The sequence below is a fragment of the Streptomyces sp. NPDC047974 genome (assembly GCF_040653375.1).
GTDB lineage: Bacteria > Actinomycetota > Actinomycetes > Streptomycetales > Streptomycetaceae > Streptomyces.
Map to the genome: position 1 here is coordinate 1 of NZ_JBEZNU010000039.1, position 48,382 is coordinate 48,382.

Below are 48,382 nucleotides of genomic sequence, written 5' to 3' on the forward strand. Positions count from 1 at the left end.
GTCGCGGCCGTCGCCACCCTCTACACGGCCTTCCTGCTGTACGCGGCCGGACCCAAGTTCGTGCTCGTCTCCCTCATCCTCTACGCCCCCCGCGGCGACGGCTGCCCGCCGCCGCGGCCGACCGGTGGGGGCGGTCAGGGCATCGCGGGGCCCGGGCCGTTCAGCCAGGCCCATTCCGACCAGTCGGCGAAGCCCGTCTGCCAGCGGTGGTAGACGCCGGCGTGGCTGGTGCCGAAGACCTCGATGCGGCCGTCGGCGTTGGCGGCCGCGGCGATCTCGGTGCCGCCGCCGCCGAAGGTCTCCCACGCCGAGAACGGCGCGTTCCGCCCCGTCTGCCAGGAGTGGCTCGCCGTGGTCGCGTTGATCGCGAACACCTCGACGCGGTCGTCGGCCGTCCGCGCGGTGGTCAGCTCGGCGTCGGGGATCCCGCCGGTGCCCGTCCACTCCGACCACGAGGCGGGGCCGGTCTGCCACTTGTGGAAGACGCCGTCCCCGTTCGAGGCGAACACCTCCAGGCGGCCGTCCTGGTTGTGGCTGACGGCGAGGTCGTGCCCGCCGCCGCCGAAGTTCTCCCAGCCGGACCAGCCGCCGTTGACGGAGGTCTGGTAGAGGTGGCCGAAGGCCGAGTCCGACAGGGCGAAGACCTCCAGGCGTCCGTCGGGCGCGGTCTCCATGGCGAGCCGGGAGAGCGCCGGGCCGCCGCCCACGCCCTCCCAGGACGACCAGCCACCGCCGGGCGCCGTCTGCCACCGGTGGAAGACGCCGTCGGCGTTGGACGCGAACACCTCGACGCGGCCGTCGGCGTTGGCGCCCGCGGCCAGCCGGTAGCCGCCGGTGCCGAAGTTCGCCCAGCCGGACCAGCCCGCGCTGGGCGCGGTCTGCCACATGTGGTCGAAGGTGGCGTCCGAGAGCGCGAACAGTTCGAGCCGGCCGTCCGCGTTGGCCGCGAGGGTCAGCTGCGCGTCGCGCGGGCCGCCCTTGAACTGCCAGGGCGACCAGCCGCCGTTCACCTCGGTCTGCCAGGAGTGGTACACGCCGTCGGCGCCGGCGGCGAAGGCTTCGAGGCGCCCGTCGGAGGACCGCGCGGACACCACCCGGCCCGAGCCGTTGGGGTGCGCCCTGCGCGTCTCGGCCTCGTCGACGATGCCGCGGTACCGCAGGGCCTGGTAGTCGCCGTTCGGGTGGCCGTCGATCGTGGCGCCGTGGATGTTCCCGTAGAAGTGCCCCGGCGGCTCGACGCCGCTGGAGCCGCCGCCGAAGCTGTAGTAGGAGAAGCCGCCCTGGTCGTCCACCCACTCGTGGAAGATGATCACGTGGTTGTAGAACGAGTTGAGGATGTCCCCGGCCCGCAGCTCGCTCCGCGCGATCTCGTACGAGAAGTTCGGCAGGCCCTGCGTGTTGGGGTTGGCGTCCAGGTGCCAGGCCATGGCCACGAAACCGGAGCAGTCGGTGCGGTAGTCGAAGTCGCCCCCGGGGCCGGGCCAGGAGGCGCCCTGGCTGTAGGGCGGCCGCTGGTCCACCCAGGCCTGCGCGCGCTGGAGCACCTCGCCCCGGGTGATCGGGCCGCCGCGGTCGGAGGACACCGCGGCCGTGGCGCGCGCCGCGGCGGGCGGCGCGACGCCGGCCAGCAGGAGCGCGCCGGCCAGCAGGGGAAGGAGGAACCCGCCCCACCATGAACGTGACTTCTTCACTCGGACCTCCCAGGTCGTCGGCGGCCGACCCTAGGAGGGGGCGATGAAATACGGATGGAATCGCCGGGGGCCGTGGGGCTCCCGGGCCGCGGCCGGGGACGGCGCCGCGCGCGGGGTCAGGCGAACGGCCTCGACGCGTCCGCCGCCACCGGCCGGCCGAGACCGGTCTCGTCCCCGCACAGGATCATCCGGCGGGTCCGGCGCAGCAGCATGCTCGGCGTGACCCCGAGGTCGTCGGCGAGCCGCCGGCAGGTGCGGTCGAACACGGCGAGCGCCTCGGCCTGCCGGCCGGTCCGGTACAGGGCGCGCATCAGCAGCGCCGCGACCGGCTCGTTCCACGGCTGCTCCGCGGCCAGGGCGAACAGCTCGGCCACCGCGTCCGCGCACTGCCCGAGCCGCAGCCGGCACTCCGCCTTCCACCGCGCGAGGGCGACCCTCCGCTCGCCGAGCCGCACCCGCTCCAGCTCGGCGCGCGGCCCGGGCAGCCCGTCCAGGGGCTCGCCCCGGAACAGCCCGAGCGCCCGGGAGCAGAGGCGGACCGCCTCGGCAGGATCGTCCGCCCGGTCCGCCGCCCCGATGGCGGCCACCAGCGTCTCCAGCCGGCCGAGGTCCACCTCGACCCTGCCCGGAACCAGCCGGTAGCCGCGGCGCCGGTCGTGCTCGATGACGGTGTCCGGCCCGTCGTCGGTGCGCAGGGTCCTGCGCAGGCGGTAGACGTACACCGGCACCACGTTGGCGGCCGGCGGCTCCATGCCCCAGACACCGTCGAGGAGTTCCTGCCGGCTCAGCGTCCGCCCCGCCTCCAACGCGAGCGCGGCCAGGACGGCCTGCTGGCGCGGATGCCCCAGGGCCAGCGGCCGCCCGTCCCGCCACGCCCGCAGCGGTCCGAGCACGGAGATCCGTATCTCCGGAGCGCCTTCCCGGCCGGTGCGGGAGCGCTGCGCCGACCGGTCCGCGGGCCGGGCACGGGGGCCGTGCCCCGGCGAGACCAGGCCCGCGTCGAAGGCGTGGACGATCGCGGCGGCCCGGTCGCGCAGCCCCAGCTTCACCAGGATCCGCGCGAGGTGCTCGGCCACCCTCTCCTCGGGGAGGGCGAGCGAGGCGGCGATCTCGTCGTCCCGCAGACCGCAGCCGACCGCGGTGAGCACCCGGCGCTCCAGCGGCCCGAGCGCGACGGCGGTGGGCCGGCCGGTGACGGTCGTCGGCAACATGCTCCTCGGGCTCCGTACTGCTCGGACTGGCGGACTCCGCCGTCACGGTAGGAGGAGGCGCGGACGCCACGGCATCCGGAAGGATCCGGAGTGACACCGAGGCGGGCGGGCCGCGGCGAGGAGGCCCCTCGGGGCGCCCGCCCCGGTGTCCGCTACGGGGTGAGCCAGCGGCGCAGCAGTCTGCTGACGGCCGGCATCGACACGTACGTCATGAGCACGTTGAAGACGCAGGCCGTGACCAGGCTGCCGAGGAGGAGGGGGAGACCGGTGAGGCGGGGCACCAGGAAGAGGCTCCCGAGGACGGAGATCGGGTAGATCGCCAGGGTCGCGCTCACCGCCATCTTCCAGCGGGGCGGCGCCGGCCGGGTGGAGCCCGGCTTGGCGAACCACGTCTCCATGCCCGTCAGCTTCCGCCGGGCGATCTCGGTGTGGTGGTGCCCCTCGCAGTCGGCGAACCATGCCGCCCGCTCCGGCGACTCCTGCCAGGTCCGGCAGGCCTCCGCGTCCCGGAACCGGTGCACCAGGAACCAGGGGGCGTCACCGCCGGAGGAACGGAAGAGCCCGTACCCGAGGTGGCCGGGGAAGGTCGCGGCGGTGTCCAGGATCCCCTGCGCCCACCGCTCGAACGAGGCCTCGTGGCCGGGCTCCACCCGACGGGCTATCAGCAGGGTCACCTCGCCGGTGTCGGCGGGGACGGTGGCGTGCTCAAGGCTGACCGCGGTCAACTCGACTCCTCGTGATCTCACCGCGCCCGCGCCCACTCTACTGACCCGGCGGAACGGGGCGGCACACGACAGGACAGGACAGCTCCCGGCGCCTGAGGTATGCCTTGTACGTGTGCCCCCACCGGCGAGACCCCTTTCCCCGGCCGCCACGGCGCGCCGGGCGGCGGTTCCTGCTTGCCGTCTCGTTCGCGCTGATCGCCGCGGTCACGATCGTGGACCTCCTGGTCCCGCCCGAGGTGCACCTGGGGCCGTTCCTGATCGCCGCGCCCGCCGTGACGGCCTCCTTCGCCGGGGCCCGGATGACGGCCTTCGTCGGCGCCGTCGCGGTCCTCGCGCAGACGGTGGTGGCGGTCCTCCGCACCAGCGTCACGGACCTCAACCACACCTACCAGATCGTCGCCCTCGTCCTGATCTCCGTCATCGCCACCTTCTTCGCCCACCTCCGCGAACGCGACGAGAGCCGGATGGCGCGCCTCCGCTCCATCGCGCACGCCGCCCAGAGCGTCGTCCTGCCGCCCCTGCCCGAGCGGTCGGGACCGCTCCGTATCGCCTCGGTCTACCTCGCCGCCGAGGAAGAGGCGCAGATGGGCGGCGACCTGTACGCGGCCGCCCGCACGGTCTCCGGGACGCGGCTGCTCATCGGGGACGCCCGGGGCAAGGGCCTCGACGCCATCAGCGAGGCCTCGCTCGTCCTCGGTGCCTTCCGGGTCACGGCCCGACGGGAGCCCGGCCTGCCCGAGCTGGTCGGTCAGCTGGAGGCGGGCGTCGGCTCGGACGAGCGCGACGACCGGGCGTTCGACGCCGACGGCACCGACGAGGCCTTCGTCACCGCCCTCGTCCTCGACATCCCCGACCGCGAGCCCGTCGTACGCCTCGTGAACTGCGGCCACCCGCCCCCGCTGCTCCTCAGCGGCGGCCGGGTGATCCCCCTGGCGTCGGCCGGATCGAGCCCCCCGCTCGGGCTCTCGGACGTCCTCGCGGCGGACGTGACCGTCGAGACCTTCCCCTTCGCCGCCGGGGACGTGCTGCTCCTCCACACGGACGGGGTGACGGAGGCCCGCGACGACAGCCGTGCCTTCTATCCCCTCACGGAACGGCTCGCGGCCTGGGCCGGCGCCGGGGACGATCCGTCGGCGCTCCTCGACCGGCTGCGGGCCGACCTCCAGACGTACGCGGGCGGCCACCTCGGCGACGACGCGGCGCTCGTCGCCGTACAGAGGACCGGCGCGACTGCGGACCCGGCTCCCGCCCCGGACCCGGCTCCGGCTCCCGACCCGGCTCCCGCCCCCGACCCGGCTCCCGCCCCGGCTCCGGCTGCGCGGCCGGGCGCCGGGCCCGGCGGCGAGGCGGGGTGAGCGCACCGCTCCCTGGCGCGGTCCTTCACTCCTCCGCGGCCAGTGCCTCCGCCGCCTCGGCCGTGAAGGTCTCGCAGGCGCGCTCCACGGCCTCTCCCCGGGCGAGCATGTCGGCCCGGTCGGCGGCGAAGAAGATCTCCCGGGTCCGCGTCAGGATCTCGGCGGCCTGCTCGGCGAGCCGTCGCGCGGCCGGTCCCGAGGCGACGAGCCGCAGCCGGAGGACACCGCTGCGGACCTCGACGTAGAGGCGGTGCGACTCCGCCCGCGCCGCGCGGGCCGCGTCCGTGTCCGGCGCCCCGTGGTGGCTCGTCCACCGGTCGTACTGGGCGCGCCGGTAGTCCTCAGCCGAGGCGACGAACCCGGCGCAGGCGTCGAGGAGGCGCTGGTGGCCGCGCTCCTGGCCGGCGCGGGCCGCCGACCGGAGCGCGGTCTTCTCCTGGTAGCGGTGGGCGACGACGGCGCCCAGCAAGGTTCCGATGACGGCGATGGCCGCCGCGATGATGCCCGACACGGCGACCAGTCGACCATCCGGCGGCCCGCCCCGACAGGGCGCGAACAGGCCACCGCCCGTCAGGCGTCCCGGCGCGCCGTGCCGAGGAACCGGATGTGGGGGCGGCCGTCCGGGCCGGGACGGGTGACGGCGGCGCGGACGCCGTAGACGTCCGCGACGAGCCGCTCGGTGAGGACCTCGCGCACCGGCCCGGCCGCCACCACGCGCCCCTCGCGCAGCACCACCAGGTGGTCGCAGTGCATCGCGGCGAGGTTGAGGTCGTGCAGCGCCACGACGCAGGTCAGCGGCAGGGCCGAGACCAGGGCCAGGAGGTCCAGCTGGTGCTGGATGTCGAGGTGGTTCGTCGGCTCGTCGAGCAGCAGCTCGCGCGGCTCCTGGGCGAGGGCGCGGGCGATCTGGACCCGCTGCCGCTCGCCGCCGGAGAGGGTGCGCCAGGTGCGGTGGGCCCGGTCGGTGAGGCCGGTGCGGGCCAGCGCGGACCGTACGGCCTCCTCGTCGGCGGCCGCCGCGGGCGACCAGGCCCGGCGGTGCGGGATGCGGCCGAGGCGCACGGCGTCGGCCACCGTGAGGTCCACCTGCGTGTCGGCGTGCTGCTCGACGACCGCGACGCGCCGGGCGAGCGCGCGGCGCGGCACGGCGGCGAGCGGCGCGCCGTCCAGGGTCACCACCCCGGCGTCCGGCGCCAGGACGCCCGCCAGGACGCGCAGGAAGGTGGACTTCCCCGAGCCGTTGGGGCCGAGCAGCCCGGTGAGCGTGCCCGGGCGCGGTGCCAGCGTCACGCCGTCCAGGACGAGGGCGCCCCCGGCCGTGCGGGAGACCCGCTCGGCGCGGAGCCCCGCACCGGCGTCGACGGGAGGCGTGCGGGTCGGCGGTGTGCCGGTCATCGGCCGCTCCGGGTGCGGTACAGGACGAGGACGAAGGCGGGGACGCCGATCAGCGACGTCACCACGCCGACCGGCACCTCCTGCGGGTCGAGGACCGTGCGCGCGAGGGTGTCGGCCCAGACGAGGAAGACGGCACCGGCGAGCGCGGTCAGCGGCAGCAGCCGGGCGTGCCCCGGGCCGGCGAGGGCGCGGACCGCGTGCGGCAGCACCAGGCCGACGAAGCCGATCGCGCCCGCCGAGGACACCAGGACGGCGGTCAGCAGCGCGGTCACGGAGAGCAGGACGAGGCGGGTCCGCGCCACGGACACGCCGAGCGCGGCCGCCGCGTCCTCGCCGAACGCGAAGGCGTCGAGCGTACGGGCGTGTCCGCCGCACACGAGGAGCGCGCCGGCGAGGACGGCCGCGCACGCCCCGACGTCGGTCCAGTCCGCCCCGCCGAGCGAGCCGAGCAGCCAGAAGAGGACGCCCCGGGTGGTCTCGGCGTCGGCGGCGGTCATCACGACGAAGGAGGTCAGGGCGGAGAAGAGCTGCATCGCCGCGACCCCCGCGAGGACGACGCGGTCCGTCGACCCGCCCAGGGTGTGGCTGAGCAGCAGGACCAGGGCGAAGGAGCAGACCGCGCCGAGGAAGGCGCCGCCGGTGACGGACACCAGGCCGCCGCCGGCACCGAGGACGACGACCGCGACCGCGCCGGTCGACGCGCCGGAGGAGACGCCGAGGACGAAGGGGTCGGCGAGCGGATTGCGCAGCAGCGACTGCATCACCGCGCCGCAGACGGCGAGCCCGGCCCCGCACACGGCGGCGAGGAGGGTACGGGGCAGCCGCAGGTCCCAGACGATGCCCTCGCGGATCGTGCTCAGGCCGGACGGCTCCCCGCCGAGGCGTGCGGCGACGACGGACCAGGCGTCGGCGACCCGGATGTCGGCGGGGCCGAGGGTGACGGCGAGCGCGACCGAGACGCAGAGGAGCACGACCCCGGCCGCCCCGGCGAACGGCGTGAGCGCACGGGAGGACCGCGCGGAGGCGGCGGCGGAAGTGGCGGCGGAAGTGGAGGTCGAGGTCGAGGTGGAGGTGGAGGTCACTTCGCGAGCCCGTGCGTGCGCAGGGCGGCCGCCAGCTGCTCGATGCCTTCCACGGTGCGGATGGTGGGGTTCATGGCCTGGCCGCTGAGGATCACGTACCGCTTCTTCCGGACCGCCGTCATGTTCCGGGTGACCGGGTGCGACTCCAGGAACTCGATCTTCTTCGCGGCGCTCTCGGCCGACTGCGCCTTGCGGGTCAGGTCGGCGATCACCAGCACGTCGGGGTCGCGGTCGACGACCGTCTCCCAGTTGATCTGCGGCCACTCCTCCTTCGTGTCGTCGAAGACGTTCCGCACGCCGAGCGTCCCGCTGATGATCCCCGGCGCGCCGCAGCAGCCGGCCATGTACGGCCCCTGGGAGTCGGAGAACCAGTACAGGACGGACGCGTCCCCGAAGTCGGCCCCGGCCTTGGCCTTCTCCACCCGGGCGCGGAGCTCCCCGACGAGCTTGTCGCCGCGCTCCGGAACCCCGAAGATCCGTGCCAGGTCGCGGACTTCGCCGTACACGGCGTCCATCGTGAGCGGCTCGGTGCGCACGCCGTCGCCGTCGCCGCCGTTGTCCTTGCCGACGCAGTCGGCGGGGGAGAGGTACGTGGGGACGCCGAGCTTCGTGAACTGCTCGCGGGGCGCCACCCCGCCCTTGCCCAGGGTGTAGAGGAAGGAGGCGCTGACGAAGTCGGGTTCGGCGTCGAGCACCTTCTCGAACGACGGGTAGCGCTCGGCGAGCCGGGGCACGGACGCGTTCGCCTTCTCCAGGCCCTTGAGCACCGGGTCCGTCCAGGTGGCGGTGCCCGCCATCCGGTCGGCGAGGCCGAGGGAGAGCAGGATCTCGGCCGACCCCTGGTCGAGGGCGACGGCCCGGCGGGGCGCGGCGGCGACCTCGACGCGCTGTCCGCAGTTGTCGAGGCGGACGGGATACCCGGCGCCGTCCGCCGCCTTCGCTCCGGACGGGCCGGGCGACGCCGTCCCGCCGGCGCCGCAGCCGGCCGCGAGCACGGCACCGGCCACGAGCAGCACGGCGGAACGGACGGAACGCACGGAACGAGAAGAGCCGGCGGATCGGGAGGGACGGGGGGAACGGGCGGTGTGCGCGAAGGGCACGGGGAACGGCACGGGGAAGGATCCTCTGCGTCACGGCTCATGCGCGGAGCCTGATGTACGGTGCTCCCCGGGCGCCGTACGACCGCCGCCCGGGCCGCCAGCAGGTCTTCGGACTCGGGGTCGTCCGGACGGAACGCCTTCCCAGGCCCCCTCGGGGCCCAGTGGCCGATGTCCCGCCCGTCACCCTCACCGCTGCGCGTCAGTTCCGGATTCCCACCGGATTCCCTGACCTCCGCACGGACCGCGTGGATCCGTGCAGGGGTGCGACTGGCCCTGGCAAGTTACCACGACCGGATCTTGCTCCCCGGCGGGGCTACTCGCCCGCGGCGGCGCCCGTACGGGCGGCCGGCGCGTCGAGCTCGGCGGGCAGGTCGCGGACGCCGAGGCGCAGGTGCTCGACGTGGTGCAGCGCCTGGTCGAGGAGTTCGGCGACGTGGTTGTCGTAGAGGGCGTAGACGATCGAGCGGCCGTGGCGCTCGCCGGTCACCAGACCGAGGTTGCGCAGCAGACGGAGCTGGTGGGAGCAGGCGGAGGGCTCCATGCCGACGGCCGTGGCCAACTCCCCGACCGAGGAAGGTCCTTCGCGCAGGCGCGCCAGGATGTACAGCCGCGAGGGCGTGGCGAGGGCCTGGAGCGTCGCGGCGACGTCGGTGGCGCCGACCGCGTCGAGGCGCTCGCGCGTGGTGCTGGTGGCAATCGGTCCGTGGCCCATGTGACCATGATACGGACGACACCTGAAGACCTATTCATGTGTTCCTGTATGGTGGGCGCATCGTCCCGCCGGCCCCGTGAAGGGTTGCTTCGTCATGTCCTCCGTCCTGCAGAGCCCCGGGCCGCAGACCCCCGCCGCCCCGTCGCCCCGCCCCGGCCGCGTACCGCCCCGCCGGCGCACCCGCGTCCTGGCGCTGCCCGAAGCCCGCTGGGCGCTCGCGGCCCTGCTGCTCTTCCTGGCCGCCCTCCCGCTGTACCTGCTCGGCGCGCCGGCCTGGCTGTGGGGCCCGCTGTTCGCGGCCACGTACGCCACCGGCGGCTGGGAGCCCGGCTGGGAGGGCCTGAAGGCCCTCGGGGAACGGACCCTGGACGTGGACCTCCTGATGGTGGTGGCCGCGCTCGGCGCCGCCGCCATCGGCCAGGTCCTCGACGGCGCGCTGCTCATCGTCATCTTCGCGACCTCCGGCGCGCTGGAGGCCGTCGCCACCGCCCGGACCGCCGACTCCGTACGCGGCCTGCTCGACCTGGCGCCGGAGACGGCGACACGGCTCGCGGGCGACGGCACGGAGGAGGTCGTCCCGGCCGGCTCCCTCGCCGTCGGCGACGTCGTCCTCGTCCGGCCCGGTGAGCGGATCGGCGCCGACGGCCGCGTGCTCGACGGCGCGAGCGACGTCGACCAGGCCACCATCACCGGGGAACCGCTGCCCGTGGCCAAGCAGCCGGGCGACGAGGTCTTCGCCGGCACCCTGAACGGCTCCGGCGCCCTGCGCGTGCGGGTCGAGCGCGACCCCTCCGAGTCGGTGATCGCCCGGATCGTGGCGATGGTCGAGGAGGCCGCCGAGACCAAGGCGCCGACCCAGCTCTTCATCGAGAAGGTCGAGCAGCGCTACAGCATCGCCATGGTCGCCGTCACCCTGCTGATCTTCACGATCCCGCTGCTCCTGGGCTCCGACCTCCGGTCCACCCTGCTCCGGGCGATGACCTTCATGATCGTCGCCTCCCCGTGCGCCGTCGTCCTCGCCACCATGCCCCCGCTCCTCTCCGCCATGGCCAACGCCGGCCGCCACGGCGTCCTGGTGAAGTCCGCCGTGGTCATGGAACGCCTCGGCCAGATCGACGCGGTGGCCCTGGACAAGACCGGCACCCTGACCGAGGGCACCCCGTACCTCACGGACCTGCACCCGCTGACGGCCCCCGCCCCGGACTCCGACGCCCCCGCCCCGGACGCCGACGCCCATGCCCTCGACGCCGACGCGCTCCTGCGGGTCGCCGCGGCGGCCGAGCACCCCAGCGAGCACCCCCTCGCCCGCGCCGTCGTGGAGGCGGCCCGCGCGCGGGGACTGGAGCTGCCCCCGGCCGAGGACTTCGCCTCCACCCCCGGCACGGGCGTCAGCGCCACCGTGGACGGCCGTGCCGTCGCCGTCGGCAGCCCCGCCCGCCTCCTCGACGACCCCGCGCACCCGGCCGCCGTCCTCGCCGCCGCACTGGAGGCGCAGGGGCGCACCGCCGTCGTGGTCACCGTCGACGGCGGCCCGGCCGGTGTCCTCGGGATCGCCGACCGGCTCCGCCCCGAGGCCGCCACCGCGACCCGCGCCCTCGCCGAACTGACCGGCGGCGCGCCGATCCTGCTCACCGGCGACAACCCGCGCGCCGCCGCCCGCCTCGCCGCCGACGTCGGCATCACCGACGTACGGGCCGGGCTGCTGCCCCAGGACAAGGTCGCCGCCGTCCACGAGCTCCGGAACGCCGGCGCCAAGGTCCTGGTCGTCGGGGACGGGGTCAACGACGCCCCCGCCCTCGCCGCCGCCCACGTCGGCATCGCCATGGGCCGGGCGGGCTCCGACCTCGCCCTGGAGACCGCCGACGCCGTCGTCGTACGTGACGAACTCGCGACCATCCCCACCGTGGTGAACCTGTCCCGCAGGGCCCGCGCGCTGGTGATCCAGAACCTCGTCATCGCGGGAGTGTTCATCGCCGTGCTGGCGGTCTGGGACCTCGTCGGTACGCTGCCCCTGCCCCTCGGCGTCGCCGGCCACGAAGGGTCCACCGTCCTCGTCGGCCTCAACGGCCTGCGCCTGCTCGCCGACGGAGCCTGGCGCCGTTCCCGACCGACCCCCCACCAGGAGCCGTGATGAGCCGTCGCACCGACAAGCGCAAGACGGCGGGCGCGGGCGCGTCCGCCACCTGCACGGTCACCGTGTGCCGCGGCTGCTGCTGCGGCACGCCCAAGATCCCGGGCGTCGACCACGCCGCCCAGCTCGCGGCCCTGCGCCGCGCCGTGCCGGACGGCGCCCGGGTCCGGGTCACCGGCTGCCTGGACGCGTGCGAGCAGGCCAACGTCGTCGTCGTCCAGCCGTCCGCCGCCGGACGGGCGGCGGGCGGCCGCCCGGTCTGGCTCGGCCTCGTCAACGACCCGGACGCCGCCCAGGACATCGCCGACTGGATAGAGGCAGGCGGCCCCGGCCTCGCCGACCCCCCGGGCATCCTCGACCTCTACGCCTTCAGCCCCTCCCGCCGCGTCCGCGCCGAACTCCCCGACGGATAGGACGCGGCGCCCGCGCCCCGGGAGCGGTACGGCTCAGAGGGGTACGACCGTCGTTTCCGTGGCCTTCACGCTCGTCCACACCGACACCCCGTCCGCGAGGCCGAGTTCGGCGGCGGCCTGCGGAGTGATCTCGGCGACGAGGTCCGGCGCCTCGGCCGAGGTGACGAGGACCCGGAGGCGGCTGCCGCTGCTCGTGATCTCGCGTACGGTGCCGGGCCAGACGTTGCGGGGGCTGCCCGCGGGCTTCTCGCGGTGCACGGACACCGCCTCGGGGGCGACGATCGCGAGCGCCGGCGTCCCGGGCGGCGGCGGCTCGGCCGCGACGAGGACGCCGCCGCCGTCGAGGGCGATCCCCTCCGCGTCGGCCGTTCCCGGCCAGGCGTTGCGGCCGAGCATGCGGGCCACCCAGGGCGAGCGGGGGTGGCGGGTGACCTCGGTGGGGGTGGCGTCCTGGAGGGCCCGGCCCCCGTCCAGTACGAGGACGCGGTCGGCGAGCGAGACCGCCTCCACCGGGTCGTGGGTGACGATGAGGCAGACGCCGCCGAAGCCGGCCAGGTGGGTGCGCAGGGTGTGCCGGACGTGCGCGCGCGTCGTCTGGTCGAGCGCGGCGAGCGGTTCGTCGAGGACGAGCAGCCGGGGGCGGGCGGCGAGCGCGCGGGCGAGGGCCACCCGCTGGGCCTGGCCGCCGGAGAGCTGGCCGGGGCGCCGGTGGGCGAGGTGGCCGACGCCGAGCCGGTCGAGCCACGCCTGTGCCTCGCCGCGGGCCTCGGCGCGCGGGACGCCCTGGGCGCGGAGCCCGTACGCGGTGTTGGCGAGCGCCGACAGGTGCGGGAAGAGGGCGCCGTCCTGGGGGACCCAGGCGACCCGGCGCCGGTGCGGCGGCAGGGCCGTGACGTCCTCGCCGCCGAGCGTGAGGGCGGCGTGGCCGCGGGGGGTGAGGCCGAGCAGGGCGCGCAGCAGGGTGGTCTTCCCGGCGCCGTTGGGCCCGACGACGGCGATGGTGGTGCCGGGCTCGGCGTCGAGGGTGAGCGTGGTGAAGCCGGTGACGTCGGCGTGCAGCGCCCAGCGTCCGCCGGACGGCGCGGCGGGCTCGACGCCGGACGGCGGCTCCGCGGCGGCCGGTTCCTCCACGGGCGCGCCGTTCCGCCGCTCGACCGCCGGCGCCCCCGTCCAGCGTCCGCGCAGGGCGATGAGCACGCCCATCGCGATGGCGAGGAGCAGCAGCGAGACCGAGGTGGCGGCCTCGGGCTCCTCCTGGAGGAGCAGGTAGACCTGGAGCGGCAGGGTCTGCGTCGTCCCCGGCAGGTTCCCGGCGAAGGTGATCGTCGCGCCGAACTCGCCGAGCGCCCGCGCCCAGGTGAGCGCCGCCCCGGCGAGCAGGCCCGGCGCCACCATCGGCACGGTGACGGTGAAGAAGACCCGGACGGGGGAGGCCCCCAGGGAGGCGGCCGTCTCCTCGTACCGGGGCCGCAGCCCGCCGAGGGCGCCCTCCAGGCTGATGACGAGGAACGGCATGGCGACGAACGTCGCCGCCAGGACGGCGCCGGAGGTGTGGAAGGGGAACGTGATCCCGAAGGTGGACTCCAGCCAGGGCCCGAGGAGTCCGCGCCGTCCGAAGGCGAGCAGCAGCGCCACGCCGCCCACGGTCGGCGGCAGCACCATCGGCAGCAGCACGAGCGAGCGGACGAACGCCTTGCCGGGGAACGGCACGCGCGCCAGGAGCCAGGCGAGCGGGACGCCGAGCAGCAGCGAAAGGCCGAGTGCCCAGAAGGAGACGAGGAGCGACAGCTTCAGCGCCTCGACGGTCCCGGGCGACCCCAGGTGGCCGACGAGCTCGCTCCACTCGGTCCGGACGAGGATGCCGACCAGCGGGAGCGCCAGGAAGGCGACGCCGAGCAGCGCGGGCAGCGCCAGGGCGAGGGGCGGGCGGGCCCCGGAGGTCGTACGTGTGCCTGCGCGTCTCATGACAAGTCCCCGCGGTTTCCCTATGGCTCTCTTACGGCTTCCGGAAGCCCGCGTCCTGGAGGATCTTCCGCCCCTCGGGCGAGGACGGCCGGGCGACGAACGCGGCCGCGACGGCTCCGTGGTGCGTGAGGGGTGGTCAGGTGCGGTCGATGTGCACGCTGGTCGACTTCACGCGGGCGGTGGCCTGCATGCCGACTTCCAGTCCCAGCTCCTCCACGGCCTCCCGGGTGAGGAGGGAGACCAGGCGGTGCGGACCGGCCTGGATGGTGACCTGGGCCGCGACGTCGCCGAGCTTGATCGCCGTGACGATCCCGGGGAACGCGTTGCGGGCGGAGGTGTACGAGGCGTCGTCGTCCTCCGACTGCGCGAGCTCCACGGAGAACGCGGCCAGCGACTTCCCGTCGATGACGCGCCGGCCGGTCTCGTCCCGATGGGTGGCGACCCGGCCCGCGTCGGCCCAGCGCCGCGCGGTGTCGGGGCTGACGCCGAGGAGCCGTGCGGCCTGCCCGATGGTGTAGGACTGCATATGCGACACCGTAGGTCGGTGGCCCTCTCATCTGCAACAAACTCGTCGGACCCTCCATGGCGCATGAGAGGCGAATCGGAGGAAAGTACGGCGCCCGCCAGAATGACAGAATTAACTGTCGGAATGGGCGATCGACAGTTACGCTTGTCGCATGAGTGATGTGACAGGGGCGGGTGTCCCGACCCCCGACAAGACCGACGACGACTTCTGGGCCGCCTTCGCGAACCTGGTCGAGCCTCCCTGGAACGAGCCCTCCCAGGACGACGCCTTCACCATGGACGAGCGGGTCCACGAGGCGGTCCGCGCCCTGGCCGAGCGGATCTCGACCCGCCTGCTCGCCTACCGCGCCGCGGGCAAGGAGCACGATCCGGTCCTCATGGCCTCGCCCGACGTGCAGCTGGCCGTCCTGCGGTCCCTGTACGAGGCCAAGCTGTCCGTCGACCGGCTGGCGGAGTCCGCCGCCACCGTGGCGGGCCGCAGCGGGGCCAACTACGCCCAGCTCGGCGCCGCCTGGGGCGGGATCAAGCGCCAGTCCGCCCGCGTCAAGTGGCCCCACGCCGTGGTCAGGAAGTCCTCCGCCGAGTCCATCCCGCTCCACTACGCGGGCGGAACCGCCGTCGTCCACCACGACCCCGACGCCGACGCCTGGTGGTACGCCGCCACGGCCGCGGACCAGGCGGAGGAGGAGTCCCAGCCGGTCCACGGCACCTACGCGGAGGCGATCGCCGGAGCGACCGAGTTCCTGCTCGCGCACGCCCTCGTGGACGGGGACCGGGAGCAGCCGCCGTCCTGAGCCGCGAGCGGGGCCTCAGTGGTGGAAGGGGCGCAGCCCCGTCTGTCGGGGGGCGGGTGGACGTGGCGGGTCCGGGAGGTCAGAGGAAGCCGCCGTCCCGGCCGTCGTCCGGGTCCCGGTCCGTGCGGCGGCCGCGCTGGGACGGGGGCGCGGGGTAGCGGGCCAGCAGGGCGTCGATCTTCGCGAGGGCGGTGGCCGTGGCCATGAGGACGACGGCGGTGGCCGCGAGGCCGATGCCGGTGTGCAGTCCGCTCGCGTTCAGGACCACCCCGATGCCCAGGCTCGCGGGGACCCCGAGTCCGGCCACGACGACCTGGAGCACCTCCAGCCGTTTCCGGGCGCCTAACCGGCCGGCCATAGCGGTACCCCTTCGCCGTGACGTGTCCGTGCTCCGTGCGATGTGCCCCGTGCGATGTGCCCCCGTGCGGGGGGTGGTTCCCGCGCAGCACGTGCGGAACACACGCCTCCACACTCTGTCGCTCCCCGTGCGCCCCGGCCCCGGCGGGCGGATCCTGGAAGGAGCGGGGGGAGCAGCGCCCCGGGCGCCGCAGGGCGGTCCCGGCGGTGCCGACCGGCGTGCGAGGAGGCAGACCATGACGCGGAACCTGGAATGGAGGGTCGGCCTGGAGCTGAGCGAGGAGTCGGGCCGCACCGAGGCCGAGGCCCGGCTCGACACCGGGACGACGACGTTCACGGGGCACGGATCGGCCCGCTGCAACCCCACGGACACCGACGTGCCCGTGATCGGCGACGAGCTGGCCGCGAGCCGGGCCATGAAGGACCTGGCGGGCAAGCTGATGCGGGAGGCGAACCGCGAGATGGAGGCGATGGGCGCCGGGACCGTACCGTCGCGCACGGGTCCCGGATACGGCTGGCCGGAGGCGGTCTCCTGAAGAGCGTGGCGCCCTGAGGAGCCCGCCGCCAGGCGGGCCGCGGCCCGGCGCGTGAGCCGCACTGCTTCCGCCGGGCCGTGGTCTGTCCCGTACGCCTCCGGGTTCCTACGCTTCGGGCGTCTCGATCACCAGGTGGTCGACGACCTCGACCACCCCGTCCACGGACTCGCAGAGCCGCACGAGCATCGGCCCGAGGTCCTTGCGTCCCAGGGTGCCGCTGAGCGTGACCCGGCCCTCGTCGACGTCGATGTGGACGGCGGCGGGGGAGAGGCCGAGGATGCGGACCACGACGTCCTCGCGGATCTCCTCCTGGATCGACCGGTCGCGGCGCAGGAAGAGCTGGAGCAGGTCGCTGCGGCTGAGGACGCCGATGAGCCGTCCGTCCGCGTCCACGACCGGCAGCCGCTTGACGCGGTGCCGCTCCATGAGCCGGGCCGCCTCGACGGCCGTCCAGGAGGGGCGGGCGGTGTGCACGGGGCTCGACATCATCGCCTCGGCGGTGCTGGGGCCGTCCTTGGCGGTGTGCCGGCGCAGCAGGTCCGCCTCCGAGACCACGCCCACGGGCCGGTTCTCGTCGTCGACGACCGGGACGGCCGTGATGCCGTACTCGTCGAGGAGTCGCGCGATCTCCTTGAACGGCGTCCCGCGTTGGACCGCGACCGCCGTCGGCGTCATCAGGTCCGCGACACTGCGGTTCCTCATCGTCCGTTCCGTCCCTTCTGCGGGTGATGGTTCCATGATCCCGCACGGGCCGGGGGCGGGGTGCGGCCGGGGTGGCGGAAGGGCGGGGGAACAGGGGTGCGGGAGACGTCTTGTGGGTGGCGCGGGTCCGTGGTTACCTGCGAGTTACCTCCGGTAAGTAGCTGTCTCCAGACCGAAATACCAGACAGGACTCCCGCACCGAAGTCCCCCACGGAAGAAGGCTCCCCCCATGCCCTCGGCTCGTACGGCACGGACCTCCAGGACTCCCGACGCCCCCAGCGCTCCCAGCAGCTCCGGTGCCTCCAAGGGCCGCCGTCTCGCGCTCGCCGCGGCGGCCTCCCTCGCGGCCTCCCTCACCCTCCTCGCCCCCGCCGTCGCCGCCCCCGCCCCTTCGTCCGCCGTCTCCGCGAACGCCGCCGACGCGCCCCTGCGCGAGGTCATGTTCGTCGGCAACAACTGGGACGGCACCGCCGATGTCATCGCCTCCCGGGGCGACTTCCACCGGATCGGCCGGGTGAACGTCATCCCCGACAAGGAGGAGCGCCTCCGGGAGATCTACCTCAACCCGGTCAAGCTCGCCTTCTTCCTCGGCGTCCGCAGCGGGCCGGGCGAGGGGCACGACCAGTTCGTCGACGACATGTACGCCACCCCGGACGGCGGCGCGATGGTCGTCTCGCGTCCCAGTTTCGCGGACGTCGTCTCCCTCGACCTCCGCACCGGCAGGATCAACTGGCGCTTCCCCGTGGCCGGTTACCGCTCCGATCACATGGCGGTGTCGCCTGACGGCACCCGCGTCGCCGTCTCCGCCTCCACGGCGAACACCGTGCACGTCCTCGACATCGCCACCGGCCGTGAGCTCGGCAGCTTCAAGACCGGCGACAAGCCCCACGAGAACGTCTTCACCTCCGACGGCCGCCTCTGGAACATGTCGATCGGCGAGGTGACCACCGCCCTCGACGCGCCCTGGCTCGACTGGACCAAGGGCGACCGGAAGATCACCGTGGTGGACGCGACGACCTTCGAGACGGTCCGCGTGATCGACATGCGCTCCCGCCTCGACGCCTTCGGGCGCGACGACCTCTCCGACGCCGTCCGCCCCCTCGTCTTCACCCCGGACGAGAAGAAGCTCTACTTCCAGGTCTCCTTCCTCAACGGCTTCCTGGAGTACGACGTCGAGAGCGACCGCATCACCCGCCTCAAGGCCCTGCCGGGCAGCCCCGGCACCGACCCCGACCGCACCGCCTGGGTCAACGACTCGCGCCACCACGGCCTTTCGATCAGCCCGGACGGCGCCAAGCTCTGCGTCGCCGGCACCATGGACGACTACGCGACCGTCGTCGACCGCGCCACCCTCGCCCAGGGCCCGCTCGTCCCCGCCAGCAAGCCCTACTGGGCCACGGTGAGCGGCGACGGCAAGGCCTGCGTCGTCTCCGAGAGCGGCGCCGACCGCGTCAGCGCCATCGACTTCGCCACCGGCGAGCGCGTCGCGAGCGTCCCGGTCGGAGACCACCCCCAGCGCGTCCGCCTCGCCCGCGTTCCCGCCGACTGGACGGGCACGACGGCGAACTGACGCCGCGTCGGAGTACGGACCGAGGGGCCGGCCGGATCGCCATCGATCCGGCCGGCCCCTCCTTCGTCACCCGCGCCCGCTCAGGAGCGGGTGACCGTCACCTCGTACAGCGAGTAGCCCCACTGCGTGGCCCGCCGCTCCCCGTGGATCCGCACGTACCGGGCCGGCGTGGAGGCGAACTCGGCCGTGTCGAAGCCGCCGTCACCGGCCGCCGTCGACCAGACCTTCCGCCAGTTCTCGCCGTCCTCGGAGACCTCGATCCGGTACTGCCGGGCGTAGGCCCGCTCCCAGTCCAGGGTCACCCGGCCCACCCGCCGGACCTCGCCCAGGTCCACCCGCAGCCACTGGTCGTCCGACCAGTCACTGGCCCAGCGGGTGCCGGTGTCGCCGTCGAAGGCGCGCCCGGAGGCGTAGCTGGTGAAGGGGTTCCACTCGGTGCTGCTCGCGGAAGTGGGCACGCCGGCCGCGAGGTTGACGCCCGGCTCGTGGCGCTCGGTCGACCGCCAGGTCCGCAGGTAGGACTCGGCGCCGAGGGCCAGGTCCTCGATGACGGCAGGGCCGCCCGGGGTGAGCCGGATCTGCTCGATCCAGTCCGGGACGAGACCTGCGTGCGCGGCGCCGTCCGTGTTGAGGTCCCAGGTCCGCTCGCCGGTCACCTGGCGGTCGAGGACCGTGCCGCCGTCGAAGCTGCGGTACGGGTACGTGACCGCGTTCGGCGCGTCCGGGCCGACCGGGCCGGGCCAGCCGCCGACGCCGTTCATGTCGGTGCCGTAGCCGAGGCCGACGCCGTACTTCTCGCGGAGCTCGGCCTTGCCGTTCGCCTCGCCGATGAAGCCCTGGGCGGCGTGCATGTACGGGGCCGTGAACCCGCCCAGCCTGTAGAGCCGTTCGGTCCAGTCGAGGTCCATCCAGCTGTGCGTGGACAGCACGCCCGGGTACTCCTCGGCCTCCAGCATGTCGAGGGCCCGGCCGGCCGCCTTCACGCTCATGTGGTCGAGCTCCAGCATCATGCCCCGGTCCATCATGCCCCGGAGCGCGTACTCGCCGAGCCGGGTCAGTCCGCGGGTGTTGCAGCGGGCGTCGGAGGCGTAACCCGGCACGCTCACCCCCGCGGGCAGCTTCGCGGCCATCGCGGCGGGCGCGACGAGCCCGATCGGGTTGTCCTGCTGCGGACCGGCGCACTGCTCCGTCGCCCAGAAGGTGCCGGTGGACAGGAACTGGCCGATGTTGACCGCCACACCGGTCGTCCCGCTGTCGAAGCGGACGCCGCAGAGCGCGTTGTCGAACTTGTGGCACAGGAACATGCTGCGGACGCCGAGCTGGTACAGCTCGTCCAGGCCGCGGTCGATGTCGGCCTTGTCGCACTGGGCGACGTCGAGGATCTGCTTGCAGCCGAAGGGCTCCGAGGTCTCCACGCCGAGGACGACGGCGAGCTTGCCCTGCTCGATCACCGAGCGTGCCTGGTCGGCGCTGGTGACGATGCGGAACCAGCCCTTGCCGGGGCCGCCGAACATCGAGTCGACGTAGTCCTGCATCTCATAGGTCTTGCGGGCCTCCAGGCGGATGGCCTCCATCTCGTCGCAGCCGCGGTCCCGGGGCATGATCGAGCACAGCAGCCCGTTGGAGACGAGGTCGTTGACGAGCACGCGCTGACCGCCCCGCCACGCCCGCTCCAGCCAGGCGTAGTAGTTCTGCTGGTGCGTCAGCGAGTTGTGCGCCGGCCAGTCGGCGAAGGTCGGCCACCCGTCCGGGTCGTGCTTGCCGTTCGCCCCGCCCGTCAGGTTCTCGAAGAGGGCGCCCGAACCGTCCGGATAGTGCTCGGGACAGTCCTTCAGGGCGTCGGCCGCCCCGGCGGTGGAGAAGGGCTTGCCGCAGATCAGCCGGCCGCCGAAGCCCTCGTTGGACATCACGTGGTTGTGCGCGTCGACGAAGCCGCGCACCCGCCCCTGGGCGTCGGTGCCGGTGAACGGCGCGCCCGTGGCGTTGATCTGCGAGTCGGGAGCCGGCCGCGCCGACGGCTCCCACCACGACGAACCGGCGGCGGGGACCGGCGCGGCGCCGAACAGCACGGCCGCGAGCGCGAGGAAGAGGGACACGAGGCCGAGGCGGCGTGTCCGGGTGGTGCGGTGGGTCATCCGGGTCGTGCGTGGGGACATGGTCGGGAAGCCTCCGGTCGGTGGGGGTGTACCGGGCGCCCCGAGAATCGCGGTGATGAAGGACTGAGTCAAGAGTCCGGGTCAAATGACCTACTGGCGAGTTCGGTTTTTCCTGCCGCCCCCTCGGGGCGTCCTCCCCGGAGGTCCGCGGACTCAGCCCTCGATCAGCAGGACCAGCTGGTCGGCCGTCAACTCCAGTTGTTCCTGGGCGTCTTGCTCGTCGCGCAGGACGAGGTACTGGAGCGTCATCCCGTCCACCGCCGCCGCGAGGTGCCGGGCGAGGGTCGGCACCGGGACCTTCGGCTCGGACCCGCGTACGGCCCCCACCTGCTCCACCAGCGCCGTCGCCGACCGCACGTACTGCTCGTACTGCGCCCGCGCCAGGTGCTCGAACCCCGGCTCGCGCAGCGCGTACTGCGTGAGGTCGTACGTCAGGAGGTGGTGCTCCGGATGGGCGGTGACGTCCTCCCAGTACGTCCGCAGCGCCGCCCGTACCGTCTCGCCCAGCGTCGCCCGGGGCTCGACCGCCCGCATCACCCGCGCCACGTAGTCGCCGATGATCGTCTCGATGGCCGCCTCCAGGAGCGCCTGCTTGGAGTCGAAGCAGTAGTGGAAGACGCTCAGCGAGACCCCGGCCTCGGCGGCGATGGAGCGCGTGGTGGTCCTGGCCACCCCGTCCCTGCTCATCGCCCTGATCGCCGCCTCGACCAGCTGCCGGCGTCGCTCCGCCGACGGCATCCGCGCCATGCTTCCTCCTCGGGTCCGGGCGTCAGGGTAACGCCACCATGAAGTGACGGATCGTCAGAAAGTGACCTCGACGGTTATTGACGGTTCATCAGATCGCTTCCAGAATGCGGGCACCCGACGGAGGGATCGCCCGTGTTCCGACCGCTGCGCGTCGTCGCCGCCGCGTCCGCCCTGCTCCTGGCCACCGCCTGCAACTCCGCCTCCAGCGGCGGAACCTCCTCTTCCTCCGTACGCGGAGTGACCGCCGACACGATCAGGGTCGGCGGCATCGTCTCCATGACGACCGCCAGCGGCTACTCGAAGAAGGACACCGACCTCGGCGCCCGCGCCCGCTACGACCGCGCCAACGCCGAAGGCGGGATCAACGGCCGGAGAATCGAGTACCTCGGCGCCGAGGACGACGGCCAGGACCCCGCCAGGAACCTCGCCGCCGCCCGCAAACTCGTCCAGCAGGACCAGGTCTTCGCCGTCTCGCCCATGAGCTCGGTCACCTTCGCGGGCGCCGACTTCCTCGACGCCCAGAAGGTCCCCACCGTCGGCTGGGGCACCCTCCCGTCCTTCTGCGGCCCGGCCCACATCTACGGCTTCAACGGCTGCCTCGTCCCGACCCCCGGCGGCACCCTCAACCAGACCTGGCCCGAGAGCCTCGCCGCCGTCCTCGGCGGCGCCCGCGGCAGGTCCGTCGCGCTCATCGCCGGTGACAACGACGCCGGGAAGTTCGGCATCCGCACCTTCACCCAGGGCTTCAAGGCGGCGGGCTTCCAGGTCCCGTACGCCAAGGCCGTCGTTCCCGCCACCTCGATGCCGAGCGACTGGTCGGCGTACACCAAGGAGATCCTCCGCTCGGGCCCCGGCGGCGGAGCCCCCGACGCCGTGGTCTCCGTGATGCAGACCCCGTACAACATCGGCCTCTTCACCGCGCTCAAACGCTCCGGCTACCGGGGCGTCCTCTCCGACCCCACCGACTACGACCCCGGCCTCCTCGCCAAGGACGCCACCAGGCAGGCCCTCGACGGAGTGCACGTCCTGCTCCAGTTCCAGCCCTTCGAGTCGGACACCCCCGAGATGCGCCGGTTCAAGGAGGACATCAGGAAGGCCTCCGGCGGCAAGGACGTCCCCCTCAACATGCACATGCTCACCGGCTACATGAGCGCCGACCTCTTCCTCGCCGTCGCCGCCAAGGCCGGCGAGGACCTCACCGTCGACTCCTTCCAGAAGGCCGCCGACGGCTTCTCCGACACCGGAACCCTCGTCGGCGACCGCGCCCTCCCCAAGGGCAGGAAGGAGAGCTTCGGCTGCGGCGCGCTCGTCCGCCTCAAGGACGGGCGGTACGAAGTGGCCGTCCCCTTCACGTGCTATCCGCCGATCCCCTTCGCCTGAGGGGACGCGGCACGTGGGTGACCTCCTCGGCTTCGTCCTCAGCGGACTGGTCTCGGGCGCGCTCTACGCCCTGCTCGCGACCGGTCTCGTCCTCTCCTACTCCGCCTCCGGACTCTTCAACTTCGCGCACGGCGCCACCGCGTACCTCACCGCCCTCGCCTTCTACGAGCTCCACTCCGGCCTCGGCTGGCCCGCCGTCCCCACCGCCCTCCTCCTCGTGGCCGTCGTGGCGCCCGGACTCGGCTGGGCCCTCGACCGGCTGATGTTCCGCAAGCTCGCCAAGGTCGGCGAGACCGCGCAGATCGTCGCCACCATCGGCCTGCTCGTCGCCCTGCCCGCCGCCGGACGGTGGACGGTCGAACTCCTCGAACGGGCGGGCGCCCCCGTCCTCCCCGCCGACAACCAGTTCGGCCTGCCCGGCGTCGGCCCCAGCCCCGCCGTCTCCTGGCAGCCGCTCGACGGCGTGGGCGTCGACTCCGACCAGCTGATCACCTGGATCGCCACCGCCCTCGCCGCCACCGCGCTGTGGATCCTCATGCGCCACACCCGGCTCGGCCTGCGGCTGCGCGCCGCCGTCGACGACCGCACCCTCACCGAACTGCGCGGCATCGACGCCGACCGGCTCTCCTCGATCGCCTGGATGCTGTCGTCCGCCCTCGCCGGCCTCGCCGGCGTCCTCGCCACCCCGCTCCTCGGCCTCTCCGCGCACGACTACACCCTCTTCCTCTTCGTCTCCGCGACCGCCGCCGTCCTCGGCCGCTTCCTCTCCGTCCCCCTCGCCTTCGCGGGCGGCCTCGCCCTCGGCGTCCTCCAGAACCTCGTCGCCGGCTACGCCTCCTTCACCGACGACATCACCGGCTTCCGCACCGCCGTGCCCTTCCTCATCCTCTTCGCCGGCCTCGTCGTCCTCACCCGACGCGGCCGCGCGGCCGGCACGGCCGCCGCGGACCCGCCCCCGGTCGACTACCTCGCGGGCAGGAGCCGGGCCCGCCGCTGGGTCGTGTGGATGGCGGCCGCCGCCCTCCTCGGCACCGCCTTCTACACCGTCACCACCCCCTTCTGGAGCGGCATCCTCGCCCAAGGACTCGCCATCGGGCTCGTGTTCATGTCGTTCACCGTCGTCACCGGCCTCGGCGCGATGGTGTCCCTCGCCCAGGCCGCCTTCGTGACCGGCGCCGCGCTCGTCGCCGGCCTCCTCATGAGCCACGGCTGGCCCTTCGCCGCCGCCGCGGCCGTCGGCACCGCCGCGGCCGCCCTCCTCGGGGCCGTCGTCGCCCTCCCCGCCCTCCGCCTCGGCGGCAGAGCCCTCGCCCTCGCCACCCTCGCCCTCGCCTTCCTCGCCGACCAGGTCCTCTTCCAGCTCGGCTGGCTGCGCAACGGCGACACCGGCTGGGAGATCCCCCGCCCGGTCGTGGGACCCGTGGACCTGGGCGACGACCGCGCCCTCGGCCTCACCCTCGTCCTCCTCAGCGCCGCCGCCGTCGCGGCCCTCACCCGGCTGCGCGCCTCCCGCTGGGGCCGCGCCATGCTCGCCGTCCGCTCGGCCCCCGAGGCCGCGGCCGCGTCCGGCGTCTCCGTCGTCCGCACCAAACTCCTCCTCTTCACGCTCTCGGCGGGCCTCGCCGGCTTCGGCGGCATCCTCTACGCCTCGTACAACACCCGCATCACGGCGACGGACTTCACCGCCATGACCGGTCTGGTCTGGCTCGCCGTGGTGGTGGCGGCCGGCGTCCGCCGACCCCAGTTCGCGGTCGTCGCCGGCCTCGTCTTCGCCGTCGTCCCCCACCTGATGACGCAGTACGTCACGGACTCCGCCCACCTCCCGGTGATCCTCTTCGGCCTGGCGGGCCTCGCCCTGGCGAACGACCCGGACGGCTACTGCGCGGCCGTCCCGTCGCGGCGCGCGAGGCGGCGGGCGGGGCAGATACGGGCGGGGGCGGACGAGCCGGGGGAGGGACGGTCCCCGGTCCCCGCCCCGGTCCCCGCCCCTGCCCCGGAGCCGGTACCAGCTCCGGGTTCGCCGCCGGGGGAACCCCGCCCGTCGGAGCCCGGCCCGCCGTCCGCACCCGCACCGGTCCCCGCATCCGCATCCGTACCCCCATCCGCGCCCGTTCCCGTGCCCGCGCTCGAACTGACCGGCGTGCGCGTCGGGTACGGCGACGGGGCCGCCGTCCTCCACGGTGTGGACCTCAGCGTCCGGGCCGGCGGGGCACTGGTGCTCCTCGGACCCAACGGCGCCGGGAAGTCCACGCTCTGCCGGGTGGCGGCGGGGCTGCTGCACCCGGCCGGAGGACTCGTGCGCGTACGGGGCGAGGTCGCCACCCGCGACACCCCGGTCGCGCGGGCCCGGCGCGGCGTCCGCCTGGCCCCCGAGGGACGCGGCGTGTTCGCGGGGCTGTCGATCGCCGAGAACCTGACCCTGCACCTTCCCGAAGCCGAGGACCGCGACGCGGTCTACGCCCGCTTCCCCGCACTCGCCGCCCGCCGCACCGTCCTCGCCGGCTCCCTCTCCGGCGGGGAGCAACAACTCCTCGCCCTCGCGCCGCTCCTCCAGCGCCCCCCGGCCGTCCTGGTCGCCGACGAACCCTCCCTCGGCCTGGCACCGCGCGTCGTGGACGAGGTCTTCGCCCTCCTGGCCGAACTCCGCGACCACGGCACCGCTCTCCTCCTCGTCGAGGAGAAGGCCGCCGAGGTGCTCGGCATCGCCGACACCGTCGCGTACCTCGCGCAGGGCACCCTCGTCTGGTCGGGCCCGCGCTCCGACGTGGACGGGGGCCTGCTCGCCGAGGCCTACCTGGGAACGGGAGCCCGCCGATGAACCCCCCACTCCTCCACGCGGAGGCCGTCGACGTCCGCTTCGGCGGCGTCCACGCCCTGCGCGGCGTCACGATCTCGGTGCGCCCCGGCGAGATCTGCGGCCTCATCGGCCCCAACGGCGCCGGCAAGACGACGCTCTTCGACGTCCTGTCGGGCATGCGGCGACCGGACGCCGGGACGATCGCGTACGACGGCACCGACATCACCCGCCGCTCCCCGGTCTGGCGCGCCCGCCACGGCATCCGCCGGACCTTCCAGCGCCAGCAGCTCTTCGGCCAGCTGACCGTCGCGGACAACCTGGTCGTGGCCCGCGACTGGCGCGGCGGAGCCCGCCCGACGCCCCGCCACCGCGAGCGCGCCGCCACCGTCCTCCACGCCTGCGGACTCGACGACCTCGCCGACACGTACGCGGGCGGCCTCCCGGTCGGCCGGGCCCGCATGGTCGAACTGGCCCGCGCCCTCGCCGACCCGCCCCGGCTCCTGCTCCTGGACGAACCCGCCTCCGGCACGACCGCCGAGGAACGCCTCCGCCTGGCGGACGTCATCCGCCGGACGGCCGAGGACCAGAACTGCGCGATCCTCCTCGTCGAGCACAACGTCTCCTTCGTGATGGACCTGTGCTCCCGCGTCGTCGTCCTCGACCTGGGCGGGGTCCTCGCCGAAGGCACCCCGGCCGAGGTCCACGCGAACCCGGCGGTGCGGGAGGCGTACCTGGGCACCGTCGCGGAGGAGGCGGAGCGGGCCCACCCCGCCGAGGGCCCCGACGACCTCGGTCGAATCCTCTCCTGAGCGCCGCCACGGTCCCGGGCGCGGCCCCGTGTGATTGACCCGCAGGGGCAAGCAGAGGCCATGGCCGGCCTCCACCTGCCCACGAGCAGCGGGCAGGGGCCGCTACTTCTCCATAGCGAAGGACACGAACCGTCCCCACCCCTCGCGGCCGACCGCGAGGGCAGGACGGCTCACGTCCTTGGAGTCCCGGACGTGCACCGCGTGGCCGGCGACGGCGACCTCGACGCAGTCGTCGCCCTGGCTGCCGCTGTAGCTGGACTTGAACCAGGCGAGTTCCTTCGTGGCGGTCATAGCTCTCCTCGCAGTCGCTCCAGCAGGCCCCGGGATTCCTTGGGGTTGAGGGCCTGCGAGCGCAGTGTGTCATAGCGCTGGTGGAGCAGTCGTACCTCTTTCGGGTCGGTGATGAGGCGTCCGTTCTGCTGCCCCTCGGAGTAGCCGAACCGCCGTCCGTCCGGGGTTTCGAGGAGTCGTACCGGCCCGTCCAGACAGGCGTGCAGCCCCGCGTCCAGCGGTACGACCTGCAGCGTGACGTTGCGAGGGGAGCAGGCCTCCAGGACGTGGTCCAGGAGCTCCCGCATCTCCTCCGTACTGCCGAACCGGCGCCGGAAGACGTGCTCCTCCACGATGAAGCCGAAGGGAACGGTCGGCCGCTCCGTGAGCATCCTCTGCCGCTTCTGACGGGCGAGGAGCTGGGTCTCCAGCTTCCGGTCCGTCAGCAGCGGGACCACGCCCTCGAACACGGCCCGGGCGTACGCCTCCGACTGCAGGAGCCCCGGCACCAGCCGGCACTCGTACGTGTTCAGGCTCACCGCGGTCCTCTCCAGCCGGGCCCAGCGCCGGAACCACACCGCGAGACCGGCCTCGGCCCGGGTGAGGAACGGAGCGGCCCGCCGCAGCGCGCCGGTGTTCCCCAGGGCGGAGTCCCCGCGGTCGACGAAGACCTCGTCGGGCATCCGCCGCCCCAACTCCACGGACTCCACCGTGTGTTTGGAGAACCGGACCAGCTCGGCGAACTCGGCCCGGCTGAGTCCGGCGTGTTCGCGCAGGGCCTGGACGACGGCGCCGAACGTCCGCAGACTGTCCGACGGATCGGGCTCCCGCTCCCCGTCGTCGCTCTGCTCCCCGTCCTCGCCCTCGATCTCGACGATGCTCATCAGCCGCCACCTCCACGTGCACCCGCGGCAGCTCCCGCGGTCGGCCTACTCAGCGTGACGGCCGACGGCTCGTACTGTCCACCCTGGGTGCCCGTACGCTGACGACGCGTACGGGCCGAGGCGCTCGCGGGTCGTGCCACGCGCCCGCCACTGTGTCCCCATGGACCGACAGACGCCTCAACTGCTCCCACCCGTACGCATGTTCAGTCAGCAGATCTCGTCGACCCGCCGCGGCGCCCGGCTGGCCCGCCTCCTCACGCTCACCGAGCTGCACTTCTGGGGCGCCCCGCCGGACATCACGGAGCGTGCCGAGCAGGTCGTCGCGGAGCTCGCGGCGAACGCCGTGCTCCACGGCGGTCTCCCGGGGCGGGACTTCCGCCTGGCGCTGACCCTGGACGAGCGGGCCGGCACGCTCCGCGTCGACGTCACCGACGCGCGCGGCGACCGGCAGCCGGCCGTGACGGGCCCGGACGGTACCGACGGCGGCCGGGGCCTCCCCCTGGTCGCCGCCCTCACCGACGGCTGGGGAGTCACCCCTTACCCGCCCAGCGGGAAGACGGTCTGGGCGCTCCTCACCGCGGAGCCGCCTTCTCCAGCTCGTCGACGCTGCCGGACATGAGGGTGCGCACGTGCCGGGTGAGGTGGTCCGCGGGCCAGTCCCACCAGGCGAGGGCGAGCAGCCGGGCGACGTCCTCGTCGCTGTAGCGGGTGCGGATGAGGCGGGCCGGGTTGCCGCCGACGATGCCGTAGTCGGGGACGTCCTGGGTGACCACCGCGCCGGCGGCGATGATCGCGCCGTGCCCGATGCGCACGCCCGGCATGACGGTCGTGCCGTGGCCGAACCAGACGTCGTTGCCGACGACGGTGTCCCCGCGGTCGGGCAGGCCGGTGAGCAGGTCGAAGTGGTCGGCCCAGGAGCCGCCCATGGTGGGGAAGGGGAAGGTCGACGGGCCGTCCATGCGGTGGTTGGCGCCGTTCATGAGGAACCGCACGCCCGTGCCGAGGGCGCAGAACCTGCCGATGACGAGCCGTTCCGGCCCGTAGTGGTAGAGCACGTTGCGCGTCTCGAACGCGGTCGCGTCGTCCGGGTCGTCGTAGTACGAGTACTCCCCGACCTCGATCAGCGGAGAGGTGACCAGCGGCTTGAGCAGGACCACGCGCGGCTGATCGGGCATCGGGTGGAGAACGGTGGGATCGGCGGGAACGGGCATGGTGACTCCCTCGTACGAATCGGCACGGCACGGCACGGTATCTGTCGTGCCGTCACTGGAAGCATGCCCCCCGTCCGTCGTGGCGGCCGCGATCACACCGCGGCCGTCCTGCGCCCTACTCGCCGCTCCCGCGCCCGGGGCCCGTCACTCCGCGCGTCCCTCGAAGGCGGCGAGGATGTGCTCCGCCGCGAGGGTCGCGGTGAGCTCCCCGTCGCGGACCCGGCGTTCGACGTCCGGCGTGAGGGCGCGGACGGCGGGCGCCGCGTGGAGCCGGGTGAGGAGCTCGTCGCGGACCATCGTCCACGTCCAGTCGACCTGCTGGTCGCGCCGCCTGGCGTCGAGGCGGCCGGTGGCGTGGAGCAGCGAGCGGTGGTTCTCCAGGCGTTCCCACACCTCGTCGAGGCCGCTCGCCTCCCGGGCGCTGCAACTGAGCACCGGCGGCGTCCACGCGGCCTCGCGGCCGTGCATCAGCCGCAGCGCGCCGGCGAGTTCGCGGGCGGCGGCACGGGCGTCGGCCGTGTGCGGGCCGTCCGCCTTGTTCACCGCCACGACGTCCGCCAGCTCCAGGACGCCCTTCTTGATGCCCTGCAGCTGGTCGCCGGTACGGGCCAGGGTGAGCAGCAGGAAGGAGTCGACCATGTTGGCCACGGCCGTCTCCGACTGGCCGACGCCGACCGTCTCCACCAGGACGACGTCGTATCCGGCGGCCTCCATCACCACCATCGACTCGCGGGTCGCCCTGGCGACCCCGCCGAGCGTCCCGGCGCTGGGCGACGGCCGCACGAACGCCGCCGGATCGACGGCGAGCCGCTCCATCCTCGTCTTGTCGCCGAGGATGGAGCCCCCGGTGCGGGTCGAGGAGGGGTCGACGGCGAGCACCGCCACCCGGTGCCCGAGGGCGGTCAGCATCGTGCCGAAGGCGTCGATGAAGGTGGACTTCCCGACGCCGGGCACGCCGCTGATGCCGATCCGCCGGGCCCGGCCGCTGTGCGGCAGCAGCCGGGTCAGCAGCTCCTGGGCGAGCGCGCGGTGGTCGGGGCGGGTGGACTCCACGAGGGTGATGGCGCGCGCCACGAGGGCGCGCTTCCCGTCCCGTACACCCTTCTCGTACGTGTCGAGGTCGATGGCCATGGGCTAGAGGTCGTGTCCCAGATCGGCCGCGAGCCGCCGGACCAGGTCCGCGGCGGCGTCCGGGATGACCGTGCCGGGCGGGAAGACCGCGGCGGCGCCCATCTCCAGGAGGGTGGGCACGTCCTGCGGCGGGATGACCCCGCCGACCACGATCATGATGTCCTCCCGGCCCTCCGCGGCCAGCTCCTCCCGCAGCGCCGGGACGAGCGTGAGGTGACCGGCCGCGAGGGACGAGACGCCCACGATGTGGACGTCCGCCTCGACGGCCTGCCGGGCCACCTCGGCCGGGGTCTGGAACAGCGGGCCCACGTCGACGTCGAAGCCCAGGTCGGCGAAGGCGGTCGCGATCACCTTCTGGCCGCGGTCGTGGCCGTCCTGCCCCATCTTGGCGACCAGGATGCGCGGACGGCGGCCCTCGGCCTCCTCGAACGAGCCGACGAGGGCACGGGTGGACTCCACGTTCGGGGACTCACCTGCTTCGTTGCGGTACACGCCGGAGATCGTACGGATCTGACCGGAGTGCCGGCCGTACACCTTCTCCAGGGCGTCCGAGATCTCGCCGACCGTGGCCTTCGCGCGGGCCGCGCGCACGGCCAGCTCCAGGAGGTTGCCCTCGCCGCCCGCGGCCCGGGTGAGGTCGTCGAGCGCGTCCCGGCAGGCGCGTTCGTCGCGCTCGGCGCGCAGGCGCCGCAGCTTCTCGATCTGCTGCGCGCGCACGGACGAGTTGTCGACCTTCAGGACCTCGATCTGCTCGTCGCCGTCGACGCGGTACTTGTTCACGCCGATGACCGGCTGGCGGCCGGAGTCGATGCGTGCCTGGGTGCGGGCCGCGGCCTCCTCCACGCGGAGCTTCGGGATGCCCGCGTCGATGGCCTGCGCCATGCCGCCGGCCGCCTCGACCTCCTGGATGTGCTGCCAGGCCCGGCGCGCCAGGTCGTACGTCAGCCGCTCCACGTAGGCGCTGCCGCCCCACGGGTCGATGGTCCGGGTGGTGCCCGACTCCTGCTGGATGAGCAGCTGGGTGTTGCGGGCGATACGGGCCGAGAAGTCGGTGGGCAGGGCGAGCGCCTCGTCGAGCGCGTTGGTGTGCAGCGACTGGGTGTGCCCCTGCGTCGCGGCCATCGCCTCCACGCAGGTGCGCGTCACGTTGTTGAAGACGTCCTGGGCGGTCAGCGACCATCCGGAGGTCTGCGAATGGGTGCGCAGCGACAGCGACTTGGCGTTCTTCGGGTCGAACTCCTTGACCAGCTTGGCCCACAGGAGGCGTGCCGCGCGCAGCTTGGCGATCTCCATGAAGAAGTTCATGCCGATCGCCCAGAAGAAGGAGAGGCGCGGCGCGAACGCGTCGACGTCCAGGCCCGCTTCGCGGCCCGCGCGGATGTACTCGACGCCGTCCGCGAGCGTGTAGGCCAGCTCCAGGTCGGCCGTCGCGCCCGCCTCCTGGATGTGGTAGCCGGAGATGGAGATCGAGTTGTAGCGGGGCATGTGCCGCGACGTGAAGGCGAAGATGTCGGAGATGATCCGCATCGACGGCTTCGGCGGGTAGATGTAGGTGTTGCGGACCATGAACTCCTTGAGGATGTCGTTCTGGATGGTCCCGGCGAGCTTGTCGGCGGACACGCCCTGCTCCTCCGCCGCCACGATGTACAGGGCGAGGACGGGCAGTACCGCGCCGTTCATCGTCATCGACACCGACATCCGGTCCAGCGGGATCCCGTCGAACAGCTGCCGCATGTCGTAGATCGAGTCGATCGCCACGCCCGCCATGCCGACGTCACCGGTGACCCGCGGGTGGTCGCTGTCGTACCCGCGGTGCGTCGGCAGGTCGAAGGCGACCGACAGGCCCTTCTGGCCGGCCGCGAGGTTGCGCCGGTAGAAGGCGTTGGACTCCTCGGCGGTCGAGAAGCCCGCGTACTGGCGGATGGTCCAGGGCTGGTTGACGTACATGGTCGGGTAGGGGCCGCGCAGGAACGGCGCGACGCCCGGGTACGTCTCCAGGAAGTCGACGTCCTCCAGGTCACTGCCGGTGTACAGCGGCTTGACCGTGATGCCCTCGGGCGTCTCCCAGAGCAGTTCGTCCCCGCCGGAGGCCCGTTTGACGGCGGCGCGCCACTCCTCGGGCCCGCCGGCGGGGGAGGGGGATCCGAGATCGATCCCGGTGAAGTCGGGGATTCCCATCAGGACACTCCCATGCGGTCGAGGGTGGCGGAGAGGACGGCGACCGCGTCGCACCCCGCGAAGACGTACGAGTCGACGCCCGGATACGAGGCCGGGCGTCCGGCGAGCACCACGTGCCCGGCGCCGGCGGCGCGGAACGCGGCGGCCTCCTCGGCGGCGCGCTCCTCGTACACGGCGTCGCTGGAGCACAGGCACACCTCGCCGGCCCCGCTGTCCCCGAAGGAGCCTTCGGTGACGGGCTCGATGCCGCCTGCCTGGAAGAGGTTCACGGCGAAGGTCAGCCGGGCGGTGTGCGCGGCGGCCGGACCGAGCGCGGCGAGGAAGACCCGCGGCCGGGCACCGGTGGCGGCCAGGTGGGCGTCGGAGCGGGCGCGCAGCGCCTCGAACGCCTCGTCGCGGCGGACCCGCGGCAGCCCGCCCGAGGGCCGGGCGGGCGCGGGCTCGCGGACCACGGGCTTCTCCGCGAGGTGCGGGAACTCGCTGACGCCGGTAACCGGTTCGCGGCGCTTGGCGAGCGACCGGGACCGCTCGGCCCAGGTCGCGGAGAGCAGCCCCTCGATCCGGCCGGAGCGCAGCCCGGCGGCCAGGCCGCCGGACCGCTCGATCTCCTGGAAGAACTCCCACGCGGCACGCGCGAGTTCGTCGGTGAGCGATTCCACGTACCAGGAGCCGCCGGCCGGGTCGATGACCCGTGCCAGGTGCGATTCCTCGATGAGGACGGTGGAGGTGTTCCGGGCGATCCGGCGCGCGAAGGCGTCCGGCAGGCCGAGCGCGTGGTCGAAGGGGTGCACGGTCACCGACTCGGCGCCGCCGACACCGGCCGCGAGGGTGGCGACCGTCGCCCGCAGCATGTTCACCCACGGGTCCCGCGCCGTCGTCATCACCGACGAGGTGACCGCGTGCTGGCGCTGTGCCCCGGCGGAAGGGGCTCCGCACGCCTCCGCGACCCGCGCCCACAGGCGCCGCGCCGCGCGCAGCTTGGCGATGGTGAGGAACTGGTCGGCCGTCGCCGCGTAACGGAACTCCAGCTGGCCCAGGGCCTGCTCGATGCTCAGACCGCCGCCGGTGAGCGCCCGGAGATAGGCGACACCGGTGGCCAGCGAGGCTCCCAGTTCCTGGGCCGCCGAGCCGCCCGCCTCGTGGTAGGGGAGGGCGTCCACGGTCAGGGCCCGCAGCCCCGGGTACGACTCGGCGCACAGCCGCGCGAGCGCGGCCGTGGCGGCGAACCCGTCGCCGTCGTAGGCGGAGCCGGTGCGGGCCTCGGTGCCGAGCGGGTCGGCGCCGAGGTTGCCGAGGGCCGCCTCGGGGGCCACTCCGCGCCGTTCGTACAAGGCGAGCAGCTCCCGTGCCGCGGCCGAGGTCTCGGCCCCGGCGTCCAGGACGAGGGGAGCCAGATCGAGGTACACGTCGCGCAGCACGCGGTCCAGGCCGTCCACCGGGATGCCGTCCGGCCCCACGGCCAGCCACAGCGACGTGACGCCGTTCTCCAGGTCGGTCAGCACCGCCTCGGGATCGGCGGTGGCGTGCCGCTGCCGCACGTCCCAGCCGCCCACGGCGTTGCCCGCGGCGCGTCCGGACCGGACGAACGGCGGGAAGCCGGGCAGGCCGGGGTCGGGTGCGGCGTCGGCGGCCGTGTACAGCGGGCGGGTCAGCAGGCCGTCCTCCAGCGCGGTGGAGAGCGCCTCTTCGGCCTCGGCGGCGGGCACGTCCTTGCCCGACCGGCTCAGCACGCCGGTCACGAGGCGTTGCCACTGCGCACGGGTCGCTGCGGGGAACTCAGCGGCCAGCGAAAGGCCGTCGTCAGGCAGCACAGTCATGCGAGGAGCCTAGGGGGGCGAGGAGAGGAGTGGCATGGTGATCATCTGTGACCTTGGCCTCTTCGGGGCGCCCTCGGCCGGGCGGACCGACCGTGCCGGGCCCGCGCTCGCGTCGACACCGGGTGAGCGGCGCACGTCAGCACCCCACCACCGGCATACCGGCCAGTGACGGGTGCCGGGGCCCCAGGAAGGCGATGTGCCCGGGCCCCGCCCCGAAGCGGGGGAAGACGGTCTGCCGCCACCCCAGGTACCGGAAGAAGCCCAGCGCCGCGGCGTCCGTACGGTCGGGCGCCGCCCAGACCCGGTCGTCCGTCGCCGGCGCGGTCAGCTTCTCCAGGATCCGGGTCGCGACACCGTGCCCCCGCGTCACCGGTGCGACGAAGAGGTCCGTGATGCGTACGGCTCCGGCGAACCACTCCTGGGCGCGCCGGTCCTCACCGTCCAACTCCTCTCCCCTGTACGGATCCGGGGTCCGGGTCGCGATGCCGAAGCCGCACAGGAGGCTGTCCGCCCGCGCCGTCACCGCCAGGAACCCGGGCGTACGCGCCTGCTCGGCCATCCGCTCGCGAAGCTCCTCCGCCGCCCGCGGGTCGCCCTGCGGGGGGACGTACGGCCTGGCGGCGAGCCGCCGCAGATGGAGGAACTCGTCGACGAGCGGCAGCGCGGCGCTCCCCGGGTAGACCACGGTGGTGATGTTCATGAACGGCCCTTCTGTCGTGGATGCGCCCTCCGGCCGGGTCACCGGCCTCACGCCCTCAGCTCAGGACCTCGCGGAGGGCCGCCACCGCGTGGGCGCGGTGGTCGTCGAGCCAGCGCAGGGCGTTGGCACGGTCGTCGTGGAGGATGCTGTCGAGGACGGCCCGGTGCTCGTGGACGGCCTGGGCGCGGTGGGTGGCGTCGGTGTAGTAGAGGGAGCGGTAGGCGTCCGTGGAGTCCCACAGGGTGGTGATCATGCGGACCAGGCGGGGCATCCCGCAGGCCTCGACGAGGGCGAAGTGGAAGCGGCGGTTGGCCTCCGCCATCGCCGTCACGTCCCCCGCCTCCGCCGCGCGTTCGACCTCGCGCTGGATGCCGGCGAGGGCCTCGTGGAAGCCGTCCGGGCGGAGGGCCAGGGCACGGCTGACCGCCTCCGTCTCCAGGAGGGCGCGGATCCGGTAGACCTCCTCCAGGTCCGCGAGGGACAGCTGGGCGACGAAGTAGCCGCGGTGGACGTGGTGGACGACCAGGCCCTCGGCCTCCAGGGCCTTGAGCGCCTCCCGCAGCGGGACACGGCTGACCTGCAGTCGGGCGGCGAGGGCATCCTGCCGTATCGGAGCGCCGGGGCGGAGCTCACCGCTGGTGATGGAGCCCCGCAGCTCCTCCAGGACGAACTGCTGGGCCGTCTGGGGCCGTCGCCTCTCCACCGCTCCGCTCATCGATCCGACCTTTCCCTGCCGTTGCTCGTGTGATCGTCGTCATCTTCCTACGGATCACGGACCCGCGTTCGAGTTGTCCACAGGCCAGATTCCGGCCAGGACGTCGCCGGTGTGCTCGCCGAGCCGCGGGGGAGCGGAGCGGTACGAGGGCGGGGTGGCGCCGAACCGGACCGGGTGCGCCACCTGCCCGGGGCCGGCGGCCCCCGCGGGGACGCGGGCGCCGAGTCCCAGCCGGTCGGCGAGGGCGAAGGCCCCGGCCAGATCGTTGATGGGGCCGCAGGGCACGCCGGCGGCGGTCAGCTCCTCGAACCACGCGTCCGCCGTGCGCGAGGCGAGCGCCGCGGAGAGCTCCGCCGTCAGTTCCTCGCGGTGGGCGACGCGCGCCGTGTTCGTCGCGAAGCGGTCGTCCACGGCCAGTTCCCGACGCCCGAGCCGTTCGCAGAGGGCCCGGAACTGACGGTCGTTGCCCACCGCCAGGACCAGCGGACGGTCCTGCGCCTCGAAGACCTCGTACGGGGTGATGCTCGGGTGCCGGTTGCCCATCGCGCGCGGCACGACACCGGCGCCGAGGTGCGCGGCGGCCTGGTTGGTGAGGGCGGAGAGCAGCGAACCGAGCAGCGACACCTCGACGCGCTGCCCCTCGCCGGTCCGCTCCCGGTGCCGGAGCGCCGCGAGGACCCCGAATCCGGCGTGCAGCCCGGTGATGACGTCGACGAGGGCGACCCCCGCCTTCGTCCCCTGTCCGCCCGGCTCGCCGGTGACGCTCATCAGGCCGCCCATGGCCTGCACGAGCAGGTCGTAGCCCGGCAGCGCGGCGCCGCCGTCGGCCCCGAACCCGGTCACCGAGCAGTACACGAGGCCCGGATTGGTCCGCCGTACCTCCTCGAAGCCCAGACCCAGCTTCTCCATCGTGCCCGGCCGGAAGTTCTCCACCAGCACGTCGGCCCGGTCCACGATCGCCCGCGCCGCCGCCCGTCCGTCCGGGTCGGCGAGGTCGAGGGCGACGGACCGCTTGTTCCGGTTGACCCCCAGGAAGTAGGTCGCCTGGCCGTCCGCGAACGGCGGACCCCAGGCCCGCGTGTCGTCACCGCTGCCCGGCCGCTCGATCTTGATCACGTCGGCACCCAGGTCCGCCAGGAGCATCGTCATGTACGGCCCCGCGAGCACCCGCCCGAAGTCGGCGACGACGATGCCGGACAGGGCGCCGGGGAGCGCGCCGGACAAGGGGTCGGGGAGGGCGCCGGGCGGGGCGCCGTCCTCGGGCTCGGGCTCGCCTCCGGCGGGATGGTCCGTGTGCATTCCGCGCTCCCTCCGTGGCGACATCGGGTCCAGTCGGTTGGATCCAGTCGGTTGGATCCAGTACCTCGGATCCTGGATCCAGGGGATTGGAGATTGGATCCAATCGGGACCGTAGGGCCGGGAGGTCGGATTTTCAATACTGGATCCAAAATCCAATCTGCCGCTACGCTCGGCTCGCCACGCCGAGCACGACCCTCGTCACAGCCGCCAGGAGGCCGCCCGTGAAGTCCTCGCCGTCCACCGCCACCCACCCCCTCGCCCTCCTCGCCGTCGACGGCCTGCTCAGCGCGGAGGAGCGCGAGATCCGTGCCACCGTCCGCGCCGCGGCCGACCGCGAGCTGCGCCCGCACATCGCCGGCTGGTTCGAGAAGGGCGAGATCCCGGCGCGTGAACTGGCCCGCACGCTCGGCGGGTTGGGCGTGCTCGGCATGCACCTGGACGGTTACGGCTGCGCGGGCACGAACTCCGTCGCGTACGGCCTGGCCTGTATGGAGCTGGAGGCGGTCGACTCCGGGCTGCGTTCGCTCGTCTCCGTGCAGGGCTCGCTGGCGATGTACGCGATCTGGAAGCACGGCTCCGAGGAGCAGAAGCAGCGGTGGCTGCCGAAGATGGCGGCGGGGGAGTACATCGGCTGCTTCGGTCTCACCGAGCCCGACGCCGGCTCCGACCCGGGCGCGATGCGGACCAACGCCAAGCGGGACGGGTCCGACTGGATCCTCAACGGCACCAAGATGTGGATCACCAACGGCTCCGTCGCCGACGTCGCCGTCGTCTGGGCGCGCACCGAGGAAGGCGTGCGCGGCTTCCTCGTCCCCGCCGGCACCCCCGGGTTCAGCGCCCCCGAGATCAAGATGAAGCTGTCGCTGCGGGCCAGCGTCACCGCCGAGCTCGTCCTGGAGGACGTCCGGCTCCCCGCCGACGCGATGCTGCCCGACGCCCGCGGTCTCTCCGGCCCGCTCGGCTGCCTCAACGAGGCCCGTTTCGGCATCGTGTTCGGCGCCCTCGGCGCCGCCCGCGACTGCCTGGAGACCGCGATCTCCTACGCGCAGGACCGGACCGTCTTCGCCCGTTCCCTGGCGTCCTACCAGCTCACCCAGCAGAAGCTCGCGGACATGGCCGTCGAGCTCGGCAAGGGCATGCTGCTCGCGCTCCACCTCGGCCGGCTCAAGGACGCCGGCGAGCTGACCCCCGAGCAGATCAGCGTGGGCAAGCTCAACAACGTGCGCGAGGCCATCGCCATCGCCCGCGAGTGCCGGACCATCCTCGGCGCCAACGGCATCACCCTCGAATACCCGGTGCTGCGCCACGCCAACAACCTGGAGTCCGTCCTCACCTACGAGGGCACCAGCGAGGTCCACTCCCTCGTCATCGGCAAGGCCCTCACCGGCGAGCAGGCCTTCCGCTGAACCTGTGAGGGTCCGGCAGGGGCGGCCCGACCGGGCCGCCCCGGGGGCTCAGCCCGCGGTCACGCGCGCGAGGAACCCGTCCAGGTTCTCCATGGCACGGGCCACCCGCTCCGGCACCGATAGGGTCTCCTCGTGGCGCAGCCCGCGCAGCTTGGGGACGCGCTTGCCGCGCAGGTAGAGGGAGCACGCCAGATCGGCGCAGACGTAGACGCCGACCGTGTTCCCCTCCCGGCCGCGCGCCCCGGCCAGCGGGGCCGCCAGCAGCGTCACGCCCGAAGAGGCGTGCCCGGTCAGACAGATCTGGCACATGCTCGTCTTCACCGCGCTCGTCCGGCCCGCCGCCGGCACCCGCAGGGAAACCCCGAGCGGTCCGTCCTCGCGGCGTACCACCAGGTGCGCCCGGAGCGGTGCGCCCGGGTCCACCCACCCCAGGAAGTCCAGGTGCTCCCAGGGCGTCTCGGCGAAGTCCAGGGGCAGCTTCAGTCGCGCGGCGTCACCCTTCGTCGCGTTCACGAACGACGAACGGATCTCTTTCTCAGTCAACGGTTCCACTCGTTGGACCGTACACGGATGCCCGTCGGGTCAGCATCTGGATATGAGGCTGTGGATCCTGGATATCGGATCCTGGACATCGCATCCCGGTGAGTGGATCCCGGACACTGGATCGTGGATCCGAATATTGGATCCGAATATTGGATCCAACGCTCAGGCCACCCACTCCGGCAGCCCCGGATCCAAGAACCGTCCCGGCGCCCCCTCCATCGCCGCCGCCAGCCGCTCCGCGGCCGCCTCGTACACGTCCTCGGGCAGTGTGTACGGGATCCGAAGCCGATGCTCGTGCGTCCCCGGATCCACCCCGAACCGGGCCCCGCCCTCCACCCGCACCCCGTGCCGCAGCGCCCGTGCCGCCAGCTGCGTCGCCACCGGCCGGCCCAGGTCGATCCAGAGGCACATGCCGCCCGGCGGAACCGTCCACCGCCACTCCGGCAGGTGCCGGGCCAGCGCCGCGCCGAGCGCCTCCCGTCGCACCCGCAGCTCCGCCACGCGCGCCTGCACGATCGGATCCAACCTCCGCATCAGTGACACCGCCACCAACTGGTCGAGGACCGAACCCGACAGGTCGGCCGTCACACGGGTCCGCGCCAGCTCCGTCACCACCCGCGCCGAGGTTCGCACCCAGCCCACCCGCATCCCGCCCCAGCAGCTCTTGCTCAGAGAGCCGAGCGACACGATCTGCTCCCCGCCGCCGCCCCCGGCGGCCGCCGCGAACGGCGCCGGGGCCGGCACGTCGAGCGCCATGTCCGTCAGCGTCTCGTCCACCACCAGCCACGTCCCCGTGGCCCGCGCCGCCCGTGCCACCTCCCGGCACTGCTCGCGCGGCATCAGCCGCCCCGTCGGGTTGTGGAAGTCCGGGATCAGATACGCCAGCCGGGGTGCCGTCTGCCGCAGCGCCGCGTCCAGGAGACCGGTGTCCCAGCCGTTCTCCGTGACGGGCACCGGCGTCACCCGCATCCCCCGGCCCCGCATCGCGTCCAGGGCGTTGGTGTACGAGGGGTTCTCCGCCAGCACGCGGTCGCCCGGCCGCCCGAACTGCGCGAGCACCAGCGACAGCGCCTGCTGCGCCCCCGTCGTCACCAGGATCTGCTCGGGCCGCGTCGGCAGCCCCCGCGCCGTGTACCGCTCCGCGACCGCCGCCCGCAGCTCCGGCAGGCCGTACGGGTGGTAGCCCGGCGCGGCGGCGTACCGCGGCAGCTCCGCCGCCGCCTCCGCCAAGGCCTCCGCCAGCTCGTCCCGCGGCCCGTGCGGCGCGGCCAGCGCCAGGTCGATCAGCTCGCCGGCCCCCTCCAGGAAGGCGCCCAGCGAGATCGGCGCCTGCCCGTCCGGCAGCGCGGTCCACGTCCCCGCGCCCCGCCGGCTGTGCGCGTAACCGCTCTCCCGCAGCAGGTCGTACGCCCCCGTGACCGTCGTCCGGCTCACCTCCAGGACCTGCGCCAGCTCCCGTTCGGCGGGCAGCCGCAGCCGCAGCGCCACCCGCCCGTCCAGCAGGGCCTCCCGCACCGCCCGCGCCAGCTCGCGGTAGCCGAACCGGCCCTCCGGCGGCGGGGTGAGCAGCGAGGCCAGCTGGCGGCCCGACAAGGTCCGGTCCACGGTGTGGACCACACGGCCCTCTGTCATGCCAATCACTCCTCATTGGCTCTGCTGTCCAGGCCAATCAGGCTACAGACTCCCCTCAGTGGCCTGGAAGACCGCGGGCCCCCACCCCGGTACCGAGAGGAGCCCGACGATGACCACGTCCTTCACCGACCGCGACGAGCGCCAGTGGCAGCGGCACGCCGAGGAGCGCCCCACCCGGCCGCTGCCCGTCGGCGCCTGGCTCCGCGGCCTGCGCACCCCGCGCGCCACCCCGTTCCGCTCCCGCGCCCGCCCGCCGGCCGTCCCGCCGAGGCCTCAGACCACCGGCTGAAGCCCGGAGGAGGCCGAGGACGACGCCGGCCCCTCGGTCCCGCCCGTCGTCGAGTCCGTGGTCGAGTCCGTCGTACCGTCCGTGGTGGTGGTGTCGTCGGTGGTCGCGGTGGCCGTGTCGTCCGTCGTACCGCCGTCGGGAGAGGCGTCGGGACTGTCCGACGGCGAGTCCGAGGGGGAGTCCGTCGGCGTCTCGGGCGACGGTGACGTGGTGTCCGTGGACGGGGTTTCCGTCGACGGCGTGGGCGTCGTCTGCGTCGGCGAGAGCGTCGACGGGCACGGCGACTGCGTCCCGTCGCCGGCATCCGTCACGCACGGTGTCGGCGAGGTCGGCGTCACCGACGGCGACGTGGACGACGTCGACGGGGAGGTGGTCGTCGGCGTGGGCCGGGGCGGCGGCGGGGTCGGCTTGTCGTGCCGCCCCGTGTCGCCGTGCTTCCGCGCGAACCAGGAGTCCCGCTCGGCGTCGTACACCACGAACACGTTCACCACCGTCACCGACGGCACCACGACCACGACCTGCGAGGCGTTGTACCCCTGCCACGGGGTGCCCGTCGTCTTCGGGTTCTGCTGGGCCACCGGCGCCTTCAGCGGATTCCCGCAAGCGCAGCGCACCCGGGGCATGCCCTTGTCGTCGACGAGGACCGCGGTCCCCGCCTGGAGGGTCGCCTGGTACGCGGTGGCGGTGCCGTTCTTGTAGCTGTGGTTCGTCACCCGGGTGTCCGCCCGGAGCAGGAGGGGCGTCAGGGAGCGCAGGTAGGCGGGGACCTGGTTCGCCTGGATCCCGAGGGCCGAGGCGAAGGCCGCGTTCTTGTCGGGTTCCGCGGTCAGATAGCGCACCTGCTGCTCGACATTGCAGCTCGCCACGTCCTGCGTACCCCCGTACAGGCCGGCCGTGGAGCCCGAGTACGTCGGCGTGGTGCCCTGCGTCGCACCGGTACGCGGGGGCACCGAGGGCACCTCGGAGGAACTCTCCTTGCCGGTGGTCGGGGCGGTGAACGGGTCCGGGCCGGGGACGGACTTGTTCTGCAGGAAGACCTCCCCGCCGCCGGAGCCGGCCGTGTCGCCCTTGTCGTCCGACCGGTTGGCGAGCACCACGATCAGCGCGGCGACCGCGATGGCGGCGGCGGCCAGAGTGGCGACCTTCGGCACGGACCGCCACCACGGCCCCCCGCCGTGCCAGCCCCCCTGATCGTCGCCGCCCCCACCGGCTCCGTCACCGCCCCCGCCCCCGCCTCCTCCGGAGCCGTCGTCCGGCGGTCTGGGCGGGGTCGGGGGACCGGCGGTGCCGGGACGGGTGGCCGCGCCGGAGAGCGGCCCGGAGGGAGGGCCCGTGGGAGGACCCGTGGGAGGACCGGAGTTCGGTGGGTGGGAAGTCACGTTTTTCCCTTTCTTCCGTTCGGCGACATTCTGAGCGCCGAACGGAACCCCCGCACCCGCACCAGGACCGGAAGTCGCACCCGGACCAGGACCGGCAGTCGCACCCGGACCAGGACCCGCACCAGGACCCGGGGCCCGGATCCGTATCCGCGCCAGGAGTCCTCCCCGTACCCGTCCCGTACCGTCCCGGTACCCGTCGCCGTACCCCCACCCGTGGCTCAGTCGGTTCGCGCGTGTTCCACCGTGCAGGTGGTGGAGTGGGCGGTGCACCAGTGGGTGCGGCCGCCGACGAGACGGAGCTGGAGGTCGGCGTCGGCCATGCCGGCCCGGTCCAGGGCGACGCGGAGCGCGGTGGGCGCGGGCTGGGGCGGCAGGCCGAGGACGTCGATGAGGATGACGCCGTTGCGGGCGTCGACGGAGGCGATCTGCCAGGCGCCCGCCGCGGCCCAGCGCTCGGCGACGGGGGCGGCGTCGGCGGCGAGCGCGCGGTCGCGGGCGACGGCGATCGACCCGGTGGTGAGGGGGACGGCGACGAGGAGGACCACCGCCGCGACCGCGGCGAGGGTCCGGCCGTGGAACGCCCCGACGGTCAGCCCGGCCCCGCGGGCCGCGTCGCGGACCCGGTAGCCGAGGAAGACGAGGGTGCCGGTGGCGACGATCGCGGCGACGTTGGTCGCGAAGAGCAGCGCGGACTCCCCGGCGTCGTGGTAGCGGCCCACCGCGATCAGCAGTCCCGTCACGGCCAGCGGCGGGACCAGGGAGATGGCGATGGCGACGCCCGGCAGGGCGTCGGAGATGTCGGTGCGGACGAGGGCGAACGCGCCGACGGTCCCGGTCGCCAGCGCCGCGAAGAGGTCGATCAGGCGCGGGCTGATCCGGGACGACACCTGGCTGTTGGTGGCGAAGGCGTCCGGGGGCGAGACGATCCAGCCCAGCAGCATGCCGATGCACACCACCGCCACCGCGCCGCCGAGAACCAGCAGCGCGCTGCGGACGACATGCGGGCGGTCCGCGAGGACCAGCGCCAGGGCCGTCCCGAGGATCGGCGTCATCAGCGGCGCCACGATCATCGCCCCGATGACGGTGGCCGTCGAATCGCCGACCACCCCGGCGCCCGCGATGACCGAGGCCAGCACCAGCAGCACCCAGAAGCGGGAGGAGCCGGGGCTGCGCCAGTCGCGTTCGATGAACAGGGAGTCGGCCATCCGCCGGGCGGCCGCCGTGTCGACTTTCCCCAAGGTGACGGCCTTTCACGCGTGCGATTCTGTCCGCTTTTGGAAGTATCGGACGATGTGGGGCGTGGTGCGAGTCGGCGGGTACGGCCTCTGGTCCCGGCCTTCGGGCCCGTGCTACGAAGGGGCATGCGCGCAGCTCAGGAGTGTTCCCGGGACGTGTACGACGCCGTGGTCGTCGGCGGTGGCCACAACGGCCTCGTCGCCGCGGCCTATCTCGCCCGCGCGGGCCGCTCCGTCCTCGTCCTGGAGCGGCTCGGGCGCACGGGCGGGGCGGCGATCTCCACCCGCCCGTTCGCCGGGGTCGACGCCCGGCTGTCCCGCTACTCCTACCTGGTGTCCCTGCTGCCCGGCGCTATCGTGCGCGAGCTCGGGCTGCGCTTCGCCGTACGGAAGCGGACCGTCTCCTCGTACACGCCCGCGGTGCGCGGCGGCCGGCCCACCGGGCTGCTGGTCGGCGGGGACCGTACCCGTGACTCCTTCTCGGCCCTGACGGGTTCGGACCGCGAGTACGAGGCGTGGGAGGCCTTCTACGGCCGCATCCGGCGGGCGGCCGGGCGGATCTTCCCCACGCTGACCGGACCGCTGCCGACCCGGGCCGAACTACGGGCCGCGGTGGACGACGACGCCACCTGGCGGATGCTGTTCGAGGAGCCGATCGGCACCGCGATCGAGGAGCACTTCGCCGACGACCTGGTCCGCGGGGTCGTCCTGACCGACGCCCTGATCGGCACCTTCGCCTCCGCCCACGATCCGTCGCTGGCGCAGAACCGCTGCTTCCTCTACCACGTCGTCGGCGGTGGCACCGGCGACTGGGACGTGCCCGTGGGCGGCATGGGCGCCCTGACGGACGCACTCGCCGACGCGGCCCGCGGCGCGGGCGCGGAGCTCGTCACCGGCCACGAGGTGATCCGGATCGACACGGACGGCCGGACCGCGGAGGTCGCCTTCCGCACCCGGGACGGCGAGGGGACGGTCGCCGCCCGCCAGGTGCTCGTGAACGCCTCGCCGCAGGCTCTCGCCGGCCTCCTCGGCGAGACGCCTCCCGCCCCGGCGGAAGGCGCGCAGCTCAAGGTCAACATGCTGCTGCGCCGCCTGCCGCGGCTCCGCGACCGCACGGTCGACCCGCGGCGCGCGTTCGCCGGGACCTTCCATGTCGCCGAGGGCTACGCCCAGTTGGAGACCGCCTACGCCCAGGCGGCGGCCGGCCGGCTGCCCGTGGCGCCGCCGTCGGAGATCTACTGCCACTCGCTGACCGACCCGTCGATCCTCGGCCCCGAGCTCGCCGGCCGCGGCTACCAGACCCTGACCCTGTTCGGCCTCCACACCCCGGCCCGTCTCTTCCCCGCCGGCGGTGCCCACGACGCGGCCCGCGACGCCCTCCTCAAGGCCACCCTCGCCGAGCTCGACGCCCACCTGGACGAGCCGATCGCCGACTGCCTCGCCTTCGACGAGGACGGGCGGCCCTGCATCGAGGCCAAGACCCCCCGGGACCTGGAGCGCGACCTCCGCCTCCCGGGCGGTCACATCTTCCACCGCGACCTGTCCTTCCCGTACGCGGACGGTCCGACGGGACGCTGGGGAGTCGAGACCGCCCACGCCAACGTGCTGCTGTGCGGAGCGGGCGCGGTGCGCGGCGGCGGGGTGAGCGGCATCCCGGGCCACAACGCCGCGATGGCCGCGCTCGGCCGCTGACGGGCCGTCCGGTGCCGGGAAGGGCGCCGTAAGGAGCCGGCCCCGTCACGTGATCGACCGCAGGAAGGCCCGTGTCCGCTCGTGCTCCGGTGCGTCGAGGAGGCTCTCCGGCGGGCCCGATTCCAGGACGTGCCCGCCGTCGAACATCAGGACGCGGTCCGAGATGTCACGGGCGAAGCCCATCTCGTGCGTGACGCAGAGCATGGTGATGTCGGTGCTGTCGGCGACGCTCCGCAGGACGTCCAGGACCTCTGCCACCAGCTCCGGGTCGAGGGCCGAGGTGACCTCGTCGAGGAGGAGCAGCTCGGGGCGCATCGCGAGGGCGCGGGCGATGGCGACGCGCTGCTGCTGCCCGCCGGAGAGCCGGGTGGGGTGGGCGTCCTCCTTGTCGGCGAGGCCGACGAGGCCGAGGAGGTCCCGGGCGCGGGCGGCGGCCTCGTCGCCGTCGAGGCCCAGGACGTGTCGGGGCGCCTCCATGACGTTCGCCAGGACGCTCATGTGCGGGAAGAGGTTGAACTGCTGGAACACCATGCCGATGCGCCGGCGGCGCGGGGCGAGGTGGCGCTCGTCCGCGGGGACGAGTTTGCCGCCGGGGCCGGACGGCATGTGGGAGAAGGGTTCGCCGTCGACGTGCACGACACCGTCCGTCACCCGCTCCAGCGTCATGAGCAGCCGCAGGATGGTCGTCTTCCCCGAGCCGCTCGGGCCGATCAGCGTCACGCGCTCGCCCGCCGCGACCGCCAGGTCGAGACCGTCGAGGACCGTCTGGTCCCCGAAGCGTTTCGTCACCCGGTCGAACCGGACCTTCTCCGCCGCGGGGGCGTGTTCACTGGGCAAGGCGGGCCTCCAGACGGCGTACGAGCAGGGACGTCGGCCAGCTCGCCAGCAGGAAGACGGCGGCGGCCAGGGTGAAGCTCTCCAGGTAGGCGAAGTGGGTGCTGCCGAAGGTGCTCGCCTCGTGCACCATCTCGTTCACCGTGATGACCGACAGGAACGGCGTCTCCTTGAACATGGAGACCGCGTAGTTGCCGAGCGCCGGGAGCACCTTCCGTACGGCCTGCGGCAGCACCACCGCCCGCCACACCCGCCGGCGCGGCAGCGACAGCGCCGTACAGGCCTCCCACTGCCCCTTGGGTACGGCGTCGATGCCGGCGCGGTACACCTCGGACAGGTACGTGGCGTAGTGCAGGCCCAGGACCAGGACGCCCAGCGCCAGCGGGTCCAGGCCCGGCACCAGCACCCAGGCCGCGAAGAGCTGCACCATCACCGGCGTCGAGCGCACGAACGCGGCGGGCGCGCCCACGGCGAGGGCGAGCCACCGGCCGCCCGAGCGCTGGAGCAGCGCGATGGCGAGCCCGGCGACGACCGCGACGGCGAAGCCGAGCACCGTCGCCAGCAGGGTGACCCCGAAACCGGACAGCACGACCGGCAGCGCGGCACGCGCCGCCTCCATGTCCCACATGCCTCCCGCGCCGCCCATCACGCACCACCGCCGACGCGACTCGCGCCGCGCACGGCACGCGGGCCACCCGTGGCGTGCGGGTGGCCCACGACGCCCAGCCGCGCCTTCGCCCGCCGTTCCAGGGCGTCCATCCCGGCCCCCAGGAGCGCGGCGAGCGCGAAGTACAGCAGGAGCAGCAGCAGATACGCCGCGGCCGTGCCGCCCGTCGCCGACCGCAGCTGGTCGATCCGGAAGGTCAGGTCGGCGACCGTCACCAGGGACAGCAGCGGGGTCGCCTTCAGCAACTGGATCAGGAGGTTCTTGAAGGGCGGCACCATCAGCGCGTACGCCTGCGGCAGCACGATCCGCCGCAGCCGCAGTCCCGGCCCCATGCCGAGCGCGATCGCCGCCTCGGTCTGCGCGGCGGGCACGGCCGCGATCGCGCCGCGCACCACCTCCGCCCCGTACGCCCCGTAGTTGAGGCCGAAGGCGAGCACCCCGCAGGCCATCGGTTCGAGCCGGAAGCCGAGCATCGGCAGCGCGAAGAAGAGCCAGAACAGCTGGACGTACAGCGAGGTGCCGCGCAGGAACTCGACGGTGACGCGGGCCGGGCCGCGCACGACGAGGACGCGGGAGCGGGAGGCCAGGCCCAGGGCGAAGGCGACGAGCAGCGCGAGGGCCGCGCCGAGCGCCGTGGCCTCCAGGGTGACCAGGAGCCCCTCGCCGATCGCCGGGAGGGCCCGGCCCAGCTCGGACAGGAAGACGGCCGTGCCGGAGTCCGTCATCCCGCGCACAGCTCCGCGGTGCGCAGGGTGGGCGGCGGCACCTCGTTCTCGGTGAAGCCGTACTTCCCGATCAGCCGTACGTAGCGGGCCGGGTCGCCCGTGATCCGGGCCAGCTCGCGGTCGAACGCCTCCCGCAGCGAGACCGCGCCCTGCCGGAAGACCGCCCCGCCCGGGCTGTACCGCTTCACCCCGTCGACGACCGGCACGAACGGCTCCAGGACCTCCACGGCCTTGCCTTCGTTGGTGCGTGCCAGCCAGCGCAGCGAGATGCCGGTGAGGGCGAAGGCGTCGATCCGTCCGGCGAGCAGGGCGTCGAGGCCGTCCTGCTGCTTGGCGAGCGACACCAGGTCCCCGTCCGCGACGCCCGCCGCCTTCGCGTAGCCGCCCTCCACGGCGGCCGTCAGGACGCCGACGCGGGCCTTCGCCGCCGCGCAGGAGGCGAGGTCGCCCAGTCCCCTCGGGTTGCCCGCGCGGACCATGAGCGCGGTGGGGGAGACGAACTCCGGTTCCGAGAAGGCGACTTTGGCGCAGCGCTCGGGCGTGATGGCCATGCCCGCGCTCACCACGTCGAACCGGCCGGCGAGCAGGCCGGGGATGAGGGCGCCGAACTCGGTGAGCGTGGGCTTGAGTTCGGGCACGCCGAGGGCGGTGAAGACCTCCCGGTGGAGGGTGGGCGCCTCGCCGGCGAGCGCGTCGCCGTCCTGGAAGCCGTACGGCGCCTCGCCGGCGAACCCCACCCGGACGTGGCCCTGCTTCCGCAGTCTCGCCAGCAGGTCCGCGTCCCCGCCCGGCGCGCCCGTACCGGCCTCCGTGCGGGAACAGGCGGTCAGCAGGCCGGGCGTGGCGAGCGCGCCGCCGAGGAGCGCGCCCCCGCGGAGGAGGTGTCTGCGGGTGAGGTGCGGGGTCATGGACGTCCTTTCACGGGGGGAGGGGACGGGAAGGAGGTCAGCCGATCGGTGTGGTGTCCCGGGCGGCGATGAACGAGGGCCGCCGGACCGGCGCGGCGAACGGCAACTCCGGTGCGTTCTCGACGCTGTTGAAGACCAGGAAGACGTTGCTCCGGGGGAAGGGCGTGATGTTGTCGCCGGAGCCGTGCATCGCGTTGCAGTCGAACCACACGGCGGACCCGGCGTCGCCGGTGAAGTGCTCGATCCCGCAGGCCTCGGCGAAGGTCGTGAGCGCCTTGCGCGAGGGGGTGCCGGCGTCCTGCATCCGCAGCGACCGCTTGTAGTTGTCCTTCGGGGTCTCGCCGGCGCAGCCGAGGAAGGTGCGGTGCGAGCCCGGCATGATCATGAGGCTGCCGTTGGTGGTGAAGTTCGGGGTCAGCGCGATCGACACCGACACCGCCCGCATCAGCGGCAGTCCGTCCTCCGCGTGCCAGGTCTCGAAGTCGGAGTGCCAGTAGAAGCCGCTGGCGCCGAAGCCGGGCTTGACGTTGATGCGGGACTGGTGGACGTACACGTCGGAGCCGAGGATCTGACGGGCGCGGTCCACGAGCCGCGGGTCGGCGGCGAGCCGGGCGAACACCTCGCTGATCCGGTGCACTTCGAAGACCGAGCGGATCTCCTGGGAGCGTGGTTCGACGATCGCCCGCTCGTCGTCGCGGATCCGGGGATCGGTGA

Annotated in this window: 46 protein-coding genes and 1 riboswitch; of the genes, 14 read left to right on the forward strand and 32 right to left on the reverse strand. The window is 73.8% G+C overall.

Features of this window, described 5'->3' with window-relative positions; all coding sequences use genetic code 11:
* The coding region (locus AB0E19_RS34060) for a hypothetical protein (protein ID WP_362187444.1) at window positions 1–213 on the forward strand (213 nt) is incomplete at its 5' end.
* Here AB0E19_RS34060 and AB0E19_RS34065 read toward each other — a convergent pair.
* The 3 genes from AB0E19_RS34065 to AB0E19_RS34075 form a co-directional block, all read right to left on the reverse strand.
* A complete protein-coding gene (locus AB0E19_RS34065; protein ID WP_362187447.1) occupies window positions 135–1,691 on the reverse strand; it encodes a M23 family peptidase in 1,557 nt (518 codons plus the stop codon). The two genes, AB0E19_RS34060 and AB0E19_RS34065, sit on opposite strands and share 79 nt — an antisense overlap.
* Before the next feature lie 116 nt (window positions 1,692–1,807).
* The gene (locus AB0E19_RS34070) at window positions 1,808–2,902 is read right to left on the reverse strand and encodes a BTAD domain-containing putative transcriptional regulator (RefSeq protein ID WP_362187450.1); all 1,095 of its coding nucleotides are present in this window, start codon (window positions 2,900–2,902) and stop codon (window positions 1,808–1,810) included.
* A gap of 152 nt (window positions 2,903–3,054) precedes the next feature.
* Window positions 3,055–3,627, reverse strand: coding sequence for an antibiotic biosynthesis monooxygenase (locus tag AB0E19_RS34075; RefSeq protein WP_362187453.1), 573 nt, complete (start codon window positions 3,625–3,627; stop codon window positions 3,055–3,057).
* A 212-nt stretch (window positions 3,628–3,839) separates the two neighbouring features.
* Between AB0E19_RS34075 and AB0E19_RS34080 the strand changes: the two genes are divergently transcribed.
* Window positions 3,840–4,982, forward strand: a complete 1,143-nt coding sequence (locus AB0E19_RS34080; protein WP_362187456.1) for a PP2C family protein-serine/threonine phosphatase — start codon at window positions 3,840–3,842, stop codon at window positions 4,980–4,982.
* Window positions 4,983–5,007: 25 nt separating this feature from the next.
* On the opposite strand, the gene AB0E19_RS34085 is transcribed toward AB0E19_RS34080, so the two are convergent.
* The 5 genes from AB0E19_RS34085 to AB0E19_RS34105 form a co-directional block, all read right to left on the reverse strand.
* Window positions 5,008–5,493 (reverse strand): hypothetical protein, encoded by a 486-nt coding sequence (locus AB0E19_RS34085; RefSeq protein ID WP_362187459.1) that lies wholly within the window; start codon window positions 5,491–5,493, stop codon window positions 5,008–5,010.
* Between the two features lie 59 nt (window positions 5,494–5,552).
* Complete coding sequence (locus tag AB0E19_RS34090) at window positions 5,553–6,377, reverse strand: ABC transporter ATP-binding protein (protein ID WP_362187462.1); 825 nt, start codon at window positions 6,375–6,377, stop codon at window positions 5,553–5,555.
* The gene (locus AB0E19_RS34095) at window positions 6,374–7,348 is read right to left on the reverse strand and encodes an iron chelate uptake ABC transporter family permease subunit (RefSeq protein ID WP_362187576.1); all 975 of its coding nucleotides are present in this window, start codon (window positions 7,346–7,348) and stop codon (window positions 6,374–6,376) included. Before AB0E19_RS34095 ends, AB0E19_RS34090 begins: the two co-directional genes overlap by 4 nt.
* Before the next feature lie 107 nt (window positions 7,349–7,455).
* Complete coding sequence (locus AB0E19_RS34100) at window positions 7,456–8,496, reverse strand: ABC transporter substrate-binding protein (RefSeq protein WP_362187465.1); 1,041 nt, start codon at window positions 8,494–8,496, stop codon at window positions 7,456–7,458.
* Between the two features lie 165 nt (window positions 8,497–8,661).
* Window positions 8,662–8,786, reverse strand: a riboswitch (cobalamin riboswitch).
* A gap of 86 nt (window positions 8,787–8,872) precedes the next feature.
* Complete coding sequence (locus AB0E19_RS34105; RefSeq protein ID WP_362187468.1) at window positions 8,873–9,271, reverse strand: metalloregulator ArsR/SmtB family transcription factor; 399 nt, start codon at window positions 9,269–9,271, stop codon at window positions 8,873–8,875.
* Window positions 9,272–9,365: 94 nt separating this feature from the next.
* Between AB0E19_RS34105 and AB0E19_RS34110 the strand changes: the two genes are divergently transcribed.
* Window positions 9,366–11,402: a heavy metal translocating P-type ATPase gene (locus tag AB0E19_RS34110; protein ID WP_362187471.1), complete on the forward strand. Its 2,037-nt coding sequence runs from the start codon at window positions 9,366–9,368 to the stop codon at window positions 11,400–11,402.
* A complete protein-coding gene (locus tag AB0E19_RS34115; RefSeq protein ID WP_362187474.1) occupies window positions 11,402–11,815 on the forward strand; it encodes a (2Fe-2S) ferredoxin domain-containing protein in 414 nt (137 codons plus the stop codon). The genes AB0E19_RS34110 and AB0E19_RS34115 overlap by 1 nt, the downstream gene beginning before the upstream one ends.
* Before the next feature lie 33 nt (window positions 11,816–11,848).
* Here AB0E19_RS34115 and AB0E19_RS34120 read toward each other — a convergent pair whose 3' ends face one another.
* A complete protein-coding gene (locus AB0E19_RS34120; protein ID WP_362187477.1) occupies window positions 11,849–13,780 on the reverse strand; it encodes an ABC transporter permease in 1,932 nt (643 codons plus the stop codon).
* Between the two features lie 136 nt (window positions 13,781–13,916).
* Complete coding sequence (locus AB0E19_RS34125; protein WP_362187480.1) at window positions 13,917–14,306, reverse strand: helix-turn-helix transcriptional regulator; 390 nt, start codon at window positions 14,304–14,306, stop codon at window positions 13,917–13,919.
* Between the two features lie 151 nt (window positions 14,307–14,457).
* Here AB0E19_RS34125 and AB0E19_RS34130 point away from each other — a divergent pair, with 151 nt between their 5' ends.
* Window positions 14,458–15,099: a hypothetical protein gene (locus AB0E19_RS34130; protein WP_362187483.1), complete on the forward strand. Its 642-nt coding sequence runs from the start codon at window positions 14,458–14,460 to the stop codon at window positions 15,097–15,099.
* Window positions 15,100–15,178: 79 nt separating this feature from the next.
* Here AB0E19_RS34130 and AB0E19_RS34135 read toward each other — a convergent pair whose 3' ends face one another.
* Window positions 15,179–15,457: a hypothetical protein gene (locus AB0E19_RS34135; RefSeq protein ID WP_362187486.1), complete on the reverse strand. Its 279-nt coding sequence runs from the start codon at window positions 15,455–15,457 to the stop codon at window positions 15,179–15,181.
* 235 nt (window positions 15,458–15,692) lie between these two features.
* On the opposite strand from AB0E19_RS34135, the gene AB0E19_RS34140 reads away from it, so the two are divergent.
* Complete coding sequence (locus AB0E19_RS34140; protein ID WP_362187489.1) at window positions 15,693–15,992, forward strand: dsRBD fold-containing protein; 300 nt, start codon at window positions 15,693–15,695, stop codon at window positions 15,990–15,992.
* A 105-nt stretch (window positions 15,993–16,097) separates the two neighbouring features.
* Here the strand turns inward: AB0E19_RS34140 and AB0E19_RS34145 are convergent, their stop codons facing one another.
* Complete coding sequence (locus AB0E19_RS34145) at window positions 16,098–16,694, reverse strand: CBS domain-containing protein (RefSeq protein ID WP_360599005.1); 597 nt, start codon at window positions 16,692–16,694, stop codon at window positions 16,098–16,100.
* 229 nt (window positions 16,695–16,923) lie between these two features.
* On the opposite strand from AB0E19_RS34145, the gene AB0E19_RS34150 reads away from it, so the two are divergent.
* A complete protein-coding gene (locus AB0E19_RS34150) occupies window positions 16,924–18,264 on the forward strand; it encodes a YncE family protein (RefSeq protein ID WP_362187494.1) in 1,341 nt (446 codons plus the stop codon).
* Between the two features lie 80 nt (window positions 18,265–18,344).
* Here AB0E19_RS34150 and AB0E19_RS34155 read toward each other — a convergent pair whose 3' ends face one another.
* Window positions 18,345–20,399: a discoidin domain-containing protein gene (locus tag AB0E19_RS34155; protein WP_362187580.1), complete on the reverse strand. Its 2,055-nt coding sequence runs from the start codon at window positions 20,397–20,399 to the stop codon at window positions 18,345–18,347.
* A 174-nt stretch (window positions 20,400–20,573) separates the two neighbouring features.
* Window positions 20,574–21,167, reverse strand: a complete 594-nt coding sequence (locus AB0E19_RS34160) for a TetR/AcrR family transcriptional regulator (RefSeq protein ID WP_362187497.1) — start codon at window positions 21,165–21,167, stop codon at window positions 20,574–20,576.
* Window positions 21,168–21,299: 132 nt separating this feature from the next.
* Between AB0E19_RS34160 and AB0E19_RS34165 the strand changes: the two genes are divergently transcribed.
* From AB0E19_RS34165 to AB0E19_RS34175, 3 genes are read left to right on the forward strand one after another with little or no spacing between them, the layout of a single operon-like run.
* Window positions 21,300–22,547, forward strand: a complete 1,248-nt coding sequence (locus AB0E19_RS34165) for an ABC transporter substrate-binding protein (protein ID WP_362187500.1) — start codon at window positions 21,300–21,302, stop codon at window positions 22,545–22,547.
* 13 nt (window positions 22,548–22,560) lie between these two features.
* Window positions 22,561–25,365: an ATP-binding cassette domain-containing protein gene (locus AB0E19_RS34170; RefSeq protein ID WP_362187503.1), complete on the forward strand. Its 2,805-nt coding sequence runs from the start codon at window positions 22,561–22,563 to the stop codon at window positions 25,363–25,365.
* A complete protein-coding gene (locus tag AB0E19_RS34175; protein ID WP_362187506.1) occupies window positions 25,362–26,153 on the forward strand; it encodes an ABC transporter ATP-binding protein in 792 nt (263 codons plus the stop codon). The genes AB0E19_RS34170 and AB0E19_RS34175 overlap by 4 nt, the downstream gene beginning before the upstream one ends.
* A gap of 102 nt (window positions 26,154–26,255) precedes the next feature.
* Here the strand turns inward: AB0E19_RS34175 and AB0E19_RS34180 are convergent, their stop codons facing one another.
* On the reverse strand, window positions 26,256–26,444 hold the full coding sequence (locus AB0E19_RS34180) for a DUF397 domain-containing protein (RefSeq protein WP_362187509.1): 189 nt from the start codon (window positions 26,442–26,444) through the stop codon (window positions 26,256–26,258).
* Entirely contained in the window at window positions 26,441–27,307 is an 867-nt protein-coding gene (locus tag AB0E19_RS34185; protein ID WP_362187512.1) for a helix-turn-helix transcriptional regulator, read from the reverse strand. Before AB0E19_RS34185 ends, AB0E19_RS34180 begins: the two co-directional genes overlap by 4 nt.
* 160 nt (window positions 27,308–27,467) lie before the next feature.
* On the opposite strand from AB0E19_RS34185, the gene AB0E19_RS34190 reads away from it, so the two are divergent.
* Window positions 27,468–27,926, forward strand: coding sequence for an ATP-binding protein (locus tag AB0E19_RS34190; protein WP_362187515.1), 459 nt, complete (start codon window positions 27,468–27,470; stop codon window positions 27,924–27,926).
* On the opposite strand, the gene AB0E19_RS34195 is transcribed toward AB0E19_RS34190, so the two are convergent.
* The 7 genes from AB0E19_RS34195 to AB0E19_RS34225 all read right to left on the reverse strand — a co-directional run bounded on the left by AB0E19_RS34195 (window position 27,880) and on the right by AB0E19_RS34225 (window position 36,358).
* Window positions 27,880–28,518 (reverse strand): CatB-related O-acetyltransferase, encoded by a 639-nt coding sequence (locus tag AB0E19_RS34195; protein ID WP_362187518.1) that lies wholly within the window; start codon window positions 28,516–28,518, stop codon window positions 27,880–27,882. The genes AB0E19_RS34190 and AB0E19_RS34195 overlap by 47 nt on opposite strands.
* A gap of 144 nt (window positions 28,519–28,662) precedes the next feature.
* The gene (gene meaB, locus AB0E19_RS34200) at window positions 28,663–29,649 is read right to left on the reverse strand and encodes a methylmalonyl Co-A mutase-associated GTPase MeaB (RefSeq protein WP_362187522.1); all 987 of its coding nucleotides are present in this window, start codon (window positions 29,647–29,649) and stop codon (window positions 28,663–28,665) included.
* A 3-nt stretch (window positions 29,650–29,652) separates the two neighbouring features.
* Window positions 29,653–31,827, reverse strand: a complete 2,175-nt coding sequence (gene scpA, locus AB0E19_RS34205; RefSeq protein ID WP_362187525.1) for a methylmalonyl-CoA mutase — start codon at window positions 31,825–31,827, stop codon at window positions 29,653–29,655.
* On the reverse strand, window positions 31,827–33,644 hold the full coding sequence (locus AB0E19_RS34210) for a methylmalonyl-CoA mutase subunit beta (protein ID WP_362187528.1): 1,818 nt from the start codon (window positions 33,642–33,644) through the stop codon (window positions 31,827–31,829). Before AB0E19_RS34210 ends, scpA begins: the two co-directional genes overlap by 1 nt.
* A 136-nt stretch (window positions 33,645–33,780) precedes the next feature.
* Window positions 33,781–34,344 (reverse strand): GNAT family N-acetyltransferase, encoded by a 564-nt coding sequence (locus AB0E19_RS34215; protein ID WP_362187531.1) that lies wholly within the window; start codon window positions 34,342–34,344, stop codon window positions 33,781–33,783.
* Window positions 34,345–34,399: 55 nt separating this feature from the next.
* Window positions 34,400–35,059, reverse strand: a complete 660-nt coding sequence (locus tag AB0E19_RS34220; protein ID WP_362187534.1) for a GntR family transcriptional regulator — start codon at window positions 35,057–35,059, stop codon at window positions 34,400–34,402.
* A 54-nt stretch (window positions 35,060–35,113) separates the two neighbouring features.
* Entirely contained in the window at window positions 35,114–36,358 is a 1,245-nt protein-coding gene (locus AB0E19_RS34225; protein WP_362187537.1) for a CoA transferase, read from the reverse strand.
* A gap of 221 nt (window positions 36,359–36,579) precedes the next feature.
* On the opposite strand from AB0E19_RS34225, the gene AB0E19_RS34230 reads away from it, so the two are divergent.
* Window positions 36,580–37,764 carry an acyl-CoA dehydrogenase family protein gene (locus AB0E19_RS34230; RefSeq protein WP_362187540.1) on the forward strand — a complete coding sequence of 395 codons (1,185 nt, stop codon included), beginning with the start codon at window positions 36,580–36,582 and terminating at the stop codon, window positions 37,762–37,764.
* A gap of 48 nt (window positions 37,765–37,812) precedes the next feature.
* Here the strand turns inward: AB0E19_RS34230 and AB0E19_RS34235 are convergent, their stop codons facing one another.
* Window positions 37,813–38,316, reverse strand: coding sequence for an FBP domain-containing protein (locus tag AB0E19_RS34235; protein WP_362187543.1), 504 nt, complete (start codon window positions 38,314–38,316; stop codon window positions 37,813–37,815).
* A 153-nt stretch (window positions 38,317–38,469) separates the two neighbouring features.
* Window positions 38,470–39,939 (reverse strand): PLP-dependent aminotransferase family protein, encoded by a 1,470-nt coding sequence (locus AB0E19_RS34240; RefSeq protein ID WP_362187546.1) that lies wholly within the window; start codon window positions 39,937–39,939, stop codon window positions 38,470–38,472.
* A 109-nt stretch (window positions 39,940–40,048) separates the two neighbouring features.
* Between AB0E19_RS34240 and AB0E19_RS34245 the strand changes: the two genes are divergently transcribed.
* Window positions 40,049–40,228, forward strand: coding sequence for a hypothetical protein (locus AB0E19_RS34245; protein ID WP_362187549.1), 180 nt, complete (start codon window positions 40,049–40,051; stop codon window positions 40,226–40,228).
* Here the strand turns inward: AB0E19_RS34245 and AB0E19_RS34250 are convergent.
* Together AB0E19_RS34250 and AB0E19_RS34255 are read right to left on the reverse strand one after the other, a co-directional pair.
* Entirely contained in the window at window positions 40,213–41,379 is a 1,167-nt protein-coding gene (locus AB0E19_RS34250; RefSeq protein WP_362187552.1) for a DUF6777 domain-containing protein, read from the reverse strand. The two genes, AB0E19_RS34245 and AB0E19_RS34250, sit on opposite strands and share 16 nt — an antisense overlap.
* A 446-nt stretch (window positions 41,380–41,825) precedes the next feature.
* A complete protein-coding gene (locus tag AB0E19_RS34255) occupies window positions 41,826–42,845 on the reverse strand; it encodes a DUF389 domain-containing protein (RefSeq protein ID WP_362187555.1) in 1,020 nt (339 codons plus the stop codon).
* A 123-nt stretch (window positions 42,846–42,968) separates the two neighbouring features.
* Between AB0E19_RS34255 and AB0E19_RS34260 the strand changes: the two genes are divergently transcribed.
* The gene (locus AB0E19_RS34260; RefSeq protein WP_362187558.1) at window positions 42,969–44,534 is read left to right on the forward strand and encodes an NAD(P)/FAD-dependent oxidoreductase; all 1,566 of its coding nucleotides are present in this window, start codon (window positions 42,969–42,971) and stop codon (window positions 44,532–44,534) included.
* 45 nt (window positions 44,535–44,579) lie between these two features.
* On the opposite strand, the gene ehuA is transcribed toward AB0E19_RS34260, so the two are convergent.
* The 5 genes from ehuA to thpD form a co-directional block, all read right to left on the reverse strand.
* Complete coding sequence (ehuA, locus tag AB0E19_RS34265) at window positions 44,580–45,371, reverse strand: ectoine/hydroxyectoine ABC transporter ATP-binding protein EhuA (RefSeq protein WP_362187561.1); 792 nt, start codon at window positions 45,369–45,371, stop codon at window positions 44,580–44,582.
* On the reverse strand, window positions 45,361–46,014 hold the full coding sequence (gene ehuD, locus AB0E19_RS34270; RefSeq protein WP_362187564.1) for an ectoine/hydroxyectoine ABC transporter permease subunit EhuD: 654 nt from the start codon (window positions 46,012–46,014) through the stop codon (window positions 45,361–45,363). Before ehuD ends, ehuA begins: the two co-directional genes overlap by 11 nt.
* Complete coding sequence (gene ehuC / locus AB0E19_RS34275) at window positions 46,014–46,760, reverse strand: ectoine/hydroxyectoine ABC transporter permease subunit EhuC (protein ID WP_362187567.1); 747 nt, start codon at window positions 46,758–46,760, stop codon at window positions 46,014–46,016. Before ehuC ends, ehuD begins: the two co-directional genes overlap by 1 nt.
* A complete protein-coding gene (gene ehuB / locus AB0E19_RS34280) occupies window positions 46,757–47,668 on the reverse strand; it encodes an ectoine/hydroxyectoine ABC transporter substrate-binding protein EhuB (RefSeq protein WP_362187570.1) in 912 nt (303 codons plus the stop codon). The genes ehuC and ehuB overlap by 4 nt, the downstream gene beginning before the upstream one ends.
* A gap of 37 nt (window positions 47,669–47,705) precedes the next feature.
* On the reverse strand, window positions 47,706–48,382 hold a 677-nt coding region (gene thpD, locus AB0E19_RS34285), incomplete at its 5' end, for an ectoine hydroxylase (protein WP_362187573.1).

Coding starts and splice junctions, on each gene's coding strand:
- AB0E19_RS34070 (WP_362187450.1), bottom strand. CDS start 2,902: ATGTTGCCGACGACCGTCACCGGCCGGCCCACCGCCGTCGCGCTCGGG.
- AB0E19_RS34090 (WP_362187462.1), bottom strand. CDS start 6,377: ATGACCGGCACACCGCCGACCCGCACGCCTCCCGTCGACGCCGGTGCG.
- AB0E19_RS34105 (WP_362187468.1), bottom strand. CDS start 9,271: ATGGGCCACGGACCGATTGCCACCAGCACCACGCGCGAGCGCCTCGAC.
- AB0E19_RS34110 (WP_362187471.1), top strand. CDS start 9,366: ATGTCCTCCGTCCTGCAGAGCCCCGGGCCGCAGACCCCCGCCGCCCCG.
- AB0E19_RS34115 (WP_362187474.1), top strand. CDS start 11,402: ATGAGCCGTCGCACCGACAAGCGCAAGACGGCGGGCGCGGGCGCGTCC.
- AB0E19_RS34120 (WP_362187477.1), bottom strand. CDS start 13,780: ATGAGACGCGCAGGCACACGTACGACCTCCGGGGCCCGCCCGCCCCTC.
- AB0E19_RS34125 (WP_362187480.1), bottom strand. CDS start 14,306: ATGCAGTCCTACACCATCGGGCAGGCCGCACGGCTCCTCGGCGTCAGC.
- AB0E19_RS34130 (WP_362187483.1), top strand. CDS start 14,458: ATGAGTGATGTGACAGGGGCGGGTGTCCCGACCCCCGACAAGACCGAC.
- AB0E19_RS34135 (WP_362187486.1), bottom strand. CDS start 15,457: ATGGCCGGCCGGTTAGGCGCCCGGAAACGGCTGGAGGTGCTCCAGGTC.
- AB0E19_RS34140 (WP_362187489.1), top strand. CDS start 15,693: ATGACGCGGAACCTGGAATGGAGGGTCGGCCTGGAGCTGAGCGAGGAG.
- AB0E19_RS34145 (WP_360599005.1), bottom strand. CDS start 16,694: ATGAGGAACCGCAGTGTCGCGGACCTGATGACGCCGACGGCGGTCGCG.
- AB0E19_RS34150 (WP_362187494.1), top strand. CDS start 16,924: ATGCCCTCGGCTCGTACGGCACGGACCTCCAGGACTCCCGACGCCCCC.
- AB0E19_RS34155 (WP_362187580.1), bottom strand. CDS start 20,399: ATGACCCACCGCACCACCCGGACACGCCGCCTCGGCCTCGTGTCCCTC.
- AB0E19_RS34160 (WP_362187497.1), bottom strand. CDS start 21,167: ATGGCGCGGATGCCGTCGGCGGAGCGACGCCGGCAGCTGGTCGAGGCG.
- AB0E19_RS34175 (WP_362187506.1), top strand. CDS start 25,362: ATGAACCCCCCACTCCTCCACGCGGAGGCCGTCGACGTCCGCTTCGGC.
- AB0E19_RS34180 (WP_362187509.1), bottom strand. CDS start 26,444: ATGACCGCCACGAAGGAACTCGCCTGGTTCAAGTCCAGCTACAGCGGC.
- AB0E19_RS34185 (WP_362187512.1), bottom strand. CDS start 27,307: ATGAGCATCGTCGAGATCGAGGGCGAGGACGGGGAGCAGAGCGACGAC.
- AB0E19_RS34190 (WP_362187515.1), top strand. CDS start 27,468: ATGGACCGACAGACGCCTCAACTGCTCCCACCCGTACGCATGTTCAGT.
- AB0E19_RS34195 (WP_362187518.1), bottom strand. CDS start 28,518: ATGCCCGTTCCCGCCGATCCCACCGTTCTCCACCCGATGCCCGATCAG.
- meaB (WP_362187522.1), bottom strand. CDS start 29,649: ATGGCCATCGACCTCGACACGTACGAGAAGGGTGTACGGGACGGGAAG.
- scpA (WP_362187525.1), bottom strand. CDS start 31,827: ATGGGAATCCCCGACTTCACCGGGATCGATCTCGGATCCCCCTCCCCC.
- AB0E19_RS34210 (WP_362187528.1), bottom strand. CDS start 33,644: ATGACTGTGCTGCCTGACGACGGCCTTTCGCTGGCCGCTGAGTTCCCC.
- AB0E19_RS34215 (WP_362187531.1), bottom strand. CDS start 34,344: ATGAACATCACCACCGTGGTCTACCCGGGGAGCGCCGCGCTGCCGCTC.
- AB0E19_RS34220 (WP_362187534.1), bottom strand. CDS start 35,059: ATGAGCGGAGCGGTGGAGAGGCGACGGCCCCAGACGGCCCAGCAGTTC.
- AB0E19_RS34225 (WP_362187537.1), bottom strand. CDS start 36,358: ATGCACACGGACCATCCCGCCGGAGGCGAGCCCGAGCCCGAGGACGGC.
- AB0E19_RS34240 (WP_362187546.1), bottom strand. CDS start 39,939: ATGACAGAGGGCCGTGTGGTCCACACCGTGGACCGGACCTTGTCGGGC.
- AB0E19_RS34245 (WP_362187549.1), top strand. CDS start 40,049: ATGACCACGTCCTTCACCGACCGCGACGAGCGCCAGTGGCAGCGGCAC.
- AB0E19_RS34260 (WP_362187558.1), top strand. CDS start 42,969: ATGCGCGCAGCTCAGGAGTGTTCCCGGGACGTGTACGACGCCGTGGTC.
- ehuD (WP_362187564.1), bottom strand. CDS start 46,014: ATGGGCGGCGCGGGAGGCATGTGGGACATGGAGGCGGCGCGTGCCGCG.
- ehuC (WP_362187567.1), bottom strand. CDS start 46,760: ATGACGGACTCCGGCACGGCCGTCTTCCTGTCCGAGCTGGGCCGGGCC.
- ehuB (WP_362187570.1), bottom strand. CDS start 47,668: ATGACCCCGCACCTCACCCGCAGACACCTCCTCCGCGGGGGCGCGCTC.